The sequence below is a fragment of the Paenibacillus faecis genome, assembly GCF_008084145.1.
Taxonomy (GTDB): Bacteria; Bacillota; Bacilli; order Paenibacillales; family Paenibacillaceae; genus Fontibacillus; species Fontibacillus faecis.
Genome location: NZ_VSDO01000001.1, coordinates 1,720,663 through 1,778,333, shown reverse-complemented (window position 1 = coordinate 1,778,333; position 57,671 = coordinate 1,720,663). Strand labels below are relative to the sequence as shown.

Here is a 57,671-nt window from a genome sequence, read left to right as displayed (position 1 = left end):
AACATAAACCCCGTGATTGGAGGCGATTTCGACCGAACTGAATTCGCCTTGAACATCATTGCTGAACCAGCCGAGATAAGGGGTGCCGGGTTCCACTTCGGACATGATTTGTTCGAATAAAGCTTTTTGTTCCGGCACGTTGGATTCCAGCCAGAAAACCATGGCTTTATTGGCTACCGCATAATCGCGCAAATAACCGTACGGCTCCTTCTGCTCGGAGGAGAGCGGTTGAAGTTGGCCGGCCGACACTTTAAATTGATTCCACATGACGACCGAGGCGGTTAGCTGCTTCGTACCGGCGGGTGGAGCAAAGCGATACACAAAATAGTGGCCGTTGTCGGCAAAACGGTGCCCGCCATCTCCGGCGGAAAGTGCGGAGTTTTGACGATCATAAAGAAAAGGTTCTTCCTCGGACGTTCCGGGCACGAATTGAGCGATCGTCCGGCCATCGGCCTTCACGGTGACCTCGTGAACCGCCGGTCCCCAGCCATCCTGGGTAAAAGCGTCGTCAAAGCGCAAGTAGACGGAGTCGCCCCCCAGAAACTCAGACAGGTCCAGGTTATAGGTGTTTTTATTGCTCGCGTCCCGAATCTGTTCGGACTCTTCCGCGATGACCTTGAATGATTCGGGCAGCCCCGGGGGAATCTGAATGGAGGTGTCCGGACTCAAGCCGACGAGCATCCGGTGTGTGGTTTGATTCCACAGATTCTCATACTGCCAGGTATAAGCGTCCATGCGATCCCGGAATTTACCGCGAAGATCTTCAAGGACCCTCAGGTGATAAGGCGCCTTCGTGAGCTTAGCGGCGAGCTCGGGGCTGGCCACGGCCGCGTTCTTCAAACCGGCCAGCGTAGTGGCGACATTTATCGAGTCCGGGACCTCAGGATCATAAACAATGAGGCCGTTCAGCTCGTGTTTATATTTTTTGAGAATCGTCCAATAATCTTGGTGAACGGTATAAGGCGTTTTTAGCGTTTCCAGCCAGGTCAGCCGGCCTTCCTCCTGACTCTCCAGCAAATAAATCCGCGGAAGCGTCCGGTTAACGACACCCTGCATCGTAGCAAACAAAAGCCGGACGTCGCCCGGGGCGTCGTATACATCCGCTACGTCCAGTTTTTTGGCTTGGGCAAAGCGGGGAAGCTCCTGATCCTTGGGCCAACGGATTGAGGAATTAGATGGTGCGGCGGTTGGCGCTGCGTAGGTACTGATCGAAAAAGTAAATGTGCATATCCAGGCTAGGCAAAACACAGCAAATTTTCGAACCAAGTCAAACACCTCGTCTACTCATAGGATTAGATGCTTCATCGTCCGACTTGCGCCTGAATCCGTTCCTCCTTTCCGGCTCAACTCCATGAGAACGATTACATCTAAAACATATGTTAAATATATCTAATAATTCTTGTCAATAATTTTAAATATTAGCACAATTAAAGTGTGCAACCTATTTGACTAAATGACATAAATGATATATTTTTGAGATAAGAGAGATGAACGTTAGGAGAGGAACTATGCAAAATGAGCGCATGCCTTTGTATTTGAAAATTCAGCAGCATTATAAGGAGCTGATTCTGAAGGGGCAGTTAAAGGCAAATGATAAGATCCCTTCGGAAAAAGAGTTGATGGAGGAATTTCAGGTCAGCCGGATTACCGTGGCGAACGCCTTGATGCAGCTTGCGAAAGAAGGATGGATTTATCGTATTCCCGGCCGGGGAAGCTTTGTCAGCGAAACGATAGGTGAATTGATCGCGGACCACCAGCCGGCCTCGGGGTATGGTCGTGAAGAAGGGGAGATAGCGCCGACAAAAGCAGCCGGGTTTGGAGGATCTTATTCCAGTCCGAGTGATGGCCTAGGCAACAACGGACTAAGCGCTTGGTCCGCGGCCGGGGGGCGGAGGGTCATCGGATTGGTGATGCCTCATCTGGTGGACTATTTTGGAATACGGCTGATCCAGGGAATCACGGAAGCGATCGAAGCCACTCCGTACAGCCTGCAGATCGTGTTGACCTATAATTCGATAGAACGGGAGAAAGAAGCGGTAAACGACCTGATACGGAAAGGTGCAGCCGGTCTGATTATTTTTCCGTGTGACGCGGAAACTTACAATGAGGAGATTTTGTCCCTGAAACTCAACGGTTTTCCGTTTGTATTGGTGGATCGGTATTTACCGGGAGTGGCCACGAATGTCGCACGCAGCGACGGAATGGTCGGCGGACAATTGGCGGTGGATTATCTGTGGGGGCTCGGGCATCGGGATATAGCGATTTGCTCGGATTCGCCGCTGCCGACGATTACGGTGGAGGACCGGATTAACGGGTATATGGAGGCGCTGAAGCAAAAGGGCGCGATGATCAACCCGGCGTTGATTCTAACGGATTTTAATGTCGACTACGGGGGGATCGATAAGAAGCATCCGTTGTACAGATTCATTAAGAACCGGATTGCAACCGCCTATATTACCTTGAACGGCCGGCTTGGCATGTACATTCATTCCATCTGTTCGGAGTTAGGATTGGATGTACCGGGGGAGGTATCCATTCTGACGTTCGATGATCCGTCACCGGGATTGTACGGCACGGAGCATTACTCGCATATCTCGCAGTCGGAACAGGAAATGGGCCGGGAGGCGGCACGCATTTTGCTGAATATTTTGGAAGACGGCAGCAAGAAGAGCACGGATTCGGGGTATACCAAAGTCATCTTGCAACCGAAACTGATTGAGCGAAGGACGACAGGACCGGCTCCCCAAGTTAGATCCTAAAAGTTCGAACGATAATATTGCCAAGTAAAAAGACACTTGCCGAATAACCTTCGGCAAGTGTTTTTTTGTTTAGCGTGCCCAGACGCACGCATCTTCTAGCCGGTGAAAGTCCGGTCACGGGAAGAGCCAAGTCCCCGTGTAGCTTGGATACTTGCGTATGGCGAAATCTGTGCGTAAAAGCGTATCGACAAAAGTACCTGTCGGAGACAGGGCGAGCAACATACCAGGCCGTAACATAAAGTGAATCCTGCCGCGTCGTCAAAAAGGCCTCGCAAGAGGGAAGAGAGGGAGCCGAGTCTCGTGAATATGGACGAAGGCCAAGGAAGCTGTTTTGAACTTGGAGCGACAGCGAAGAGCCCTCCGGCGTATGGGGATCGGCATGGTATGAAAGAAGACGCAGTGAACTGGGGAGACCCTCCCCTGCACGAAGAAATTTTTTTTTTCGTAAGAGGATGCTCTATAAATCCAAAGGTGAAGTGAGCCATTCGCAGGAAGGGAGTCCGAGGGGCTCGTAGTACTGAGGAACCGCAGGACAACATAACCTGCGGGAGGGAAGGAGCCCTGCTTTGTTCACGTTTCTTAAGGAGGTACGAGTCAGTGAATGCCAAGCGGCTAACAACACCAAAGGAAAACGTTCAACAACTCCAAGAGAAACTAGGTCATGCGGCCAAGGAAAGCAAGAAGCGCAGATTCCATGCGCTGTACGACAAGGTCTACCGAATGGACATTCTGTGGGAAGCGTGGCGAAGGGTTAGGGCTAATAAAGGGGCAGCGGGAGTGGACGGTGAAACGCTGTCGGACATCGAGAAGCAGGGAGAGCATCATTTCCTGCAAGAATGCCACCGCATCCTTAAGGAAGGAAACTACCATCCACAGCCTGTTCGACGGCACTACATCCCGAAGAAAGACGGGAAGCAAAGGCCGCTCGGCATACCCACTGTCCGAGACCGAGTCATACAGATGGCAACGAAGATGGTCATAGAACCGATCTTTGAAACGGACTTTCAGGAATCCTCATTTGGGTTCCGACCGAAGAAAAGCGCGAAGCAAGCGCTCGACCGAATCCGGAAGGCATGCAACCGCAAAGGCAATTGGGTGGTCGACGTCGACATCCAAGGCTACTTCGACAACATTAATCAAGAGAAGCTCATGAAGCTGGTGGAAATGCGAGTCAGCGACAAACGCATCTTGAAGTTAATACAGAAGTGGTTAAACGCGGGAGTCATGGAAGAAGGAAAGGCAAGACGCTCAGATTTAGGAACGCCGCAAGGCGGGGTGATTTCTCCGCTGTTAGCGAACATCTACCTAAACTACTTTGACATTCTGTGGGGACGACATGGCGACGGGATTGGAGAACTTACGCGTTATGCAGATGACTTCGTGGTTGTGTGCAAAACGAGGAAGGATGCAGAGCGAGCCTACGAGCTGATCCACGCGATCATGGAACGGCTCGAACTCACATTGCATCCGACCAAAACGCGCATTGTCGGTCTTTGGACAGGAAAAGAAGGCTTCGACTTTCTAGGTATGCACCATCGCAAGACGAAGGCTGAAACCTCCGAAGGGCGGGTGTACTACACCACGCAACAATGGTTAACCCGGAAAGCGGAAGAACGCATCCGGGAAGTCGTTAAGGAACGATTGGCTCCACCGAACATGAGACATAAGTCATTATTAGAACATGTGAACTGGCTGAATCCCAAGATTCAGGGATGGAGGAATTACTACTATACGGCTTACAGTCAACGTAAGATGGCAAAATTGGATTGGTACATCTTGCAAAGGTTTGCAAGATGGTACGCCAAGAAACGCCAACGCAGACGATGGATGAGTTCGTTCCGCGAGATTAAAATCTTGACCAGTCAATTTGGACTCAAAACGCTCTTGTAATCTGCATGCACATGGATGACGAACATCGGAAAGCCGTATGAGGGAAAACCTCACGTACGGTTTGATGAGGAGGGGCAGAATTTATCTGCCCTTTACTCTAGAAATTAGCGATAAATGATATATCTAATATCTTGACTTAAATGACATATTAAAATATATTTAATAATACAATTAAATAACCTTATGATTCAGTCGAGCTTTTTCAGGTGAGGAGGAGCGAAAACGATGGAAAGGGCGGCGGAATGGACGGGAAAGTCTCCGTCTTTCAAGCGCGGGCTGCGAAGGCATAGGGATGCGGTTATCGCGGCGGTTATTCTGGTTCCGATGTTTTTGGTTTGGCTTGTCGTTTCCGGTTTTCCCACGCTTTTCGGTTTTGTGCTGGGTTTTTTCGAGTGGGTGGGGCTGGCGGATACGCCCAATTTTATCTGGTTCGGCAATTTTATCGCTTTCTTCAAAAACCCGGTATACACCGACGCCTTGTGGAGGTCCGTCTGGCTCGGGGGGCTGGTGACCGGGGTGACGCTGATCGCAGGCTTCGGTGCGGCGTTGTTTATGAATATGCCCCTGTTCGGAAAAGGTTTTTACCGGTCCATCTGGTACATTCCCGCCGTCACTTCGACGGTAGCCACAACTCAAGTCTTTAACATTTTTCTCGATACGAATAACGGTGTGATCAACAATGTTCTGAAATCACTCGGCAAAGAACCGATCGTGTGGCAGTACTCCGTGTTTTGGGGCATTTTTTGGATTGTGGTTTACTCGGTCTGGAAAGGTGTCGGCGGCGCCGCGCTGATCTGGCTCGCAGGCTTGCAGTCCGTGGACGTCTCCTTGTATGAGGCGGCGGAGATCGACGGGGCCGGCCGATGGGGGAAGCTGCGGTACGTTACCTTGCCGGGACTTAAACCGATCGCCACCTATATCGTCATCACCAACCTCATCGCGGCGATTCAGATTTACGAGCAGGTGCTGTTTATTACAAACGGCGGCCCTTACGGGCAGACGGAAGTCCTCGTCTTCCGGATTTACCGCGACGGCTTCTGGGATTTTAACCTGGGGATGGCCGGGGCCTCCTCACTGATCATGGCGGTTATAGTCATCGCCGTAACGGTCGTTTATTACAACTGGTCCACCCGCTCCGACAGAAGGACCACAATCCCGGTGAAGCCGCTGAAAAGGGGAGGGGAAAATGATGGCAAGGACAGCAGCAGCCGCACTGAAAAGTCAGTTTAGGCCCGTTCACTTGCTGGGGCATCTTTTTTTGCTGGGCATCGGACTCGTTTTGCTGTATCCCCTCGTTTTTATGATCCTGGCGGGATTTTTCAACAAAACGGAATTTACGTCCACGGTTCTGGGCCTATTTCCGATTCCTAAGGCGCCCACGCTGGCCAACTTCAAAGCGCTGATTGCCGGATCCACCGACGCGGCGGTTACGGTCTACCTGCAAAACTCCCTGATCCGAACGGTATACAACACCTTCTGGGCGCTATTCACCTCGTTTCTGGCCGGCTACGTATTTGCGCGTCTGCGCTTTAAAGGTCGGGATACCTTGTTCCTGATCCTGCTCGCAACCCAAATGATTCCGGGAACACTGGCCATTATTCCAACCTACCTGGAGTTCGCCAGATTTCCCTTTGCCGGCGGCAATCATATTTTTACGGGGGGAACGGGAATTTTGGATACATGGTGGATCTATTTGATCGGCGGTCCGAGCATCAATATTATGGGGACTTTCCTGGTCAAGCAGTCTCTGGAAAAAGTGCCGATAGAAATCGATGAAGCGGCCACCGTGGACGGGGCGGGCACGGTCCGGCTGATCTTTCGGATTCTGTTCCCGCTGCAGCTGCCGATTATGGCGTTTATCGCGATTACGACCGCACTGGGGACGTGGAACGATTTCATTACCCCGTTCTTCTATACGACGAGCGATCACTTGCAAACGCTTCCGGCGGCGATAACCCGATTATCCTCGGTGGGCGCCAGCCCCGGGGCCGTGATCAACTATCCGCTCATTATTACATTGAGCCTGGGCATTACGCTGCCCGCTTTACTCATATTTGCGTTTTTTCAAAAGTATATCGTGCAGGGTTTGGCCAATACCGGCATCAAGGGGTAACTCCCAAATTGATAAGCAGAACACGGAGGGGTGTAATTATGAGATCAAAAAAATGGATGGCCGCCGCGCTGGCAATGATGCTGACCATCGGGCTGTCGGCCTGCTCTTCTTCGGGGAGCGGGAACGCAGGAGGGAATTCCGGAGGAAACGAGCGGGCGGGGAGCGAAGCGGCGAAGCCGGATCCGGGAGCGTCCGGAACTACGATCACGGTGCTGAACGAAGGCGCCGTCGCCATTGGTGTCGGCGAGTTGTCCGCGCTTCTTCCCGAGAAGAAGAAATCCCTGATTGCCGATGAAACGCAAAACCCGCGAATCACGGAGGAAGATTTCACGTATACTCCGGGGCAGCCCGCCAAACCGGGCGTGTTCCCTTACTTCTACCAGTCGATCATGAGCGATATTTTGCAGGCCAAACATATTACGGTAAAGACGGAGGATTGGGGCTGGGGCGAGCCGCTGATTCAAAAGCAGACGGCCGGATTCCTGGCTAAGAACATGCCGGATATCATCGTCGGCGAAACGCAAATGCCGGGCTTCGCCCAGCAGGGGCTCCTCGAGCCGTTCCCGGAGGAAATGGCGAAGGAAATCCGCGAAACTATCGCGCCGGCCGCCTGGAAGCCGATGGAGTATGACGGGGAAATTTACGGTTTCGCCTCCCAACCCGGGGTGAACAGCCTGTTCTGGAACAAGAAGCTGGTACGGGAAGCGGGTCTTGACCCCGATAAAGCTCCCGCCTCATGGGAGGAGCTGGCGGCCAATGCGCAGAAGGTAACGGAAGCGGGCGGCAAAAAGTTCTACGGGGGAGGCGTTTATGCCGGCCCGAACGCAGGCGGCTACTTGCGGTACGGCACCCTTCTGGTGATCAATGGCGGAGGGTTTGCGGATGAACAAGGGCAGCCCGCTTTCAACAGCGACAGGAATGTGGAAACCGTGGAGTTTTTGAAGCGGCTCAATGCTGATCACCCCGCGGGATTGATGGTGAATACGAATGAAGGCGCTTATTTCGACGCCTTCAAAAAGGAGCAGACCGCCTATATCATCGACGGGCCTTGGCGGGCGATCGAAAGCGCGCAACTCGGCATCGATTACGGAATGGCGCCCATTCCGCTGTCCGAGGGCGGGAAGGCCGGCAATATTACGATCGGGGCGGCGTTCCATTCCGTGCCGAAAGAAGCCAAGAACAAGGAAGCGGCTTTTGAATACATCCGGGCGATGTACAGCAAGGAAATCCAAACGCTGATTGCCGATACGGGGGTAAGATCGCCGGTGCTGAAAGCGGTCGCCGAATCCGAAGCTTATCAAAAGGCGCATCCGGAAATGTACCAGCACTATTTGGCGATGGCGGGAAACGTGCAGGGACTTCCAACCTTCGCCAAAGAAAGCTCGAAGGTGTGGCAAATCTTTGGCGATGCCGTGACGAAGTCGATCATGACCAACGGAGACGTCAAGCGGATTTTGGATGAGGCGCAAAAGCAGGCGGAGGCGATCACCAAATAACCCCTTCAAATTCAATGAACGAAAAGAGTGATTCGAAATGCCGTATGAAACCGATCGAATTATGCTGCAAAAAGCGAAACAAAGATTAACGGCGCTGCGCAAAGCCGTTTACCGGACGGTCACGCCCTTGCGGGTGACCGCCTGGGTTACTCCGGAACCGGTGCCCTATGCGGACCGGATGACCGGTGAACGACTGGAACTTCAGCCGGGTGATTCCTGGGGGGGATTATGGGGCTGCGCCTGGTTTCGTTTTCAGGGTACCGTTCCCGGGGAACTGGCCGGGGAAAAGGTGGTCCTTCTGATCGATGTCAATGGAGAGCTGTGCCTGGTTGACGAGGAAGGTACGCCAAGGCAGGGATTGACCAATATCAATTCCGAATTTGATTTCAGTCTGGGGCTCCCAGGAAAACGGGTGGTCGACGTCGCCTTCCCGGCGGCGGGCGGTGAGGTGATCGATCTTTGGGCGGACGGAGGCAACAACGACCTGTTCGGCAGATTTCGCGGCGGCACGCTGAAGGAAGCGGATATCGCCGTTTGCCGGGAGCCGGTCCGGGAGCTTTACTACGATTTTGAGGTCCTGATCGAGCTGGTCGAGCAATTGCCGGAAGCCGGCTCGAGACGGGCGCAAATCGTGCAAAGCTTGTATGAAGCCGCCAATATGCTGGCTGTGATCGATGAGGAGACCGTCCGCAACGCCAAAGCCAAAGTTGCCCCGCAGCTCGCCAAGCGGGGCGGGGATCCCACCATCACGGTGAGCGCGATTGGCCACGCGCACATCGACCTTGCCTGGCTGTGGCCGATCCGGGAAACGATCCGCAAGGGGGCGCGGACTTTTTCGACCGTGCTCCGCAATATGGAGAAGTACCCCGATTATGTGTTCGGCGCCAGCCAGCCGCAATTATACGCCTGGATGAAGGAGCATTATCCGAAGTTATACGGCCGGATCAAGGAGCGTATCCGAGAAGGGCGCTGGGAAGCGCAAGGAGCGATGTGGGTCGAACCGGACACCAACATTTCCGGCGGCGAAGCATTGGTTAGACAAATCCTTTACGGCAAGCGCTTTTTCCGGGAGGAGTTCGGGCAGGACATGAAGGTGCTGTGGCTGCCGGACGTGTTCGGCTATACCGGGAGTCTGCCGCAGCTGCTGCGGAAGTCCGGCGTCGATTACATGATGACGCAGAAACTGTCCTGGAGCGTATACAATACGCATCCGCACCATAGTTTCCTATGGGAAGGCATCGACGGGACGCGAGTACTGACCCATCTGCCTCCCGAGGATACGTACAACAGTCCGGCCGCGCCAAGATCGCTGATGAAGATCGAGCAGCGGTATCTGGACAAAGGCGTATCGGAGCATGCGCTGATGCTGTTCGGCATCGGCGATGGCGGCGGCGGTCCGGGGGAGGAGCATCTGGAGCGTCTGGCGCGGGAACGGGATCTCCTGGGCCTCCCGCCGGTGATCCAGGAATCTTCGCTGGCATTCTTTCGGCGGCTGGAACGGGAAGCGGAGCGGTTCCAAACCTACAAGGGCGAGTTGTACCTGGAGAAACATCAGGGGACGCTGACCAGCCAGGCCCGCAACAAATGGTATAACCGCAAGCTGGAAAAAGCGCTCCGCGAACTGGAATTCGCGGCTACTCTGGCCTGGGCTCTGACCGGGGCCGCGTACCCCGCGGAGCGGCTGGAGCGGATCTGGAAGGAAACGCTGCTGTACCAGTTCCACGACATTCTGCCGGGTTCCTCGATTACGCGGGTGTTTGAGGAGTCGCTGGCCCGGTATGCCGAGCTGTATCGGGAGGTGGAGGCGATGCTGGACGAAACCTATGGAGAAATCGCCGGCTTCATTGCGGAGCCGGGAAGGCCGGTGCTGTTCAACTCCCTGCCTTGGGACCGCGAGGATTGGGTGCAATGGGAGGGCGGATGGCACAAGGTGAGCGTTCCGGCAATGGGGTATCTTCCTCTGGAAGCGGCTTTGCCTACAACGGCGGAAGAAGAACCGGCCTTATCCGTGTTACGGGCAGCCGACGGATGGCTGGAAAACGACCGGTTGTCGATTCGTTTCGATGAAAACGGGGGTCTGCAATCCGTTTACGACAAAACCTGCGGACGGGAGGCTCTTCAACCGGGCGGAAGCGGCAATATGTTAACGGTGTACCATGATGACGGGGATGCGTGGGATTTTCCCCGGGATTACCGCGAGATGAAGGCGGGACGGATGAAGCTCGAACAGGCCAAAGCCTATATCGACGGGCCCCGGGCCGTCATGGAACAGGAGTACCGCTTCGGCGAATCGACGATCCGGCAAAAAATCATGCTTTACGAAGGCGGAAGCGCCGTGATCTTCGAAACGGAAGCCGATTGGCGGGAAACGGGTAAAATGCTGCGCGCGGCTTTCCCTTTAAACGTTGCCAGCGATCGGGTCAACTGCGAGATTCAATTCGGCCATCTGAAGCGCCCGACTACCCGGAACACGCTGCTGCAGATGGCGCAGGACGAAATTTGCGCCCATCATTTTATCGATCTTTCCCAGCCCGATTACGGGGTGGCGCTGCTTAACGACTGCAAGTACGGACATAGCGCGGAGGCGAACGTTATCGATATCAATCTGCTGCGCAGTCCGTCCTACCCGGATGAAACGGCGGACCGGGCCCGGCACCGGTTTACGTATGCCCTGCATCCGCACCAAGGGGATTTTATCCGGGCGGAGGTGTACAAAAAGGGCTACGAGCTGAATATCCCGCTGCGTGCCGTTCAAGCGTCGGCGATGGGTGACGGAACGGTGGTATCCGAGACGCCGCGCGCGGCCGGCCCATTGTTGCGGCTTCATGCCGACAACGTTATGGTGGAGGCCGTCAAAAAGGCGGAGGACAGCGGCCATTTGATCTTGAGATTATACGAAACCTCGGGAACGGCGGCCCGCGGGACACTAGAACTGGGATTCGATTGCCGCGTCATTGAGGAAACGGATTTGATGGAGGCGCCGATCCGGGTTCTTGGGAAAAACGGACGCGAAGTGGAGTTGGATTTTACCCCGTTTGAAATCAAAACCATCCGTGTAGAACTAGCGAAGTCTTAGTGGGGAGGTGGGAGGCTATGAAGCCGGCGTTATGTTAACGTTCACAGCATTCTCGGAATTAAATTGGAATGAGAGAGGAAGATGACCCATGAAAAGCGGCTTTCGTCCGCCCGCCGTCCCTTTGGTTACGGTGGATCCTTATTTCAGCGTCTGGTCGATGGCGGATCGGCTCACGGACGATTATACCCGGCACTGGACCGGGCAGCGGAACGCGCTAACCGGCCTGATCCGGGTCGACGGCGAGCCTTACCGTTTCGCCGGAAGGGTCGAGCCTAGCGCCGAAAGGTATTATACCGAGCCGGCGGCGATGGAACAGACCGGACTGGAGGTTACGGCGCTGACGACCGCCTATCGGTTTGCAGGGGGCGGCGTAGCGCTGGAAGTGAACTTTACGACGCCTCTGCTGCCGGACGATCTGGAGGTGTTGTCGCGTCCCGCTTCCTATATCCAATTAACCGTTCGTTCCCTGGACGGCGGTCCTCACCGGGTCCAGCTCTATTTGGATGTGACCGGGGAATGGTGCGTGGACAGGAGCGACCAGCGGGTCGTTTGGCAAAAAAGCGAGAATCCGAGCGGACTTGACCTAGTTCGGATGAGCCATGAAACACAGAATTATCTGAACCGGTCGGGAGACGATTTGCGGATTGACTGGGGAACCCTGTACCTGGCGGTTCAGGCTGGGGAATCGGCCTCCGTTTTCGCCGGATCTGCCGGGCTGCGCAAGCGGTTTGTAAGGGAGGGGAGGATCGATGATCCGCACGCTTACGAAATATCCCAGCCTAGAGCGGTCCGCGACGGTTATCCCGTCCTCGGCCAGCTTTGGGATTGCGGCGAGGTGGGGGAGGAAGCCCTCTCCCGGGTGGTGGTGCTGGCCTACGATGATGTTTATGCGATCGAGTATTTCGGCGAGAAGCTCCAGGCTTATTGGAAAAGAAACGGGACGACCGTCCCGGCGATGCTGGAGGCCGCCTTCGCGGAAGCGCCCGACCTCTTGCGGCGCTGCCGCTTATTCGATCAACGTCTGAGGGAAGAGGCCGCTCGGTCCGGCGGAGAAAAATACGCCGATTTGCTTGCTCTGGCTTACCGTCAGGCGATCGCCGCCCATAAGCTGGTGACGGGCCCGGACGGGGAGGTTCTGTTCATGTCCAAGGAATGCTACAGCAACGGCTGCATCGCCACCGTGGACGTCAGCTATCCTTCGATCCCTTTGTTCCTGCTCTATCAGCCCGAACTCGTGCGCGGCATGATGCGGCCGATCTTCAAGTATGCCGCGAGCGAGGCCTGGCCTTTTGAGTTCGCTCCTCATGATGTCGGCCAATACCCGCTGGCGAACGGTCAGGTGTATGCGGAGAACAAGCTGGAGGGGCAAATGCCCGTGGAGGAATGCGGAAACATGCTGATTATGGCCGCTGCCGTCGGCTTAGCCGACCGCCGGCTTGATTGGCTGGATCCCTACAGGCCGCTGCTGAAGCGGTGGGCGGATTATTTGTGCGAGCACGGGCTTGATCCCGAAAACCAGCTCTGTACGGATGATTTCGCGGGTCACCTGGCCCGGAACGCCAACCTGTCGGTCAAGGCGGCCATGGGGGTTGCCGGCTATGCGATTCTATTGGAATTGCAGGGGCGCCATTCCGAGTCGGAGCACTATTCCAAGACAGCCCGGGAGATGGCGGCAACATGGGCGGAATTGGCCGAGGACGGGGACCATGCCAAGCTCGCTTTCGGTCAGGACGGAACCTGGAGTTTAAAGTACAATCTGATCTGGGACCAGATTTTCGAGACGCGGATTTTTGACGAGGAGATCGCTCGAACCGAGACAGCCTGGTACGCCAAAACACAAAATGGTTACGGTGTTCCCCTGGATAGCAGGGAGACGTATACAAAGGCCGATTGGCTCGTTTGGGCCGCTGCGCTAACATCGGAAAGGGAAGCATTCATCCATTTGGTGGAACCGCTCTGGAAGGCGCTGCACGAGACAAAGGACCGCGTGCCGTTTACGGACTGGTACGACACGAAGAGCGCCCGTCAACTGAATTTTCAGCACCGCAGCGTCGTCGGCGGAATATTCATCAAATTATTGAAGGATCGAGGCTTTAAAAGGTAGGAGCTTAGCGTTCGAGGATATCAAAGAGCCGCAGGTCATTGGACCTGCGGCTCTTCAATCCTATTTCAAGGTTCCACGGTGACTTCGCCATCCGGGTCGCCGTCTTTGACGAGGGCTTTCAGCCGAGGGAGCTCCAGATAATGGCATAGGCACTCCAACTGGCCCGGCGTCTTCTCCTCACTTTGGCCTTGGACCGTAACGGCCTCGCGGTTTAAGTAAAACATCAGCCGCTCCTGAATTTCGGCGGGACGGTCCGTTTGGATCCGCACCCGCACTTGCAGGCGGATGCCCCGCAGCAGAATCTTCATCGATTCATGGGCGAGGATATAAGCGGTCACCGAGTAAACGGCCTGCTCGAAGCCGAAGTGAAAACCGGCCGCAAGCAGGATGGTGCAATTCAGCAGCAGCCTCATGCCCTCGGACGGGAAAAGCTGGCGCTGCTTTCGGGGCAACCCCTCCACGGTCTGCCCGGCCGTATCCAACGCGCCGCCGAAACGGAGGGCGAGCCCCAGCCCCGATCCGAGACAGAGTCCACCGAGCAGAGCCGCAGGCAGCGGGTCGCCCGTTAAAGCGGGGGAGGGATGGAGGACCAGCGTCCCCAGCGAGAATACGAGCAGCCCGCAAACGGTGAACAGGCCGAACGGGGCGTCGATATTTTTTCGTTCCAATAGAATCAACGGTAAATTCAGCAGGAAAAGAAACAGCCCCAATTTCATTTCTGCGGTTAAGGCGAACAGAACGGATAATCCGGTCATTCCGCCTACGACGATGCCGTGCGGCATCAGAAACAGCTCCAGCCCCGCGGCTGCGAGAATCGCCCCGGTCATGACCCCGAAAAACCGGGTAAAGGGCAGGTTCCTTATCTTCCTAAAGCGCCGGAGCTTGACGGCTGAATCGGTGGCGAGTTTGGCTTTCAAGCGAACTCCCCCCTTTCAGGGGCCGTAAGGCCCGGTTATTCGATTCTTCTATATGAATGAAGAAGGGTAACCGAGGTTAAGAAGAGGTTTCCTCCTGCAGCGGTTTATTCTGCGCAAGACGTTTCCGGTAGCGATGTTCGAATTTGAAGACTTTATCCAACATCTTCAACACCCATTTGCTTTCTTTGGCCATCAAAGGGCCCAAGATCGCCAAAATCAAAACATACAGCGCGGCGAAAGGCTGCAAAATAGCCATGAGCCCCCCGGCTTTGCCAAGGTTGACCAGGATGATCGAGAATTCACCGCGGCCCATAATCGTCAGGCCGATATTGATGGATGCTTTCGGCGACAACCCGGCTTTGCGGCCCGCAATCATTCCCGCCGTAATATTTCCGATTAAGGTAAGGATAACGGCAGCCAGCGAATACCAGACCGCTCCGCCCAATTGCATCGGGTCGATGGACAGACCGAAGCTGAAGAAGAAGGCGGCCCCGAAAAAGTCACGGAACGGAATGACGAATTTCTCAATGCGTTTGACATGCTCGGTTTCGGCAAGCACCAGGCCGAGCAGAAGAGCGCCGATCGCTTCGGCGACGTGGATGGTTTCGGAAAATCCGGCGATCAGAAACAGGCCGGCGAAAATGACGAGAATAAACAATTCGTTGGAACGAATATTCAATACGCGGTTTAGCAGAGGAACGAGCTTTCGTCCGACGAACAGCAGCAGCAACATATAGCCGAGCGAAATCGCCGTCGATATTAGAACTCCCCCGATCGTTGACGACCCGCTGAGAATCAGGCCCGACAGAACGGAGATATAAAGCGCGAGGACAACATCTTCAAACATGGTAATGCCCAAAACCATTTCCGTTTCGGGATTGGCGGTTCTTTTCAGATCGACGAGCACTTTGGCTACGATCGCACTGGAGGAGAAGGTGGTTATACCGGCGATGACCAGAATTTCGGGTAAAGGGAAGGAGGAGACGATACCAAATAAGACGCCGAGCGAAAAGTTGATCCCGATATAGATCGCTCCGCCCATGACAATCGATTTACCGGATTTGATCAGCCGGCTGACCGAGAATTCCAGACCCAAATAGAAGAGAAGGAAAAGCACGCCGATGCGGCCCATAAAATCGATAAACGGGGCGCTTTCGATAAAGCGGAAATCCAGATGGCCGAGTTCCATGGCATGGGGCCCTACGACCATCCCGATAATGATATAAAAAGGAATAACGGACAGACGAAGTTTTGCGGAGATCAGTCCGGCGGCCGCGATCAAAGCGACCGCCAGGCCGATCTCAAGCACGATATGATCCATTCAACCACTTCCATTCAATAGAATATGTCTGATTTGTTGTTGGTGCAGACGTTCGCCGATCACGACAACGAGAGCGTCGGCCGTCAGCATCAAATCCGGTCCCGGATTGACGTGTTTTTTCTGATTTTTTTCGATAACCGCGATAATCGTCGCGCCGGAGCGTTGACGGATACGCAGTTCGCCGATCGTTTTGCCGATCGCTTTATAATTCGGCTCCAAACGGTACCATTCGATGATCAGGTCGCCCAAAGCGACTTCGATATTTTCCAAAGCGGTCGGCTGATAAGTTACGCCGCCGATAATCGCGGACACGTATCTGGCTTCGTCATCATCCAAAGTGACCATGGAGATGCTGTCATCCGGATTTTCTTCATCAAAATGAAACATCTCGCGTCGGCCGTCATCATGAATGATGATCGTCAGCTTTTCCCCGCTGCGCGTCTGGACTACAAATTTTTTACCTATGCCTGGTAATTCGGTTTCTTTAAGATTCATGTGTTTCAAGCCTCCAGTGTTCAGGTAGTATCCCGTACCGGGATGGAAAGTTGAAGAATAGACCGACACGATTCCCGTTATGGGTTTGCGGCGGATGGTGCGGCTTATGCCACATACATACTCGTAAATTTAATCGGCATGAGCAGAATACGCTTTTTGAATAAGTAAAAAAGCGGTCGGAACGGCACGTTGGGGGTCGCCAACAGCAGGAAAATACAGGCGCAAGCCGCCGCAATCGTGAGCGGGGCCCTGTCCATGAGCTGCTTGCCGGCATGACCCGAGTTCAGCCGCAGGATCACTTTGTGGGAATGCGCGGCCTGCCTCGTTTCATAAGCGTCCCTTTCGATGCCCGATTCCGTTTCCGGAGCCGAAGAAAAAACAGGGAGGGACAGCATCATAAAGACGGCGAGCAAAACGACGGCCAGCGTACCGGCGACGGTTTTGATTCGAAGCTTCATGACCATCCCTCCCTTGGTTTGAAAGTTACTTACCTAAAAGGATAGCATACTATGCCTTTGATCTCAAAGGATTTGACCATTAAAAGTAACGGACCAGGATATAAATACTGGAGATCAGGACCGATAGGAGCATCAACGGAAAGCCGAACTTAAGGAACCTCACGAAGGTGATCGGTTCACCTTCCTTCGCGGACATCCCGGCCGCTATCAAATTCGCGCTGGCACCGATGAGGGTGCCGTTGCCGCCGAGACAGGCGCCGAGCGCCAAGCTCCACCATAACGGTTCCAGATTGGTGATCCCCATGCCGCCCATGTCCTGGATCATCGGGATCATCGTGGCCACGAACGGAATATTGTCCAGAAATGCCGAAGCGATGGCGCTGAGCCACAAAATGAGCATCGAGGTGAACAGCGGATCGCCACCGGTCAATTTAATCGCCTGTTCGGCCAACTGCTTAATCGTTCCCGTCTCTACTAAACCGCCGACGAGGACGAACAGGCCGACGAAGAAGAAAATCGTCGGCCATTCGACGGATTGAAACGCTCTTTCCATCACATGCTCGCCGGTAAGCAGCAGCAGGATAAAGGCCCCGGCCAAAGCGACGGTCGCCGATTCGAGATGGAAGGTCTGATGCATAAAGAAGCCCAGCAGCGTAAGTCCCAGGATCGTCAAGCATTTGACCAACAGTTTGCGGTCCGTGATGAGGCCGTCCAGACTCATCTCCATCATTTTTTTACGGTTCTCGGGGGAAGTGGTCAGCCCCTTGCGAAAAATCGCGATAAATAGCGGCAGCGTTACAGCCATAATAAGGATCGCCACCGGAGCCAGATTTTGCAGGAACGCCATGAACGTCAGTTCTTTGACCGCGCTGCCGATCATAATATTCGGCGGGTCGCCGATCAGGGTTGCTGTTCCTCCGACATTAGAGGCGATGACCAGCGAGAATACATAGGGAAAAGGCTTGACCTGCAGCCGTCGGGTGATGCTGAAGGCCACGGGCACCATGAGGATAATGGTTGTGACATTGTCGAGAAAAGCCGACCCCGTCGCCGTAATCAGCGCGAGCAGCCAAAGGATCGTCGACGGATTTCCCTTCGCCTTCTTGGCGGTCCAGATTCCGATATAATTGAAGAGACCCGTTTCGGCGGTTGTATTGACGATGATCATCATCCCGATCAGCAGGCCGAGCGTGTTGAAATCGATATGATGGATCGCGGTTTCCTGGTCTATGATTCCCAGAACGATCATCAGGACGGCACCGCTCATGGCAAGCAGCGTCCGGTGGATTTTCTCCGAAATAATGAGTGCATAAGTCAGTAAAAAGATGGCGATAGCCCAAATGGCTTGTTGTTCCATAGTCCCCTCCCAATGAAGTGCGACAGCGATCGGCTTCTTGCTTTACATTTCCTCGTAAAGGCGAAAATATCCGAATATCCCCGAAAAAAAGCAAAAAGAGCCCGCATGTTGGCAGGCTCCTCCGATAACTGTCGTTTTCTATTGTATGCTGGTGCTTTTATCATTATATTATCAGATATTTCGATTGTAAATATAAGAATGGCAAAACAAAGCCCAACGCCGGTCTATCCCGGGGCGGAAGGGGACCTCGACTTAGGTCTAGGTCGAAAAACCGTCCCCGGTCCGTTTTGAACAAACCGTATTCCACCTAAAATAGAGTCATAAGGTCGAACAAATGAGAGGCGGTGAGAAAAATGAAAACCAATCGGCCCAATGGTTTTGCGATCATCCTGATTGCCCTTGGCGTTTTGATTCTGTTGGGTAAATTGACCCCGTTCCTGGGCAGCCTATTCGGACTGGTGATTTCGGTCTTGATGATCGCTCTCGGTTACTACGGAATCCGGCGCGGTAATGCTTTCTTCGGATGGATCGTCCTGTTCTTCGGGGTGATTTCCCTGATTTCCAAACTGGCTTGGCTGATCGTCCCGGTGCTGGGCATCGGATTGATCGTGTACGGAATCTCTTCCCTGCGAGGCAGACGTAGTTTCTGATATAGATGGAGACACTTTATTGAAATAAGAATGACCGAAAGGTGTAGGAGGGATAGGAAGTCATGAGTGTATTTCGCCGAGTACGCGATATCACCGTCGCAACATTAAATGAACGGCTGGAGCAATCTCAGGATCCGGTGCGGCTGATCGATCAGTTTCTGATTGAAACCCGCCAGGAAATTGCCGAGGCCGAGAAACTGCATCATCAATATGCCGGTCACACCAAGCAATTGAAACATCAGGTCGATCAGGCAACAACGATGCGGAACAAACGCGAAGAGCAAGCGCTCCTCGCTCTGAAAGCCGGAGAAGAACATCTCGCCAAGCTGGCGTTGCAAGAGAAGATGCTTTATGACGAGAAAATTGAACAATATTCCGAGCTCTATACACAAAGCCTGGAATCGTTGCAAGAGTTGGAAAATCAGCTTCATGAGCTGAAGACCGAGTATCAGGTCGTCTACAGCAAGCGGCAGTATTACTATGCCAGAATGGAAACGCTGCGGCTGCAGCAGCGGATGAATCAGCGGATGAGCGGATACGGCATGCAGGATGTGCCGAAGATGTTCAACCGTTTGGAGGACCGGGTTTCCGATATGGAGTGGGAGGCTCGCAGCTTGCGCGATCTGCGGAAGGCGGGGCAGGATTTTGTGAACCAGGCCGGATCGGTTATCCAATCGACACTGGAACAGGAGCTCTCCCGTTTGAAGCAGAAGCTGAATAACAAAGGGGAGGAGTAACGCGAATGGGTAGAATTTACCGCTCAAGACGGGATAGATGGGTTAGCGGCCTGCTTGGCGGGCTGGGCGAATCCTTCGGAATCAGTTCCACGGCGCTTCGGATCCTGACGATCATCAGCGTGCCCTTTACGGGCGGAACGACCATCTTTATATACTTAATCGCCTCTTTGGTGATCTCCAAAGAGCCTTATGAACCGTTCGATCCCTATTTCAATCAGGGTTGGCAGGGGAACGGAGGAGCCGGCGGATATGGAGGTTTCGGCCCGGGCCATATGGGGAATCCCGGCAATCCGGGGAACCCGGGTTATGGCTACGGTTCGCGTCGGCCGCCGAATCAACCGCCGTTTGCAAGCAACCCTTACCAGGCGAACCAACCTTACAGCAATGCCGGAATGAACGGGTTCGGCGGCGGAGAGGCCTCGAATCTGGATTCCATGATGGAAGATATCGAGAAGAAAGCGATGAAGAAAGAACTGGAAGAACTGCGAAACAAACTGTCTAAATATGAGAAGGGAGAAGTGTAAACAATGGGAGTATTCAAAAGAATTAAAGATATTACGAAAGCGTCGGTAAATGATTTGCTGGATAAGGTGGAAGACCCGATTGTGATGTTGAACCAATATCTGCGCGACATGGAGGCCGAAATCCGTGACGCCGAGGTAACGGTAGCGAAACAAATGGCCAACGAGCGCAGAATGAAGCAGCGCCTGGACGAGGCGGTTCGTATCTCCGCCCAAAGAGAAGCGCAAGCCGAAGTGGCGCTCCGCAACGGTCAGGAAGAAGTGGCGCGCAAGCTGTTGGAAGAAAAGATCCACTACGATCAAAAGCATTCCGAATTCAGCGAACTGCACGCCCAATCCGAAGCGCAGGCTAACGAATTGAAGCAGCAGCTCCATGAAATGAAGGATGAGTTCTACAAACTGCGCAACAAACGGAATGAGCTGGTAAGCCGTGCGCAAATGGCGAAGGCCAGAAAACAAATGTCGCAAATCAGCAGCCTGCATTCGATCGAAAGCGGCAACGCGTCGCTCGGATTCCACCGTATGGAGGAAAAAATCATGCAGATGGAGGCGGAAGCCGAAGTGGCCGGCGTTGTTTACCGCGGAACGTCTTCCTCGTCCTACATCAGCCCGGCTGACGCCGAGAAACAGTTGAAAGTGGACGCTCAACTGGAGGCGTTGAAAGCCAAGCTGAATCCTTCCGAAAAGCGCGAAGAAAGCGTGGAATAACAGCTACACAGTCCATGGGACAATGTGGTATGCTAGACAGGGTAAAGCCATGCGGTATGGAATCCATACCGTTATGGCTTTTCCGACTTATGAACCGGCAGGAGGTGCGGCATGGACACAAAGAAAAGGTTCTTGGCCATCGGGTTGATCGGACTTGGCGTATTGATGATTTTTGGCAAATGGCTGAGTTTTTTTACCATTGTCGCCCTCTTTCTTTTGGGTTACGGCATTTATAAAATTCGCCAGGGGGAAGAGGTCCGCACCGGGTACATTTTGCTAGCCGTGGGCGGAGGGCTGATCCTGCTGGACCACTTTATGCTGGTCGTGGCGATCCTGATGGTTTCGCTGGGCCTCTATTATGCGAAAGTTCGCAAAACCCAGCCGCAAGGCGGTTATATGCAAAAGCAAAGCATCACTTCCAGCATTCACTGGGACCGCGATCCCTGGACGCTGAGAAATACGAGCATGTGGCATGTGCTTGGAGAGATCGATATCGATATGTCGCTGGCCATCTCGGAGGGGCCTGACAGTATCTTGATGTTCCAAGGCGTCGTAGGGGATATCGACCTGGCGGTTTCGGAGGATTACGGCGTTGAGATCGAAGCGTTCGTCCTGTTCGGGCAAATTGATTTCAGCCTGGACCGGGAGACGGGAATGCTGAACCGGTTGTACTGGAAATCGCCGAATTATGAGGAACGCGAACATAAGGTGAAAATAATCATTTCCTATCTGGTCGGAGATGTTGATATACGATTAATTTAGAGAGGAGGATCGCCTTCGCATGAGGAACAGAAAGCCGCGGAACATGGTCTCCCGCAGTATGCGGGAGGGGATCCTTCTATGTTTTGTTTTGTTGGCCGTCATCGTATATACGCTTTATACATATGGATATGTCGAACCCTCCACGAATTGGAAGACGGGAATCAGCGCGGGCTTGACGCTGCTTACCCTGCTGCTGAGCATCGGTGCGGCTTTCGGCTTTTTGCAGGGCTACCGGCAGAAGCGTAAGCTGGACTTGCTGCGGGACGCGCTGCTGCAATGGGAGAAAGGCAATCAGACCGGGACCGTCCCCAAACTGGGCGACGACGAGATCGGCGGCCTGGGCGAGCAACTGGAGCGGATCGGTAAACGCTGGGAGGAGCAGGTCAGCTCGCTGCAGCGTCTATCGACCCATAATGCGCAGCTGGCGGAGCAGGCCCGGATATCGGCGATCGTGGAGGAGAGACAGCGGCTGGCCCGTGAACTGCACGATGCGGTGTCCCAGCAGCTGTTTGCGATCTCCATGACGGCCACGGCGGTCGGAAGGACGCTGGAAAAGGATTTTGACAAGGCGCAGCGCCAGGTGGAACTGATCGAGGAGATGGCATCGGTCGCCCAATCGGAGATGAGGGCCTTGCTCCTGCACTTGCGTCCGGTGTATCTGGAAGGCAAGGAACTGTCTCAAGGCCTGAAGGAACTCGTCAGAGAGTTGAAAACGAAAGTGCCGATGGACCTCTCGCTGGAAATGGACGAGGAGTTGAATCTCGGGAAGGGGATCGAAAACCACCTGTTCCGGATTATCCAGGAGGCCATGTCCAATACGCTCCGGCATGCCAAAGCCGATAAGATGGAAATCCGTATTCACCGGAAAGGCGACGCGGTCAAGGTTACGCTGCGAGACAACGGCATCGGCTTCCAACTGGACGAGAAGAAACAGGCTTCCTATGGATTGTCGACCATGCAGGAACGGGTCGGCGAGATCGGCGGGTCCATCCAGTTCATTACCGCTCCCGGCAAAGGGACGCGCATAGAAATTACGGTACCGTTATTGATTGAGGAATTCGGAGGTGAGAATCATCATGGAGATGGAAGAGGACAAGATGATTAAAGTACTGCTGGTGGATGACCACGAGATGGTCCGGATCGGGTTGGCCGCCGTGCTCGGCACCGAAGACGGCATCGAAGTCGTAGGGGAAGCCAGCAGCGGGGTAGAGGGCATCCGCCTGGCCCAGGAATACAAGCCGGATGTCGTCCTGATGGATCTGGTAATGGAAGGAATGGACGGCATCGAAACGACGCGTCAACTGCTGAAACTCTATCCCGATTGCAAAGTCATCGTGCTGACCAGTTACCTGGACGACGAGAAGATGTATCCCGTCATTGAAGCGGGGGCCTTCAGCTACCTGCTCAAAACTTCACGCGCCTCCGAAATCGCGGAGGCGATCCGCGCCGCGGTCCGGGGACAATCCGTCCTGGAATCCCAGGTGGCTTCCAAGATGATGAACCGTTTCCGCCAGCCGAAAGCGGAGACGCCGGCTCATGAAGAGTTAACCGAGCGGGAAATGGATGTGCTTCGTCTTCTGGCTCAAGGGAAATCGAATCAGGATATCGCCGATGATCTGATTATCGGCATCAAGACGGTGAAGTTCCATGTTACGAACATTCTGGCCAAGCTGGGCGTGGAAGACCGCACGCAGGCGGCGATTTACGCCTACAAGAACGGCCTGGCCGAATGAATGGAAAGCGGACCTAGAAGGAAGGGGTCCGCTTTTTTGTTTTGTTGTTGTGTCAACTGAGAAACGAACGTATATATCGGCCGCCGGCGGGGCATTCTGAAGCTAATGATAGATTACTAGATTAGCGGAGGGAATTTCGATGCGGAAGCCGGGCGGATTGAAGAACAACAGAATGATGGGGATGGCGGGATGCGCCCTGGTGCTGGTTCTAATCATCGCCGGTTTTCTCGGGCGCGGCGAATCATCGGCGGTTCCTGCGGTTACCGATCATGCGATGGGAGACAAGCATTCTCCCGCCGCGGCCGCGGCTCAATGGGAGCAATTGATGGGACTGGCCGCAGGGGCCGTGCGGGAAGATCTCCAAGGGACGGCAAAGTGGCAGGGGGCGTGGCCGACCCTGCTGTCCCCGGAGGAAGCGGCGGGCGCCCTGGCTTCCCGGCTGGGCTTGAGCGGAATCCGGGAAGAGCGGGTGCAGGGCCGGACCGTTTACCGGGCATCGGGCGACGCGGAAGCGATCGCTTCCAGCTTGACGTTAACGAAGTTCCCCGGGGAAGACGAGAGTTATTATGTCGTGCTGCGTATGGAGGGCCAGGGGGCTGAGGCTGTTCGAGGGATGAAGGAACGGATCGCGTTGAGCGGGGAATCGTTGGCGGATGAAGGCGTCCGTATCCAATGGAATGGCGCCTTGCAGGGGGAACTCAACCCGGAGGCGGCAGGACAGGCTTCTGCGGAACAAGCGGTGCAATCACCGCTTCACCGGAGTCTCTCCATCCTGGAAAAAGGGAACTGGCATGCATTAAATTTAACGGCAGTGGAAGATTATGAGGACGCAGGGACGATCAGCCGCTCGTACACCGTTCCGGACATGGCAATTTCCGTCGCAAGCGGCGGCCATCAGGTTTCATTGCAGATGGCGGTTCATCGAAACGACCTGACCGGCCGGGAGGAGATTTCGCTCGGCTCGCCGTTATTGACAGTTGAATATTAATGAGACAAAAATAAATATTAGATAAAAGTTAAATGAATTTTCAGAAAAGCAGAGCATTTTTGGTATGAATATGATGGCATCATTTTTAGGAATATGCTAAAATTACATCACATCCAGTGATGCCGTGTAAATTCATATCATTGGTTGGAATTTGAATAAATATTCACTATATTACATAGAAAGAAATGAGGAGCCATGGCTGAATTTGAAAATTTAGAATCACTGCAAACACCTGGAGCGGTATTTTTTATTTTTGGGGCAACCGGAGATTTGGCACGCCGTAAGCTCTTCCCTGCCATATATTCGTTATATCGCGAAGGAAAACTGGCGGAGGATTTCGCGGTAATCGGCGTAGCGCGCCGGCCGCGCACACAAGAAGAATTCCGTGACGACGTCCATCGCTCCATTCAGGAGTTTTGTCGCTATAAAGTAAAGGATGAGGCCGCTTGGGCGCAGTTTGCCGAGCACTTTTCCTACAAATCGCTGGATATCAACAATATCGATGGGTACCATGAACTTCGGGAACTCACGGAGACGGTCGAGTCGCGCTTTAGCATTCCGGGCAATCGGCTGTTCTACCTTGCGCTTGCCCCCGAGCTGTTCGGCAGCGTATCCTTTAACCTGCAGAAAGGCGGCATGCTGAACAGCGGCGGCTGGCATCGTCTGGTCATCGAGAAGCCGTTCGGCTATGATCTGCTCTCCGCACAGAAGCTGAATGAAGAGCTGAACCAGGTCTTTAAGGAAGAGGAAATCTATCGGATCGACCACTATCTCGGCAAAGAGATGGTTCAGAATATCGAAGTGATCCGCTTTGCGAACGCGTTCTTTGAACCGCTTTGGAACAACAAGCACATCTCCAACGTGCAAATCACGCTGAGCGAAACGGTCGGCGTCGAGGAGCGCGGCGGATATTACGACCACTCCGGCGCTTTGCGGGATATGGGCCAGAACCATATGCTGCAGATGCTGACGATGATCGCCATGGAACCGCCAAGCCGTTTGTTCCCGGAAGATATCCGGGACGAGAAGGTGAAGGTGCTCCGTTCCTTACGGCCGTACGGTTCGGCTCAGGAAGTGAAGGAGAACGTCGTCCGCGGGCAGTACACGGAAGGCGAAGCGGGCGGCAAGAAGCTGCCGGGGTATCGCCAAGAGGACAAGGTGGACCCGAATTCGAATACGGAAACCTATTTTGCGGCCAAAGTATTCGTCGATAACTTCCGTTGGGCGGGCGTTCCGTTCTACATCCGTACCGGGAAACGCCTTCCGGTCAAAACGACGGAGGTTGTGGTCGAGTTCAAGCAAATGCCGACGAATGTGTATCTCGGACAGAAGCATAACCTCGAACCGAACCTGCTGGTCATCCGCGTAAATCCGATGGAAGGCATCTACATCAAGATCAACGCGAAGAAGCCGGGGTCGGATTCCAAGATCGAACCGCTCGCCATGGAATTTTGCCAAAGCTGCCAGGTCGGCATCAACTCGCCGGAAGCTTACGAACGCTTGATCCATGACGCGGCTAACGGGGATTCCACTTACTTTACCCGCTGGGATGAAGTGGCGACGGCCTGGGCTTTCGTCGATCGGATCGCTTCCGCTTGGGCGCAAAATCCGGCCGACATCAGCAAATATCCTGCCGGCTCCTGGGGGCCGAAGGAAGCCGATGAGCTGCTGGCCAAAGACGGGTTCCACTGGTGGCCGGTCAACGGTCAGGAAGAGGACAACGTCGTCTGGGTTAGACCTTAGGAAGATTAGCTATAGATGTGTACGAGCCGTCTTCGAGCGATAAGCTTGGGGGCGGCTTTTTGTTTGAGGCTTTAGCCGGTTGAGCTCGCGAAGTTCGCGAAACCACCTGCTATGCGAGTGGGGTGTGGGGGCCCGCTGCTGATAGCAAAGAACCACCTGATGGGGTCGTTATATAGGAGTGTTCAAGCTACTATGGATAACGAGAGGAAAAGGTGGCTTAATGGCTAATTGAAGGGATATGTCACATACAAAGAGGTGCCTAGTGTGCTTCCAAGCTTCCAACTCCAAAAAGATGCAAATCTGCAGGTATTTAAGCCGATTCCCAAGGGAATGCGAAAAAAGATGCAAATCTGCAGGAATTTCCAGAATTGTAGAGAAACGAGCCGGTTTCGTCAAAAATTCCTGCAGATTTGCAGGTATTTAGAAATTTTGAGTCCAAACAGGAAAAAAGCATGCAGATATGCAGGAATTTTATGTTATCAAGGTTGTCTGAAGGGGCACTAGGGGACTAGTAATAATCGTACCCCTTCAGGGGTAGACAAAAGCGGCAATGGCATTGTAGCTTGAACGTAGTGAAAGCTAGCGCCTTTAGATGCGAGCCGGTAATAAAGGCTTATAGCCTTAGAGAAAACTCCCCGTTCGCACGGGTGGCTTTGATTGCAGCGATAGTTTCAGGAAATTTTTTTTAAAGACAAAGTAACGGGATTCGGGCGAGGGAAGTGGCGTATGTTGAGATAAAATGTGTTACAATAAGAGACGTGACTTTGTAGAAGCGAGAGGAAAGTGAGAATGAGCAAAGCATTGGAACAACTGCAGCAGGAAGTGGATAAACGCAGAACGTTTGCGATCATCTCCCACCCGGACGCCGGGAAAACGACGCTTACGGAGAAACTGCTTTTGTTTGGGGGCGCCATCCGCCTGGCCGGTTCGGTCAAAGCGCGGAAAGCCAGCAAACACGCGACAAGCGACTGGATGGAAATCGAGAAGCAGCGGGGGATTTCCGTTACCTCTTCCGTCATGCAGTTTGATTATAAAGGACATCGCATCAATATTTTGGATACGCCGGGTCACCAGGACTTCAGTGAAGATACGTACCGCACCCTAACGGCCGCGGACAGCGCGGTCATGCTGATCGATGTGGCCAAGGGCGTCGAGGCTCAGACGATCAAGCTTTTTCAGGTATGCGCCAAACGGGGGATCCCGATCTTTACCTTCATCAACAAATTGGACCGCGAAGGCCGCAACCCGTTTGAGTTGATGGAGGAAATCGAGCGTGTGCTCGGCATCCGCTCCGTACCGATGAACTGGCCGATCGGCATGGGCCGCGAGCTGTGCGGAGTGTACGACCGGATGAAAAATCAAGTGGAGCTGTTCCAAGGGGACGATCACTCGAACATCCAGGTCACCAAGGTGAAGGATTACACGGACCCGGTGATTCGTGAAATGGCCGGCGAATATTTGCATGACCAACTGTGCCAGGATGTCGAGCTGCTTGATGTGGCGGGCGATCCGTTTGATCTTGAAAAAGTGAAGCGCGGCGAACTTACACCGGTCTTCTTCGGCAGTGCGGTCAACAATTTCGGTGTGCAGACATTCCTCGAGAACTTTCTGCAGCTTGCCCCGAAACCGGAACCTCGTCGCAGCACGAACGGACTTGTGGAGCCGACGAACGAGAAGTTCTCGGGCTATGTCTTCAAAATCCAGGCGAATATGAACCCGGCGCACCGCGACCGGATCGCGTTTTTGCGTATCGTATCCGGGAAGTTCGAACGCGGCATGTCCGTCAAGCACGTGCGTGCGGGCAAAGAGATTAAGCTGTCCCAGCCGCAGCAGTTCCTGGCCCAGGATCGGGATATCGTCAGCGAAGCTTACCCGGGGGATATTATCGGGCTGTTTGACCCGGGGATTTTCCGGATCGGCGATTCGCTCAGCCAGGGCAGCGAAGTTGTATTCGACGAGCTTCCGACGTTCTCGCCGGAGATTTTCGCCAAAGTAACGGTGAAAAATGCGCTCAAGCACAAGCAATATCAAAAAGGGATCGACCAACTGACCGAAGAGGGGACGATTCAGGTATTCACCACCGTCGGTTTTGAAGATACTCTGCTCGGTGTGGTGGGGCAGCTGCAGTTCGAGGTGTTCGAGTACCGGATGAAGGGCGAATACGGGGTGGACGTTCAGCTTCAGCGCATGCCTTTCCAATTTGCGCGCTGGATCGTGGCCGATAAGATCGACCCGTCGAAATTCCGGATCAACTCGACGCTCGTCAAAGACAAGAAGGGGAACTATGTCGCCTTGTTCGAGAACGAATATGCGATGCGCACGGCCATGGAAAAAAATCCGGACGCCCAGTTCCTCGAAACAGCGCCTTAAGCAACTTGAGATATTAGCGTTTTGCCGTCCGCCGGGGCGGCTTCTTTTTTTGCCATAAACGGGTGAGGGGGATAAGCAGAACGAGCCTCTTGAACGCCAAAAGCGGCGGCAGAAGGCTCGTTTGCGGAAAGGGGAGGGCCTATTTCAACGGCTTGATGTCGGCCGCATCGATCTGCTGTTTGAGGACGGACAGAAGCTCATTCTGCCGGGCGGTATCGATGTTTTTCCAGATCAATTCAAAAACGGCGCCAAGTCCCGGAAGCGCGGCTTCCTGGGCATCGACCGAGCCTTCGATCATTTCGCGCAGCCCTTGCTCGCTCTGGCCGTGGATTTTGTGCATAATCGCCTCGCGCAATGTCATCGTAATGGACGGCATGAATCTTTTCCCTCCTTGGTCATAGTTGTCCGCTGTTAATGTGCCCCTTACCGTCCGCGAAAATTCAAGTTTCCCGGGGAATGTGATATACTATAGCAATCCATAAATGATTCGGGATGGTGAAAGCAGATCATGGCTCATAGAGAGAAGAAACAGTTTGCCGTCATCGGGATGGGGCGATTCGGGTTGAGCGTGGCCAAGGCGTTAAGCGGAATGGGCTTCGACGTTCTCGCGATCGATTCCGACGAACAGCGTACCCAGGCCGTTTCGAATATAGTCACGCATGCGGTTTCAGCCGACTCGACCGATGAGGAAGCGCTCCGCGCCCTCGGCATCCGAAACTTTGACGTTGTGGTCGTCGCCATTGGGGAGGACATTCAGTCCAGCATTCTGACCACCTTGATCTTGAAGGATTTGGGAGGACCGCTGATCGTGGTCAAAGCCCAGAACGAACTGCACGGCAAGGTGTTGAATAAAATCGGCGCCGATAAGGTGATTTTTCCGGAGCGGGACATGGGACTGCGGGTAGCCCACCATCTGACATCCCCCAATGTGCTGGATTACATCGAGCTTTCCGACGAGTACAGTATCGTCGAATTGCGGGTGACCCAAGCGATGGTCGGGCAGAACCTGAAGGAACTGAACGTGCGGGCCCGTTTTGGCTGCAACGTGATGGCGATCAAGCGCGGGACGAAAATGAACATTTCGCCTTCTTCCACGGACCGTCTCACCGAAGGGGACATTCTTGTCGTCGTCGGGGAGAAGAACGATCTGACCAAGATGGAATTGGCGTATGCGGAAGGGTAAGGTTAGGTAAAATAGCGTTGCACCGGGGATCATGGAGCTTGGCTGCGCAGTGAAAAATTCCTGCAAGTGCAGGCTTTTTCCGTTTTGATCGGATACGGCGGGAACGCAGAGGATAAACGGGTTGTGCGCGATCGAAACGGGAAGCGGACCGCGATTTTAATCTGAACAAAGGAATGAACCATTCATGCAGATACTGTCTCCGCAAAACGGCCGGGTCAAAGAATGGGCCGGGCTTCTGGAGAAAAAACACCGGGACAAGCAGGGCAAGTTTTTGATCGAGGGAATTCACCTCGTTCAGGAAGCGCTGGAGGCGCGGGCGGACATCGAATGCGTCTGTTATGACGCAGAGGGCGGGATCCCCGCCGAGCTGGCCCAGGCCGCTTCGGCCGGCCTGGACGTGGAGTGGATCGCCGTGTCGGCGGCGGTCATCGCCAAATGCAGCGACACGAAGACGCCGCAGCCCGTGTTCGCCGTCGTCCGCAAGGCCGACGGCGGGGCGGAGCCGCTGCTCGGGCAGGCGGGCGGCCTGGTGGTGGTGCTGGACGGCGTGCAGGATCCCGGCAACGTCGGCACCATCATCCGCACCGCCGACGCGGTCGGGGCGGACGGGGTGATCGTCGGCGCAGGCTGCGCCGACATCTACGGGCCCAAGGTGCTGCGCGCCACCATGGGCTCGATCTTTCACTTGCCGGTGGTCCACGGCAAGCTCGCGGAGCTGCTGCCGCAGGCGAAGCGCCGCGGCATCCGGCTCGCCGGCACGAGCCTCCAGGGGGCGGTCAACTGCTTCGCGTACGACTTTACCGGCCCGGTATGGCTGCTGTTCGGCAGCGAAGGCAGCGGGCTCAGTCCGGAAGTCCGCGAATTGATGGACGACGGCCTCATCATTCCGATGCGCGGACGGGCGGAGTCGCTGAACGTGGCGATGGCCGCCTCGGTGCTGCTGTACGAGGCGCTGCGGCAGCGTCATTTTTCCAACAACAATAATTCCCGTCCCATGTCTAACTAACTGTCCCTGACTAAAATAACTGTCCCTAAAACACCAAAGACTGGCAGAAGATCAATCCTCACCCGATCTCTCCCCAGTCTTTTTCTCTGCCCTTTCAAGCCTATTCCCCTAATGATTGGAGGGGGGGGTTCGAAATAAAGGGAATTCTTCCCGTTAATTTGATACTTGTGCGGCTGCAGAGGTGAATTAGCTGGAAAATCTCCCGCTAATTCGCCTGAAATTGTGTATATCTGCAATAGGGCCGTGAAATAGTTGGAGGTTTTCCAGCTAAATTTGATTGAAGAGCCAAGAGTGGTATATTAACGGGAAATTTTCCCGTTAATGAAATAGACGTGAGCCGGACGATGTAAGTGTGGAGAGAGTGTAAGATTATGGCGAAGGAACGTGCGGAAGTAAGTAAGTAAGTAAGTAAGTAAGGAGACCGTTTCTGGGCAGTTAGCTTAAAAGATGCCCATAAGATGAACAGATGACGGGCAACCCGTATGGCACGACGCGTATCAGTAGGCCATCTTGAATGAAGTGCGGAAGTTTATTTTTAATAGGCTGGATTAGGGAATTAAATCTTACAGGTGGTGGCGTAATGAAGTATTTCATCACTGATATACATGGTGAGTATAAAGGGCAGTTATTGCTAAAGCATGCTGAAATTGACTTTGCGACGGACCAGCTTGTTATTGGCGGCGATATGATTAACCGGGGGAAGGAAAGCGGCAGGGTGATCAAAAAGCTAAAAGATTTGGTTGATAAATACCCCGAAAATGTATTTGCTTTGATTGGAAATCATGAGGAAATGATGCGGAATTATTTGCGGAGCGGAGATACCCTTTGGCTGTCTCATGGAGGAAAAGATACGATGAGGGATTTTGAGAAGACCTTCCCCAATGAGGCAACGAGAAAGGAATATATGGTTTAGGCGTGCAATTTGCCGATGGTGTTTGAGGATGACGAGTTTGTTTATACTCTCGCCGGCTTGAATCCTTATGAGCCAATAAACAAGCAAAACAGGGACATTTTATGGATGTCGGAAACGAATTTTTATAGTCTCCCTAAAGAGGCCCTCTTTACTTTAACCCGGAACAAACCTGTGGTGCATGGTCATACCCCCGTCGAACGGATTTATTTTGATGGAGTGCGACTCAATTGCGATTTGGGTTCAAATACATACTCGGTTATGGAAGAACGGGGACTCTGTCTGATGGAGCTGGATCGGATGATCTATTATGTTTACAAGCAATCTACAGGGAAGATCGAAGAGCGGAAAGTTTTACGATACTAGAGAAGCATTGCGGGCTTACAAGGGGCTTACTCTTACTACAGAAGAGAAGGCTGCTCTCTAAACAAAACAAAAGACGCTTATGCCGGGAGGGCTTGTCCTGGTAAGCGTCCATGTTTTACATAATTACCTATTCTGTTTCCGTTCAAAATGAACTAAACTCTGCCCGTTGGTGGAGATCACTTCTTTGTACCAATGGAAGGATTTTTTGCGGTAACGGTTCAGGGTTCCGGTCCCGTCATCATTCCGGTCGACATAGATGAATCCGTACCGTTTGCTCATTTCCGCGGTCGAAGCGCTGACCAAATCGATGCAGCCCCAAGCGGTATAGCCCATGATCTCGATGCCGTCCTCCAGCGCTTCACCCACCTGGACCAGGTGGTCGTTCAAATATTGAATCCGGTAATCGTCCTCCACCGTCGGGACCCCGTCCGCGTCCTTGATGAGTTCGTCCTTGGCTCCCAATCCGTTCTCCACGATGAACAGCGGCTTCTGATAGCGGTCGTAGAACATGTTCAGCACATAGCGAAGCCCTTGGGGATCGATTTGCCAGCCCCATTCGCTTGCCTGCAAGTAGGGATTGGTGACGCCGCCCAGCAGGTTGCCTTCCGAGTTTTTGCGAAGCTCCGGATCCGCCGTTCCGCAGGTGCTGACATAGTAGCTGAAGGAAATAAAGTCCACCGTATGCTTTAAAATCTCCTCGTCGTCGGGTCCCATTTGAATGGATATTCCGTTCTCGCGAAAATAGCGTTTCATGTACCCGGGATAACGGCCTCTGGCCTGGACGTCGGCAAAGAAGTAATTTTTATGCTCGAACTCCATGGCCGCGATGACGTCATCGGGGTTCGGGGTCAGCGGGTAAGTCGGCATACTCAGCACCATGCAGCCGATTTTTGCGTCTGGCATCATTTCGTGTCCGATTTTGACGGCCAGCGCGCTGGCGACAAGCTCGTGATGAACGGCTTGATACAGGTCCTGCTTGCTCAACTCCCGTTTCGGGGTATAGATGCCCCCGCTCAAGAACGGTTCTTCCAAAATAGAGTTGATCTCATTAAAGGTCAGCCAGTACTTGACTTTGCTTTTGTAACGGTCAAACACGGTTCTTGCGTAACGTTCATAAAAGCCGATCAGTTTCCGGTTCACCCAACCATTGTACCGCTTCGACAAATGCAGTGGGGTTTCATAGTGGGAGAGGGTTACGAGCGGCTCCATTCCGTGTTTGAGGCATTCGTCGAACAGATCGTCGTAAAATTTAAGGCCTTGTTCATTCGGTTCGAGGTCGTCCCCATGCGGAAAAATTCTCGACCAGGCGATGGAGGTCCGGAACACTTTAAAGCCCATTTCGGCAAAAAGTTGGATATCTTCCTTATAGCGGTGATAAAAGTCGATGCCCACCAGCTTCAAGTTATCTTCGGTAGGCGATTCGGTGATGGGGCCTTTGACCCCCTTTGGAGCCACATCTTGCGTGGATAACCCCTTACCGTCTTCGTTATAGGCTCCTTCGCATTGATTGGCCGCAACCGCGCCTCCCCACAAAAATCCATCCGGAAATCGGAAACCCATGATGCTCCACCTCTCTTTTTTCAAATTATCACTATAGGGTAAACGGAATGGAATGCTCTCATGCATGTCTAAGGAGAGAAGTCTTTTAGACTCACGGCTGTCGAGGTGCCGAGCGTTCTTCCAACCTTCCAACCCTGCCAACTCCAAAAAGATGCAAATCTGCAGGTATTTTTAGCGATTTTAAAGAAACGAGCCGGTTTCGTCGAAAATGCCTGCAGATTTGCAGGCATTTTCAAATTTTGGGTTCCGAACACGAAAAATTCCTGCAGATTTGCAGGAATTCGATGTTATCCAGGTTGTCTGATGGGGGACTGGTGTAGTTGGAAGAGGACGCCGTATAGCGCAGTTGAACAAAAAAAGGACAGGCACAAGATAACTCTTGCCTGTCCTTTCCGTCGTGCCGGTTGGCGTCAAATCTGCGGGATGTCCCGCGGATCGCTTGGTTCCGCCGGTCGCTCCAGCAAGCCGCCGACACCGTATTCGCTCAAATTCTTGATGAACTGCAGCGCTTCGGCCCGGGTGAGTTTCCCGGCCCCGTCGAAGCCCTTTACGCTGAGGTCGTCCGGTTTTTTACCCTGAGCGAGGCCGAAGGCCAGCAGGTAGGAAATGGCGTCATCTCCGTTAAAGTGGACGCCCTCGGCGGAGGTCAGCAGCTCGGCCGCTTGTTTGCGCAGCAGCGGCTGATTTCTGGCGGCAGCGTTCTTGCTCCCGGTTACGGGGTAATTCAATTCGTGCGCCCGATTATAGTAGGCATCGGCCCAGTAACTCGCCGGACTCGAAACCGCGTCCCCTTCAAAAGCGCGCAACAGCATCGCCAAAAACTCGGCTTCGGTCACAAGTTTGTTCGGCTGAAAGGTTCCGTCCTGGTAACCTTTGATCATGTTATGCGTCAGGCCCCACTGTACGGTAGCTTCATACCATGAACCTTGGCGGACATCGGTAAAAGCGGTGCTTGCGGCTTGGGCGCCGGACGGGAGCGAAGCTCCCAGCAAGCCGAGCAGGAGGGTTGAGGCGGTTAACGCCTTTATAAATTTGCTTTTCATTTTCATCGTATAAATCCCCTATTCTGTTGAATCATGCATGTCCATTAGGATGAAAATAGCGGAGCCGGGCCTGCCGGCTCCCTCTAGTCCGATCAGCGGGTCGTAAATTCCAAAATCAAAGGCTGCCGGAGCGGGCTGGAGACCTCTGTCAGAAGGCTCGCTTTCCCCTTAACCGTCTTGTCGATCAGGAGGCTGTAGGTCTCCTTGCCGGCAAATTGGCCGGTGCCCGGCTTCACGAAGATCCGGTTCCACAGGATATAGATCTCGGCATCCTTCACGATTTCGCCCTTGCTGTTGATGACAAAGACGTTTTCTCCCGGTTTGACGGAAGAGAGGTCGATGTACTTGAAGTTCGTGTTTTTCATGGCGACCTGCAGGCTGATACCGATCGGAACGGTAGGCTTGATTCCCTTTTTGGCCGGGAGATCGCGAATTTGCAGTTCCTGCTTAAGCTCATTCAATTTCTCCCGGAACTCCCGCCGTTTCTCTGTATCCGTCAGGGCCTCGACCGCCAGCTTGGTATCGATAAAGTCCACCAGGGTCAGAGACGTCTTGGCTTTTTCCAGGGTGGCTGCGGCTCTCTCTACCGGAGATTCCGCCTTTTCCGCCGGTTTGACCGGAAGTGCCGGGCTGCTCGGAGCAGAGCCGCCACCACCGTCACCACCGCCGCCGCCACTACCGCCGATTTGGGCGCTGCCACCGGAAGGCGCCGGCGTCGGGTTGGCCGGAATCACGATGACATCCGGCTGGGAAGGCGTGCTTGGCGCCGGCGGCGTAACCGGCGGTGTCGGAACGGAGGCCGGTCCGGTACGTACCGTCCGGCTCGCGCCTTGAGACAGATTGCCTGTGTGATCCTCGGTTTTAACGACAATCGTGTATTCGGTATCGGCAAGCAGTCCCGTCAGCTCGTAGCCTGAACCGGAAGTTTCCCCGGCAAACAGGCCGTTGATATAGATTTTCGCCTTGGCAAAATCGCCGTCCGCAGGGTTTATCCACTGAATGCGGATGGAGTTCGGCATGATCTCGATGGCTCCCCACATGACTTCTCCCGGTGCGATGGAGTCGACTGGCGGTGTTGGGTCCGGAGTTACGACAGGTCCGCTCGGGTCCGTTCCAGGATCGGTAGACGGATCGCTAGGATTCCCCGGATTGGTAGACGGATCGCTTGGGTTGCCCGGATCGGTAGATGGATCGCCAGGGTTCCCCGGATCGATTGGCGGAGCGACCGCCTGCAGCGTTCTTACCGGAATGGTTACTCCTTGGGAGCGGTTGTTGCTGCTGTCTATCGTTTTGACCGTGAGATTATAATCCGTATCCGGCATGAGTCCTTCAAATCGATAAGATGGAATTGCCGTTTCGTTAACGCTCTGGCCATTCACGTACAAGCCGAGTTTGGCGAAATCCGGATCAAGCGGATTCGTCCAGCTCAACTGAACGGAGGTGTCCGTCACTTCATCGACCTTCAAACCCGTAACTTCGGCGGGCGGTGTGGTGTCCGGCAGCGGCAGGGTCGACTCGGTCAGGGTTTGACCGGAGGCCTCGTTGCCTCTGCGATCGACGGAATTAACGCTGATTTGATAGCTTGTTTCCGGCGTCAAGCCCGTGGCCTGATAAGAAGTGCCGGGAACCTCGGAGACTTTAACGTTATTGATATAAAAGCGGTTGGTCAGAAAATCGCTATCAACCGGGTTTGTCCACGAAAAAGACAGGCTGTCGGCGGTTTTGTTCGTCACTTGCAGGTTCGTCACATCGGCCGGGGGCGTGCTATCCTCGGCAAAGGTTAAGGCGCCGAAGCCGAATTCGATATCCCGGCCGGGGGAGCCCAAATCGACGGCGTATTTCTTTAATTCCTCGCGAAGCTGTACGTTGGACATAGTCGGATGCGCCTGCTTCAGCAGGGCCAGCATTCCCGAGACATGCGGGGCGGCCTGGGATGTGCCGTTCGATAGGGCATAGCCGGGCGTACCGTCAGACTTCACATAAGTGGACAGGACTTCGACGCCGGGGGCAGCCACCTCAACCTCTTCCCCGACCGAAGAGAAATCGCCCCTTTGGTCGTATCGGTCTGTCGCCGCAACAGCGATGACGGAGCTGTATTTGGCCGGGTAGTTTACGGTATGTGTCGTGAGAGGGACCGGTACCCCATAATCGTCGACCTGGCTGTTGCCTGCCGATCCGACGATGAGAATGCCCGCGTTGTAGGCCTGATCCATCATATTGTGCAAAATGGTGGAATCCGTATCGGTTCCGAGCGAGACATTGACGATATCCATATCGTTCTGGATCGCCCAATCCATGCCCTCCAGGACGTCCTGCAAGGTCCCGTTTCCGGTTTGATCCATCGCTTTTACCGCGTAGAGTTGGACGTCCGGTGCGATGCCTACCCGAGCGCTACCGTTGCTCTTCGCTGCGATAATGCCGGCGACATGGGTACCGTGGCCGTTATCGTCGGTATAATCATTGGTGTAATCGACGGTGGAAATGCCGCCGGCGACCGTGAGCTCCGGATGGGTGGTGAGGATGCCGGAGTCGATCACCGCCACCTTAACCCCGGTGCCGGTATATCCTTGATTCCACATCGTCGTAGGCCGTACCGCTTGAAAACTCCATTCCGATTGCTCGAGCGGGATCGGATCGGAGGCGGCTTTAAAATCGGCATCCGTCGTCCGAAACGTAATATTCCGCTCAATGAGGGCTATATTAGGATCGTTGACAAGTTCTTTTAGATCGGCAGGCGTTACCGTTGCCGATACGGCCGGGATCGTGTCGAACTCGTGATTGACTTCGACGCTTTCCTCGTAAACGGCGTCTTTGCCTGCGTCATTTTTGTAGACGACGATAATTTCTTGCTCTGTTCCTGACTGCGGGTCACCGGCATAAGCCGAACCTGTCGCTCCCGAAAAAAACAGGAGGGACGTAGCGAGAACGGATGTAATGATCTGTTTGGCGCTTCTGCTCATAAGATGGTGCTCTCTCCCTTTTTAGATGGTGTAGATTCTTGGAAGTAAAATTGTAGTGGGGAACACCTCTTTTCACGGTGAATTAGGGACCCGTCATTAATAGAAAATAAATCAGGATTACTCCATATATCGGAAGCTATTACGGTATAACTTTAGAGGAGAAACGGGCTAAAGGGTCGATTTTGGCACATTTTTTTTCTGCGGAGACGCTGTCTTTCCGGGAGTTCGCCTGATTTTCCAAATGGTGGTTGACAGAGGGAGAAAAAGTGCATATAATACAATTAACAAATCGTTAATTGTTAAAAGCTGACGAAAGGAGTGAGCTTTCACCATGTCGAACGAGCAGGCTATGCAGCAGTATGACGTGAAAAAGTACGTCACCCCCGATGGATATACGGCGGATATCGCGGTGTTTACCATCCTGTCGACGAAAGCGGACATGTTTAAGCCGCCGGTCATGGACCTGCACATCATGCTGATCAAGCGCAGTATGACCGACAGCGAAGGGCGACCGAACATCGAGGCGGGCAAATGGGCGCTGCCCGGGGGCTTTGTAGCCCACACGGAAACCGCCTTCCAGTCGGCGGCGCGGGAGTTGAAGGAAGAGACCGGGGTGGAGAACATCCATCTCGAGCATTTCGGCGTCTACGATACGCCGGGGCGGGATCCGCGGGGATGGATTATTTCCAACGCGCACTACGCGATTGTCCCCGAGTATCAATTGTCCGGCCGGCAGGCCAATGACGACGCCAGCGAGGTGGAGCTTTTTTCCGTAAAAGAGGTATTGAACCTGGACCTTGCCTTCGATCACGCCCGGATTATTGAGGACGCGATCGCGGTGATCCGGCAGAAGCTGCTGGAGACGACGGCCGCCAAGGCCTTCTTGCCCGAAGAGTTCACCTATTCCGAGCTTCAGGCCGTGCTGCTGACGGTGACGGACGATTCGGCGATTGCGCTGGATGCCGCATTTGCGAGAAAGATCAAGACGCTTCCTTTTATCCAGGAGATCAGCGGAAAAAAGACGACGCGAACCTCCAAAAAGCCGACGCAGCTTTACCGCTTCGTGGACGTGAAAGTCAATCATTCACTTTATCATACAAGAAAGCAGGGATGAAGGATGAACGAACCCAGACGGGCTTTGATCAACATCGATTATACGAACGATTTTGTGGCGGAGGGCGGCGCTCTAACCTGCGGTACGCCGGGGCAGGCGATTGAGGGAGCGATCGTGGAGATCACCCGCGAGTTTTTGCAAAAGGGCGAGTTCGTCGTCTTTGCGATCGACCTCCATAAGGAGGGAGACGCTTTTCACCCGGAAACGAAGTTGTTTCCCCCTCATAATATCGAAGGAACGGAGGGACGCCGCCTGTACGGTGCGCTGGAGTCGCTGTATCAGACGCATCGCGATGCGGAGCAGGTGTACTGGATGGATAAAACGAGATACAGCGCGTTTGCGGGAACGGACCTCGAATTGAAACTTCGCGCGCGAGGGATCACGGAGCTTCATTTGGTGGGCGTCTGCACGGATATCTGCGTACTGCATACGGCGGTGGATGCCTATAACCGGGGATTCTCGATCGTGGTTCATGAAAAGGCCGTGGCCAGCTTCGACCAGGAGGGCCATGCCTGGGCCTTGAGGCATTTTAAAGGCTCGCTCGGCGCATCGGTGATTTAACTTGTTCATACAACAACCACTCTACTTACCTAGGAGGAACACGAGAATGAGCTACCCGGACGACGGCCTCGCGCTGCATACGGATAAATATCAAATCAATATGGCGCACGTGTACTGGAAGGATAACATGCATAAGCGAAAAGCGGTGTTTGAAGTGTACTTCCGCAAGATCCCCTTCCAGAACGGCTATGCCGTGTTTGCGGGATTGGAGCGGGTGGTCCGCTATCTTAGCGATTTCCGCTTCACGGACAACGATTTGGCTTATTTAAGAGAAGAAGGCTACAGCGAGGATTACCTGGCGTATTTGGCCGAATTGACGTTTACGGGGACGGTTCGTTCGATGAAAGAGGGCGAGCTGGTGTTTGCCAACGAGCCGATCCTGCGGATTGAAGCCCCTTTGGCGGAAGCGCAGCTAATCGAAACCGCCCTGCTGAACATTGTGAATTTCCAGACGCTTATCGCGACGAAAGCCTCCCGGATCAAGCAGTTGATCGGGAACGAGGTGAGCATGGAGTTCGGGACCCGGCGGGCGCAGGAGATGGATGCCGCCATTTGGGGGACGCGGGCGGCCTATTTAGCCGGGTTTGACGCGACCTCGAACGTAAGGGCGGGCAAGCTGTTCGGCATTCCTACGGCGGGGACGCACGCCCATGCCATGGTACAGGCTTACCGCGACGAGTACACGGCGTTCAGCAAGTATGCCGAAACCCACCGGAATTGCGTTTTCCTCGTCGATACTTATGACACGCTGAAGTCGGGGGTCCCGACGGCGATCCGGGTGGCCAAGGAGTTCGGCGACCGCATTAATTTCCTCGGCATCCGGCTGGACAGCGGCGACTTGGCTTATTTGTCCAAAGAAGCACGCAAAATGCTGGATGAGGCGGGCTTCACCGAGGCGAAGATATACGCTTCGAACGATCTGGATGAGCTGACGATTATGAACTTGAAAGCTCAAGGGGCCAGAATCGATGTGTGGGGGATCGGAACCAAGCTGATCACCGCCTATGACCAGCCGGCCTTGGGCGCCGTTTATAAACTGATTGCGATCGAGGATGAGCACGGGCAAATGACCGATACGATCAAAATCAGCTCCAATCCGGAGAAGATCACCACCCCGGGCCGAAAGAAAGTATTCCGCATCATCAACAAGGGCAGCGGAAAGTCGGAAGGCGATTATATCGTCCTGGAGCATGAAAACCCCGCTCAAGAAGAGCGGATCAAGATGTTCCATCCGGTACACACCCATATCGCCAAATTTGTGACCAATTTCGAAGCGAGGGAACTGCATCATTTGATTTTCCGGGACGGGGAGCTGGTTTACGAGCTTCCAACGCTTCGGGAGATCCGCGAGTTCCATGCGGACAATTTGAACGTGCTGTGGGAGGAATACAAGCGGCTGCTCAATCCGGCGGAATATCCGGTCGATTTGAGCCAGGCTTGCTGGGACAATAAGATGAGGCTGATTGAGGAAATCAGGCAAAAAGTCAACGAGCGGATCGAATCCTGAGGAGGCGGCAGCCATGGGGAAAATCGGAATTTACGGGTCTTCCTTCGATCCGATCACGAACGTCCATCTTTGGACCGCAAGCACCGTCGCCCACCGCTGCAGGCTGGATAAAGTGATTTTTCTGCCCTGTTCGAACAAGCGGCCCGACAAGACGATGCACATTAGTGACGAACACCGGTGGAACATGATTTTGCTGGCGATCGCCGGAAACGGGAAGTTCGTGGCCGACGACTACGAGATGAAGCAGGCCGGCTGGGAAATCGCGACCTACTTGACGCTCCAGCATTTCAAGGCCGCGTATCCGGAGGATGAAGTGAACTTTATCATGGGAGCCGACCTGCTGCTGGACATCGGAGAAGGGAAATGGAAGAAGTCCGAGGAACTGATCGCCGAGAACAAGTTCATCGTCATGGCCAGGGACGGCATCAACATGCTGTCGGCCATCAGCCGTTCGCCCATTCTCCGCAATGCCGACGATGGACAGACTTTTCATTTGATCGACAAGGGCCTGGCGATGGAGATCAGCTCCAGCTATATCCGGGATGAACTGAGGCGGGGCGGGGAGCCGCGCTACCTCGTTCCCGAAAGCTGTTACAGTTATATCAGAGAGCATCGATTATACCAATAGGAAGGGGAAAATCAGATGAACACGCAGCAGCAAATTATCGAGACGTTAAAAGTGAAGCCGGGGGTCGATCCGCAGGAAGAAATCCGCATTCGCGTCGACTTCTTGAAGGCCTATTGCAAAAATGCCGGCGCCAAAGGCTTTGTGCTGGGGATCAGCGGCGGGCAGGACTCCACGCTGGCGGGACGGCTGGCCCAACTGGCGGCCGAGGAACTGCGCGCCGAAGGACGGGAGGCCGCTTTCTACGCCGTTCGGCTGCCGTACGGGGTGCAGAAGGATGAAGCCGACGCTCAAGCGGCGCTGGAGTTTATCCGGCCGGACCACTCCCTGGTGTATAACATTGAGGAGCCGGTTCAAGCCGCCGCCGAGCAGTTCGAGCAATCCGTGGGCGAGACGCTGTCGGATTTCAACAAGGGCAACGTGAAAGCGCGCATGCGGATGATCGCACAGTACGCCATCGCCGGGGCCAAGGGCTGCCTCGTCATCGGCACGGATCATGCGGCGGAGGCGGTCACCGGCTTCTTTACGAAATTCGGGGACGGCGGGGCCGACGTCTTGCCGTTATCGGGATTGACGAAAACCCAGGGCCGCGAGCTTCTCAAGGAGCTGGGCGCTCCGGAACGGTTGTATTTAAAGACGCCGACCGCCGATCTCCTCGACCACAAGCCGCAGCAAGCCGATGAAGCCGAGCTGGGCATGACATATGAGATTCTCGATCAGTACCTGACGGGGAACGAGGTAGAGCCCAAGGCGAAAGAGAACATCGAGAAGCGTTACCGGGTAACCCAGCATAAGCGCGAGCTTCCGGTAACGCCGTTCGATACGTGGTGGAAGTAAGACGAAAGTCCATAGGAAAGTCCAAACAAGGCTGCCTGCAGGGGCAGCCTTGTTTTTTACCCGGTTTCCGCCCGTTCCTCCGCGGCATCCGTTTGATCTATCGCCGGAAGGGTGATCATCACGGCCGTTCCGTACCCTTCCTCACTTTGAATGCGGATTCCGTAACGGGAACCGAATAACAGCCGAATCCGGCTGTGGACGTTGGACACGCCGATTCCCGATAATCTGTGCTTCTTGCGGTCGCGGATCTGTGCCGGAACCGCGGACATGCCGACCCCGTTATCCATGACTTCGATCATCAGATCCTCCTCCTGTCTGCGGATATAAATATGGATCGTTCCGCTGGAGGAACCGGGAAAGGCATGGAAGAAGGCGTTTTCCACGAACGGCTGAATCACCAGCTTCGGAACGAGCAGCCTGCGGCAGTCTTCGGCGACTTCGTAATGAACCCGGATCTGGTCGCCGTATCTGATCTGATTAATATACACATAGTGCTTCAGCGTCTCGATTTCGGTTTCGACGGTAACCATATCCTCCGTGGAGCCGATCGTGCTTTGAAGCATGGAGATGAGGCTGTTGATCGTCTGGTCCACCTGATCCGAACGCTGCATTTTGGCCAAGTATTTGATCGAACTTAAAGTATTGTACAAAAAGTGAGGATTGATCTGCATCTGCAGCGCGTTCAAATCGGCCTTCCGGCGTTCCTGCTGCTCGTAGAGCAGTTTTTCGGTGTATCGGTCGATCTCCTTGATCATCCGGTTATACGCTTTGGTCAGCACGTTGGTTTCATAGCTTCCGTCCTCTTGCAGCGGGTGCAGCTTGAGATTATCCCCCTTGTTGGTCTGCATCGTTTTAACCAGGTTGTTCAGCGGACGGGTAATCCGCCGGCTCATGAAATAAACAAAAATCAGGGTGAGAGCCAGCACGATGCTCACGACTTTCGAAATCTCCCACGAGATGTTATATAACGGCGCAAAGGCCTTGAGCTGGTTGATTTCCTCCAGCAAATAAGCGTTGAACTCCGGCAGATAATAGGAAATATAGGTTTGCTTCTGACGGGATTCCGCCCGTACTCCGTCTTTCTGCTTGGCGGTCTCCAGCGCTATGGCGAGAAGCGAGTCGTCCTTTTTGCTGATCATGCTCCTTTCGCTGCTGGAAAGGATGGTCCCGTCCGCCGAAATCAGGGAAATATGAATGCCTTCGGATACATAAGGACTGTACTTGCGAAAAATATTCAATTCATCCATGACCACCGCCGCATACCCGTACATCCAGCCTGTGCCGCTGTCGACGAGCGGCTTGGTGGCGAATATAAAATTGTCGTAAGGAACGGATTCCACGAACAGATCCGGACTGCTGTGATACAGGATGCGGTTCGGAATCTTCCCGTCGACGGTCATATATTTGGTGACGATATCCTGCGGGATCTTGTCCCATTTAAGCGCATTGCTGGAGTAATGCCGTCCTCCTTCGCCCGGCAGCCCGGAGACGATGATATGCGATTTTTCCGGACTCAAATAGTCCTTGTACAGGTCGATATATCTGCCGAGCGAAATGACCAGATTGATTTGCTGCAAAGGCGTGTCGGCCGGCTTGGTAATATAATTTTTGAACTCGCTGCTGCTGCCGATCTGCAGCATGGTGCCCGCGACTTGATCGTTATAACTGAGCAAATCGTCTTTGACCAGGTTCATATTGGCCGAAGCGCTCCTTACAACCTGCTTTAATAAAATGCGTTCCGAAATGGTGGAAGAGGCGAGCATAAGGAGCAAGGAGATGACCAAAATGCCGGAGAGCATCAGAATCAACATTTTGATGAATATGCTGTTTTTTCTCAGCATGGAAAGGCCACCTGTCTTTACTGGAAGATATGGTTTCGATACTCCGCCGGGGTCATCCCCGTCATTTTTTTAAACACCTTGGAGAAGTAATTATGCTCCGAAAAACCGGTTAACCGGCTCACTTCGGAAATCGACAATTCCTGGTTCAGCAGAAGCTCCTTGGCCTTCTCGGTGCGTACCCGGTTGATGTACGAGGTCAGGTTCTCCCCGGTACGCTGTTTGAAGTACGAGGACAAGTAACTGTAATTCAGATGGAGCGCGTTCGCCATTTCCGCCAGGGAAATGTCCTTGTCGAAATTTTCGTTAACGTAATCGTAAATTTTTTGCAGTATCGCGGTTTGCGACAGATCCGTGGCCCGGATTGCACCTTTAAGCGCTTGCAGAAATTGAAGCAGCACCTCCTCCAGTTCGCGGATGCCGAAAGCCAGATCGATCTGCTTAAATAGCTTCAGCTTGGAAGCGCCCAGCTCCATCACGGGTTGTTTCATCTGTTCCAGCGTGGTGAGCGCGTTATAAACCAAGTTTTGGCACAGGAGTTTCAGGCTGTATTCGTTATAGGATTGGGCCGACGAAATTCCCGATAGAAGCGCTTTCAATTGGCGGATGGATTCATCCATAGCAAGCATGCGCAGCGCGGTCAGAAACGGGGTCTGGTCGAAGGAGGCGCTGTCGTCGTTATGATTTATAATCCGGGTTTCCGGAATGATGGCGCTGTCGGGAAAATAGATCAGTTTGCCCAGACAGGGAAGAAGCCGTTCCCGCTCCCCCGCGGTTTGCCGGATATCTTCGAAAGCTTCCGATTGAAGGAAGGAAACAAAGTTCAACGAGGCTTGAATCCGCCGCGCAAAGGCGGCAAGCGAATCGACCGCCTCCCCGGCTTCCTGTAAATTGAAATTAATAAGAAGCAGTACTTCGTTCTTCAAAAATACGACGGTGTAGGGAAGGCCGCTTAATTCTTCCGCCGCATATTGGAGAATGACCTGCTCCACTTGGCTCTGAGTCCATTTGGTTCGATTCAGCAGCAGGCTGAGATCCGCCAAGGCCATGCGATAAAAACGCGACGGGAAATGCCGGGTTAGCCCGCGCAGCAGCTCCTCATCCATCTCCTCCCGGGGGATGTCGTGATCCAGCCACTGACCTAGAGCAAGCGAGATATCCAGGGTTTCGGCAGCGGGAGCTTTCGTCTTCCACTCCAAATCGCTGCACAAGCTTTGAATCAGAGAGATGAGCTCAGGCGCGGAAACCTTGGGCTTCAGCAAATAGTCGGTCACCCCGTATTTAAACACCTCGCGGACATAACTGAATTCGCTGTAACTGCTCAATACGATGATTTTGATCTCCGGGTAGCGCAATTTCATCGCCTTCGTAAATTCTACGCCGTCCATCAGCGGCATGACGATATCCGTAATGACCACATGCGGACGAACCGTTTCGATCTGTTGAAGCGCTTCCTGGCCATTTGAGGCCTGAGCGACGATTTCGATTCCATGATCGCTCCAAGAGCATAGATGCAGCAGTCCCGTTCGCAGGATCGCTTCATCGTCGACAATCATCACTCGGAAGTTTTTGGAGCGCTGTTCCATATTCACACCTCACTGCCGTTTTTCTTTTACCTCATCATATATCAATTTAATATAGAAAGGTATGGCAGGACCGCCAAGTAAAATATCTGCAAAAATATTTGCTAGTCTCCATAATTTTTACTAGCCGGGTAAGACCGGCCGGGAGACATCCAAAATTCCTGCTAATATTAAGCTAATTATTATTATACTTTGGGGCCCGCTTTTTCTAAAATGAATATCGAAATCCATGAAGCGCTTACACAAATCAAACAAAAGGGGTTGTACACATTGAAAAAATGGCTTTCCGTTCTACTGCTCGTCTCTCTGACGGCTTCGCTGCTTGCGGCGTGCGGGTCCGCCAAGTCGGAAACCGCCGGAGGCGCGGAGGGGAGCGAAGGAAAATCCGGCTCCAAAAAAGTGGTTGCCTGGGCTTGGGATCCGTCCTTTAACGGTGCGGCGTTGAAAATTGCTGAGGAGTTGTACAAAAAAGATCATCCCGACTTCCAACTGGAAGTGGTGGATATGGCCAAAACTGACCTGGAACAGAAGCTGAATACAAATTTGGCGGCAGGCGTAAAGGACGGGCTTCCGGATATTATTTTGGTTAACGATCCGAATATTCAAAAATATGTAACCGCTTATCCGAACACGTTTGCCGATTTTACGGACAAAGTGGACTACAGCCAGTTTTCTCCCTACAAAGTGGACGCGCTGCGTATCGACGACAAAATTTATGGCGTCCCGTTCGATATCGGCGTGACCGGCATGTTCTACCGTACCGATTATTTGGAACAGGCCGGCTTCAAAGCGGAAGACTTGGAGAACATCACCTGGGATCGCTACATCGAAATCGGGAAAGAGGTTAAGGAAAAAACGGGAAAATACATGTCCACGATCAACCCGAACGACGAAGCGCTGACCTCCATTTTGCTGCAGTCGGGGGGCTCCTGGTACATTACCCCGGATAACAAGGGGAATTTCGTAGACAACCCGGTTATGGCGGAGACGCTCCGGGTATACAAAGCGATTTCCGATTCCGGGATCGCCAAGCCGGTAACCGGATGGAGCGAATTCGTCGGCAGCTTTAACTCGGGGGACGTCGCCACGGTCGTGTCCGGGGTATGGCAGGTAGCCTCGATTATGGATGCCAAGGATCAAAGCGGCAAATGGGGCGTGGCTCCGATTCCAAGACTGAATGTCGAGGGTGCGGTTAACGCGTCCAATGAAGGCGGATCGAGCTGGTTTGTCCTTGAAGGTTCGGCCAACAAGGATTTGGCGATCGACTTCCTGGCGAAAACGATTGGCGGAAGCAGTGAATTCTACGAGCGCTTCCTGAAAGAGAACGGCGGCGTAGGTTCTTACATTCCCGCATTCTCCAGCGAGGCGTACGGCCAGGAATCAGAGTTCTTCGGCGGACAAGCGATTTATAAAGATTTCACCGAGTGGTCGAAACAGGTGCCGGGAATCAGCCTGGGAACCTATACGCAGGAGGCCAAGGACGCCTTGAAGAACGAACTGCCCAACATATTGAACGGAGCAGACCTGAAAGACAGCCTGTTCAACATCCAAAGATTGTTTGAGCAGCAGGTGCAATAAATCCAATCGAGGTGCAGGTGACTTATGGGCAGTAAATCGACGAAATCAACTTTTATGGGGTGGCAGTTTGTACTGCTGCCCTCCGCTATCATTGTCTTGTTCAGCTTTTATCCGATGATCCAGTCTCTCATCTTATCGTTTCAATCGGGCAAAGGAAATGTCACCAGCTTTATCGGACTGAACAATTACGCGAGACTGTTCTCGGATCCGATGTTCAAGCAGGCGCTCTTCAACACATTGCTCTACCTGGTCGTCCAGGTGCCGATCATGCTGTTTCTGGGACTGGTGATCGCGTATTTTCTGAATATGCCGAAGCTTCGTTTTAAAGGGTTTTACCGGACGGCGATCTTCCTGCCCTGCGTAACTTCGCTGGTTTCCTATGCGGTTTTGTTCAAAAGCATTTTTGCCGTGGACGGCATTCTGAACAAAATGCTGATGTCGATCCATCTCATCGACGGGCCGATCGCCTGGCTTATGGATCCCGTTTGGGCGAGGGTCGTCATCATTGCCGCCATCACCTGGCGTTGGACCGGCTATAATATGATCTTTTATTTATCCGCAATGCAAAATATCGATCCGAGCGTTTACGAAGCCGCTTCGATCGACGGAGCTTCCAAGACCAGACAGTTCTTTTCCATCACGGTTCCGATGCTCAAACCGATCATCTTGTTTACGGCGATTATATCCACGAACGGGACGCTACAGCTGTTTGACGAGGTCGTCAATATCACCAACGGGGGTCCCGGGAATGCGACGATGACGATTTCCCAATACATTTACAATCTGTCGTTCGTCTACACGCCAAACTTCGGCTATGCGGCTACGGTGTCTTACGCGATCGTTATTATGGTTGCCGTGCTTGCGTTCTTCCAGCTCAAGGTAGGAGGGGAGAAGAAATGAAGAAAGCCAGCGCGCTGGGGGTTCACCTGTTTTTAATGATCGTGTCCGCGATCTCTTTGTTTCCGTTTCTCTGGATGCTGATCGGCATGACGAACAGTTCCTCCGACATTGTCAAAGGCAAATTCAGCTTCGGTTCGATGCTCTCGGAAAATATTACCAAATTGCTGGATATGACCACGCTGGGAACGGCGTTTTGGAACTCGGCGCTCATCGCCGTCGTCGGCACGCTGTTCACGCTCATTCTTAGCTCCATGGCCGGCTACGGTTTTGAAATCTACCGATCCCGGGGCAAGGACCGGTTGTTCGGTCTGCTGATGCTCTCCATGATGATGCCGTTTGCGGCCGTAATGATTCCGCTGTTCCGCATGTTCAGCCGGATGGGGCTGCTCAACTCGCCGACGGCCGTCATTCTGCCGACGATTACTACGGCGTTTATGATTTTCTTCTTTATGCAAAATACGAAGTCGTTTCCGCGCGAACTGCTGCAGGCGGGACGGGTTGACGGACTGAACGAGTGGCGTTTGTTTACGCGCGTTTACATGCCGACGATGAAGCCGACCTACGCGGCGGCGGCCATCATCACGTTCATGAATAACTGGAACAATTTCCTCTGGCCGCTCATCGCGCTGCAAACCCAGGAGAAAAAGACGCTGCCGCTGATCGTGTCCTCGCTGGCCTCCTCCTATAATCCGGACTACGGGATCATTATGGTGGCCATTGTGGTGACGACGCTTCCGACGGTCGCGATCTTCTTCCTGCTGCAGAAGCAGTTCGTCCAGGGGATGCTCGGTTCGGTCAAATAAGGAACGGAGGATGAAGATGAGCGCTTATTTTAACGAGCGGCTTTTGCATGGAGCCGATTATAATCCGGAACAATGGTTGAAACATCCGGAGATTCTGAAGCAGGACATCGAATATATGAAAAAAGCGGGCTGCAATGTGATGTCCGTCGGGATCTTCTCCTGGGCCGCCCTGGAGCCCGAGGAAGGCAGCTACCGGTGGGATTGGCTGGACGGGATCCTCGATTCCCTGCACGCCAACGGGATCTCCGTATTCCTGGCCACCCCTTCCGGCGCGCGGCCGGCCTGGCTGGCGCAGAAGTATCCCGAGGTGCTGCGGGTCTCCGCGGACCGCCGCCGCAACTTGTTCGGGGCGCGCCATAACCACTGCTATACATCGCCCGTTTACCGGGAAAAGATCGAGCGGATCAATGGAGAGCTTGCCAAGCGTTACGGCCATCATCCGGCGGTCAAGCTGTGGCATATTTCCAATGAATACGGCGGAGACTGCCACTGCGACTTATGCCAGGAGGCTTTCAGGCAGTGGCTGGAGCGCAAGTACGGCACGCTCGATAACTTGAACGAGCAATGGTGGACCACGTTCTGGAGCCACACGTATACCGACTGGTCGCAGATCGAGTCGCCGGCCCCTCACGGGGAAAATGCGATACACGGCATGAATCTGGATTGGCGGAGGTTTGTGACGGATCAAACCCTGGATTTCATGCGGCATGAAATTGCCGCAGTGAAGGCGTACCGCCCGGAACTTCCGGCGACGACCAATTTCATGTATTACTACAACGGACTTAACTACTTCAAGTTCAAAGATGCGGTAGATATCGTGTCCTGGGACAATTATCCGACCTGGCACAAGAAACCGGATATCGAGATTGCCGTAGATACCGCCATGAATCACGATCTGATGCGATCGATCAAAAAAGCGCCTTTCCTGTTGATGGAAAGCTCGCCCAGCATGACCAATTGGCAGAGCGTATCGAAACTGAAAAAGCCGGGGATGCATAAGCTCTCCTCCCTGCAGGCGGTGGCTCATGGATCGAATTCGGTCCAGTATTTTCAGTGGCGCAAAAGCCGCGGCTCCAGCGAGAAGTTTCACGGGGCGGTCGTGTCTCATGACGGCAGCGCGGACACGAGAGTTTTTGACGAAGTCGCGGACTTGGGCCGACTGCTCGGCAGCCTGTCCGGGGTAGCCGGTACCGTACCGAAGGCGGAAGCGGCTATCGTGTACGATTGGGAAAACAAATGGGCGATCGAAGACTCGCAAGGACCGCGTAATCGGGATATGGGCTATATCGAAGAAGTCCAGTCCCATTACCGGGCCCTCCTCAAACGGGGCATTACGACGGATTTTGTGGATATGGAGAGCGACATCGACGGCTATAAACTGCTCATCGCTCCGATGATCTATATGCTCCGGGGGGAGTTTGAACGGAAGCTGCGCTCTTTCGTCGAGCGGGGCGGGGTCCTCGTCATGACCTATTGGAGCGGGATCGTGAACGAGAACGACCTGGTTTTCCAAGGGGATGCTCCTTACCGGTTGACGGACGTGGCCGGCGTGGTTAGCGAGGAAATCGACGGACTGTATGACCACGAACATAACCGCGGCAGCGTGGTCCAACCGTTCGGGAAGGGCGCAGGAGCCCTGCGCGGCTCCTACGTCTGCAATAAGCTGTGCGATCTGCTTCATTTGGAAGGGGCGGAGACGCTCCTGGTGTATGACGAGGATTTCTATGCCGGAAGGCCGGCGGTAACGAGGAATACTTTTGGCCGCGGTCAGGCGTATTATATCGCCAGCCACTTCGAGGCGCGTTTTTATGATGATTTTTATCTGGATCTGACCGAATCGGTCGGGCTGTACAGGCCGGTCGACATCACGCTGCCCGATGGGGTATATGCGGCCGCCCGGTCTGATGAGAAAGTGGAGTATATCTTCTTACAAAACTATAATGCGGCTTCCGCGGCCATTTTGCCGCTCGGTTCGGACTGGCAGGCCGTGAGCCGTGAAGCCGATCTAAGCCAACCATGGGCGCTCGCCCCCTATGAGGTGCTGGTTGCCAAAAGAACTGTTCAAGCCTAGTCTGAATAAAAACGAAGGGGCCTCCCTTCAGGCATCCGTTGGGGAACAGCGGTACTGTCTGGGGGAGAGCCCTTTTTCTTTTTTGAACATTTTGGAAAAAAGCAGCGGATCCTCGTATCCGACGGACCTCGCGATATCGCCGATCGTCAGCAGCGGGTTGTTCATCAGGCTGCACGCCTTGTTGATCCTGAACCGGATCAGGTGCTCCTGGAGACTGGTGCCCATTCGCGCTTTAAACACGGCGCAAAGATAGCTGCGGTCGAGACCGACGTAGTCGGCGATTTGCGAGATCCTGATTTTGTCGGCATAGTTGATCTCGATAAAATCAATCACCTTTTGCACATACAGGTCCTGCCGGTTATGCTTCCCCCATGCGGAGGCCGGCTTGGGGTTGGCTTCGGCCATGTGGGAAAACAGCGAATACAGAAGCGAGGCCCGTCTCAGATCGCGCCCGCTCTCCATCTTTTTGGCGTGGTGCATCTGAAAGATCCGTTTCTCGACAAGCTCAGGATCAAACCGGTGGAGAATGGGCCATTCCACGGAGAGACCGGCCTCCTGCAAAAAAGCTTCCGCCTGGATGCCCTGAAACCCGATCCATCCATATTTCCACGGGTGCTCCCTGTCGGCCTGGTAGTAAGTTACCTCCCCCGGAGAAATGAGAAAAGCCTGACCTCGTTCCAGGGGATAGCTGTGCTCCCGGGTTTCAAACTTGCCTCTGCCTTCCAGGACGAAGTGCAAAAGATAATAGTCCCGGACGGCGGGTCCGAAGTCATGAAGAGGTGTGCACTGCTCCATTCCGTATTGGGTCAGGTGCAGATCGAGAAAGGACGGGTGGACCGCCAGATATTCGATCAATGAGGATTCCCCCTTACTGCGTTGTGATCTGTTCTATCTAGTACCATACCATATAGATTCGCCAGATTTCCGTTATTTTTCACGATAATCTATGACTATGCCATATTTGTGTAGCGATGTTCCATTTACGGCTTCGGGATCTCCGCCTTATGATGGGAGGAATAGCGGGTTTTTTAATGAATTTGTCGGAAAAGGGGATTATTATGGCGATCCAATATAATGAATCGGAACAGATCTTCCATCTTCAATCGGAGAATATGAGTTATATCCTGCAAATCGTGAACGGTTACCCGGCTCATGCGTATTGGGGACAAAAATTGCGGCTGACGGACCGCCCCCGAAGTTACATTAATTTGAGCGGCAATCTTGCGCTGGACCGGCTTCCGCAGGAGTACCCGCAGTACGGGTCAGGGGATTTCCGCCATCCGGCGTATCAAGTCCGGCTTGAGGACGGTTCCCGGATTACGGAGCTGAAATATCAGGGGCACCGGATTTTCGGAGGCAAGCCGAAGCTTGAGGGGCTGCCCGCGGTCTATGCGGAAAGCGAGGAAGAAGCCGAAACGCTGGAGTTGGAGTTAAGGGACGAATACAGCGGCCTGACGGTGTATTTGAACTATACCGTATTCCAACACGCCGACGCGGTGACCCGGTCGGCGCGCCTGGTCAATTCCGGCACGGGTCCGCTTGGGGTGATGCGGGCGCTGAGCGCCAGCGTCGATTTGCCGCGATCCGACCTGGACATGATCTATCTGGCCGGTACATGGGCCAGGGAAGGGCACCTGGAGCGCCGCCCGCTCGGGTCCGGAGGAACGGTAATCGAAAGCAGACGGGGGGTCAGCGGGCACCAGTTGAACCCGTTCGTCGCGCTGGCGGAGCCGGGAGCCGGGGAAGAGCACGGCGAGGTGTATAGCATGAGCCTGGTATACAGCGGCAGCTTCGCGGCCCAGGCCGAAGTGGATCCCTTCCGGAGCACGAGGCTGTCCATCGGGCTGAATCCGTTTGATTTCCACTGGGTTTTGAAACCGGGAGAAGCTTTTCAAACGCCGGAAGCCGTGATGGTGTATTCGCCGGCCGGGCTCGGAGCGATGTCGAGAACGTATCACCGTTTGTACCGGACCCGGTTGAGCCGCGGGGTGCATCGCGACCGGGAACGGCCGATTCTGGTCAACAACTGGGAGGGCACTTACTTCGACTTCACTACGGAGAAGATCGTATCGATCGCCAAGGCGGGTGCCGAGTTGGGCATCGAGCTCTTCGTGCTCGACGACGGGTGGTTCGGCAAGCGGGATAACGACAGATCGTCCCTCGGCGATTGGACGCCCGATTTGCGCAAGCTGCCCGGCGGCCTGACCGACCTTGCGGACCAGGTCAAAGCTTTGGACATGCAGTTCGGATTATGGGTGGAGCCGGAGATGATCTCCCCGGACAGCGAACTGTACCGCCAGCATCCGGATTGGTGCCTTCACGTCGAAGGCCGGCGCCGGACGGAGGCGCGGTGGCAGCTTGTGCTGGATTATTCGCGCGCGGATGTGCGGGAGTATATCTACCAGACGCTGAGCGGGATTTTTAGCACGGTGCCGGTCTCCTACATCAAATGGGACATGAACCGCTATTTGACGGAAATCGGTTCCGTGCAGAGCCCGCCCGAGCAGCAGGCCGAGATCGCCCACCGGTACGTGTTGGGGCTGTACGAACTGCTTGAACGGCTGACGTCCGAGTTTCCGCATATCTTGTTCGAGAACTGCTCGAGCGGAGGCGGCCGGTTCGATCCCGGCATGATGTATTATATGCCGCAAACCTGGACCAGCGATAATACCGACGCGGTCGAGCGGCTCAAGATTCAGTACGGCACCAGCCTGGTCTATCCGGTCAGCTCGATCGGGGCCCATGTATCCGCGGTGCCGAACCATCAGGTAGGGCGCATGACCCCGCTGAAAATGCGAGGCGATGTGGCGATGTCCGGCAACTTCGGCTATGAACTGGACCTGACCCAGTTTACGGATGAAGAGAAGGAAATCGTGAAGGAGCAGGTCCGGGTATATAAGGAGATCCGCTCCCTCGTGCAACAGGGCGATCTCTATCGGCTATTAAGCCCGTTCGAGGGAGGCGAGTCCGCCTGGATGTTCGTATCCGCCGACCGCAAAGAAGCGCTGGCCTTCTATTTCCGGGTGCTGGCCGAGCCCAACGCTCCGGAGCGGAGGCTGCGGCTCCAGGGTCTTCATCCGGACTATGATTACCGGATCGAAGGCGAAAGCACGGAGGATGTGCTGCCCGGCGACCGGCTGATGCGGATCGGCTTGCCCCTTCCCGGACTGAAGGGCGACTACGCCAGCGCGATGTTCAGACTGAAGGCCGTGGAGAACTGAGAAGTGACGGCGGGACGGATTAGAGCGTCGCCATACGAAAAAAGCCTGCGAAAGATGCAGGCTTTTTTCGTGTGCGCCATGCCCTGCTCTAATCCGCAATACCGGTCATTTGGTTTGGGGCGCCGGTGCCTCATCAGACATCGTAGTAGGAGAAAATGAGGAGTCGCCAAATCGTATTTAGTTGACGAAGATCAAGGTGCCTAACCCCTACCTTCCAACCCGGCCAACTCCAAAAAGATGCAAATCTGCAGGTATTCAGGCCGATTCCTGAGCGGATGTTAGAAAAAGATGCAAATCTGCAGGTATTTCTAGTGATTTTAGAGAAACGAGCCGGTTTCGTCAAAGATTCCTGCAGAATCGCAGGAATTTTCAAATTTTTGTTCCGAACAAGAAAAAAACATGCAGATATGCAGGAATTTTATGTTATTAAGGTTGTCTGGCAAGGGACAAGTTGCCGCCCGATACGGTTTAGGGAAGAATAGCGGTCAAGAAGAGAAGGACCTTATTACTCTGAGCGGGCCCCGAAATCAGATTTTGGCCTAACGCCGCGCATTGGGATTAACGCGAACTACATGCCGCGCGCTGGTTTTAGCGAACACAGTTGGTTCTAACGGAAATAATAGCCGCTATTTCGCGAAAATCCGCACTTTTGAAATTCTAACGGAAATAATAGCGCCTATTTGTCGACTTTCCCGCCTGAATGGCCTCATTTTAGGGAAATAGCGGCTACTGCGTCCGTTAGAATTCGCAATCGCCTCAAATGTACGAAATAGCGGCTATGGCTTCCGTTAGAAAATTTCGGCCGGGCCAAACTATTTTACGTCATCACCAATGAGCCGGATTCGACAAAATCGCGGCAGAAAGCAGGCATCCGTCGGAATTACCCGTTCCGCCCTGCGGGGACGGCGTCGCCGGATACCGAACTTCCTAACTGGCCCCAGGCCCGGCCTTCTTTTTTTTCGGAGACGCGCATACCCTTTATTGAAGGCACCCATGGACAGGGCAGGGGGGATGAAGGTGCGGTTCAGAAGGGGATGGCGTTACCGGAGGGTGAGAAGATGGGGAAGCGGGCGGAACCGGAGGCCGATTAGCCGGCGAAAACTGTGGCTCATCGCGGGCGTGGTGGTGATCGTTGCCTTATTTCAGTTTATTGGATATGTGGAACGCCATATGCGGGAACCGATTATGCATTTGGCCAAAATCCGCGTGAAGCAGATCGCCACGGAATCCATCAATGAGGCGATTACGGCGCAGGTGGCGAATGAGGAGCATGTCGGCAATCTGATCGACTGGAAAACGGACGGAGCGGGAAAAGTCTCGGGCTTCATGCTGAACTATTCGGCCCATATGCGAATCACGTCGGACACGATTCATACCGTCCGGAACACGTTGGACGAGGTGGCCCGCCTTTCGGAGCATATTCCGCTCGGCCAGGCGCTGGGCAGTCCGATTCTGGCCTCGTTCGGGCCGAGCATCCCGATCAAGATCGAACCCAAAGGCGATGTGAAAGTCGATTTGAACACCCGCCGGCAGGACGCGGGGATTAATAATATCCTGGTGGAAGTTTATTTGCGGGTACGTACGGAATTGGCCGTGGTTGTGCCCTTCGATATGGAACCGCAGGCGGTGGAGACGGAAATTCCGGTTTCCTATCTTCTGGTGGTGGGCGAAGTTCCGATGTATTACTACGATAGCAAAGGGAATCCGGTCGGCGATCAGGGGGGAGCCCCGAGTATCGCGCTGCCGTCTCAGCCCGGAAAGTCGGGAACAGACGGAACGGGTCCAGAGGCGGATGGCGGTTCGCCGGGCGGGGGCGGAAGCGGCAATGGAGATGAGGGCCATGGCGAAGGCGGAGCGGCCGGAGCCGGCAACGGAAACGGAAACGGAGGTCGGGAACTCGACCCGCAAACCGGCGATTCGCAGACAGACGCCGGCCCGAAGGGAGAGAGGGGAGGCGGAGAGTCCTCTACGGAACAACCGTGAACGATTTGAACAACGGGCAGTACCGATTAAAAGGGCGCCGCAGATCCTAACCTCCGCAGGCGCCCATTTTCGTGATTTTATCGCTATTTTCGCTTGCGATCCGCCCTTTCCCACTGTACCAGGAGCGGGTAGGGGTTAAACGCCCACTCGGCCGTCCCGGTGTCCCGGTAAACGCCGTAGTGGAGATGCGGCGGAAACCGCCCTTGTGTGCCGGGGGGGCCGTAGCCACTGCTGCCGACCCATCCGATCGTTTTTCCGGGCTCGATCGGGTCGCCCACTTCGATATTTTTTTCATAGCCTTGAAGGTGCGCGTAATAGTGATACCGGTTGTTCAGATCCCGAATGCCGATGCGCCAGCCGCCATAAGGATTCCACCCCTTGGTCTCCACAATCCCGTAGCAGACGCTGCGGACCGGAACGCCGTAAGAGGCGAACAGGTCGGTCCCCTCATGGATCCGCACCCCGCCCCAACCACGACGATCCCCATAAGTGTCGCGATAAGTATAGTTTGCTTTTACCGGTAACGGGAATGCCGTATCCGAGAGGTTCACCCGGCCGAAGGTATTGTAAATTTTGGCGAACTGGCGGATGCGTGTCACGGAGGAGTCGTTTTGGTAGTATCGCCATAAGGCGATCCGAATGTCGTCTTCTTCATATCCGAAATGGTTTAAATAGACCGCCATCGTGAACAGGGCGTCCCTGTCGTTTTCGGGGCTTGCCTTGCCGTCGGCCGTGGCGTCCTTGCCGATCCCGCCGAACAGTTGAATCGTGGCCGGATTCGTGTCGGTCGTGTTGGGATTTAACGGTCCGGCCCAGAACGCTTCCTTGAAGCGAATTCCGACCAGTTTATTTTTCGGCGGGGCTTGTTCTTTTTTGCGTGGAGTTATCGTCCGTTCATATTGATCGATCGCAGCGAGCCAATACCAAGGGACATGTGTCAGCATCGCGATCTCCCGGTATAAGCTGAACCTCAGCTCATCCGCCTTTTTCTCGCCATGAGGGGCGGGGCTTCCGGGAGCCTTGGCAGCGGCGGCGCCGAAGCCGGGAGCCGTGGACAGCAGAGTCAGCACGAGAACGCAAACGATGCTGCGAAACATCCGGCTGCGTGAAAAAGCATCAGATCTCAAGGAAGATCTCCTCCTTCGATGAAGATGGCTGTCCTTTAGGATGAGGCTAAAGCTGTGTTTTTATTCCAGTATTACTGTAGGTATTTCCAGACCATTCATGGTATAATAAATGGCGCTATAGCTGATTCCACAAGAAGGAAGGTTTCCGGATTTGTCTAAACGTGTGAGTGAACCTAAGCCGGACTGGATTCGAATTAAGCTGACCACCGGAGATAACTATCAGGATATTAAAAATATGATGCGCTCCAAGACCCTGCATACCGTTTGCGAGGAAGCGCGTTGTCCGAATATTTATGAATGTTGGGCGAACCGTACCGCTACATTTATGATCCTGGGCGACATCTGCACCCGGGCCTGCCGGTTTTGCGCCGTCAATACGGGGATGCCGACCGAGCTCGATCTGGAAGAGCCGGGACGCGTGGCGGAAGCCGCGGAGAAGATGAACCTAAGACACTGTGTCGTAACGAGTGTGGCGCGCGACGATTTGAAGGACGGAGGCGCCATGATCTTCGCGCGGACGATCTCGGCGATCCGCGAGCGGCTCCCGCTTTGCTCGGTGGAAGTATTGATTCCCGACTTCCTCGGGAACGAGGAAGCGCTGCGGACCGTCATGGAAGCGAAGCCCGACATCCTCAACCATAATATCGAGACGGTTGAACGGTTGTCCGACCGGGTTCGGGCGAAGGCGAAATACCGC

At 54.1% G+C, this 57,671-nt stretch carries 47 protein-coding genes (2 of these 47 only partly in view); 33 read left to right on the top strand and 14 right to left on the bottom strand.

Annotated elements, in window-relative coordinates; genetic code table 11:
* Positions 1 to 1,266, bottom strand: partial view of a GxGYxYP domain-containing protein gene (locus tag FRY98_RS07820; protein ID WP_148451118.1) — the 5' portion only. 786 nt of this gene lie to the left of the window's left edge; only the first 1,266 of its 2,052 coding nucleotides appear in the window; the start codon lies at positions 1,264 to 1,266; its stop codon lies beyond the left edge, outside the window.
* A gap of 242 nt (positions 1,267 to 1,508) precedes the next feature.
* Between FRY98_RS07820 and FRY98_RS07815 the strand changes: the two genes are divergently transcribed.
* The 7 genes from FRY98_RS07815 to FRY98_RS07785 all read left to right on the top strand — a co-directional run bounded on the left by FRY98_RS07815 (position 1,509) and on the right by FRY98_RS07785 (position 13,438).
* Positions 1,509 to 2,759: a GntR family transcriptional regulator gene (locus FRY98_RS07815; RefSeq protein ID WP_148451117.1), complete on the top strand. Its 1,251-nt coding sequence runs from the start codon at positions 1,509 to 1,511 to the stop codon at positions 2,757 to 2,759.
* A gap of 597 nt (positions 2,760 to 3,356) precedes the next feature.
* Positions 3,357 to 4,649 (top strand): group II intron reverse transcriptase/maturase, encoded by a 1,293-nt coding sequence (gene ltrA, locus FRY98_RS07810; protein ID WP_148451116.1) that lies wholly within the window; start codon positions 3,357 to 3,359, stop codon positions 4,647 to 4,649.
* 225 nt (positions 4,650 to 4,874) lie between these two features.
* Positions 4,875 to 5,879, top strand: coding sequence for a carbohydrate ABC transporter permease (locus FRY98_RS07805; protein ID WP_148451115.1), 1,005 nt, complete (start codon positions 4,875 to 4,877; stop codon positions 5,877 to 5,879).
* The gene (locus tag FRY98_RS07800) at positions 5,836 to 6,762 is read left to right on the top strand and encodes a carbohydrate ABC transporter permease (protein WP_225040812.1); all 927 of its coding nucleotides are present in this window, start codon (positions 5,836 to 5,838) and stop codon (positions 6,760 to 6,762) included. The genes FRY98_RS07805 and FRY98_RS07800 overlap by 44 nt, the downstream gene beginning before the upstream one ends.
* Positions 6,763 to 6,800: 38 nt before the next feature.
* Positions 6,801 to 8,258 carry an extracellular solute-binding protein gene (locus FRY98_RS07795; protein ID WP_148451114.1) on the top strand — a complete coding sequence of 486 codons (1,458 nt, stop codon included), beginning with the start codon at positions 6,801 to 6,803 and terminating at the stop codon, positions 8,256 to 8,258.
* A 37-nt stretch (positions 8,259 to 8,295) separates the two neighbouring features.
* Positions 8,296 to 11,334 (top strand): alpha-mannosidase, encoded by a 3,039-nt coding sequence (locus FRY98_RS07790; RefSeq protein WP_148451113.1) that lies wholly within the window; start codon positions 8,296 to 8,298, stop codon positions 11,332 to 11,334.
* An 88-nt stretch (positions 11,335 to 11,422) separates the two neighbouring features.
* A complete protein-coding gene (locus FRY98_RS07785) occupies positions 11,423 to 13,438 on the top strand; it encodes a glutaminase family protein (RefSeq protein ID WP_148451112.1) in 2,016 nt (671 codons plus the stop codon).
* 65 nt (positions 13,439 to 13,503) lie between these two features.
* Here the strand turns inward: FRY98_RS07785 and FRY98_RS07780 are convergent, their stop codons facing one another.
* The 5 genes from FRY98_RS07780 to FRY98_RS07760 form a co-directional block, all read right to left on the bottom strand.
* Entirely contained in the window at positions 13,504 to 14,355 is an 852-nt protein-coding gene (locus FRY98_RS07780; RefSeq protein WP_148451111.1) for a YitT family protein, read from the bottom strand.
* A gap of 76 nt (positions 14,356 to 14,431) precedes the next feature.
* Entirely contained in the window at positions 14,432 to 15,676 is a 1,245-nt protein-coding gene (locus tag FRY98_RS07775; RefSeq protein WP_148451110.1) for a cation:proton antiporter, read from the bottom strand.
* Positions 15,677 to 16,171, bottom strand: a complete 495-nt coding sequence (locus FRY98_RS07770; protein WP_148451109.1) for a cation:proton antiporter regulatory subunit — start codon at positions 16,169 to 16,171, stop codon at positions 15,677 to 15,679.
* Positions 16,172 to 16,275: 104 nt separating this feature from the next.
* Complete coding sequence (locus FRY98_RS07765; protein WP_148451108.1) at positions 16,276 to 16,629, bottom strand: hypothetical protein; 354 nt, start codon at positions 16,627 to 16,629, stop codon at positions 16,276 to 16,278.
* A gap of 79 nt (positions 16,630 to 16,708) precedes the next feature.
* Complete coding sequence (locus tag FRY98_RS07760; RefSeq protein WP_148451107.1) at positions 16,709 to 17,986, bottom strand: ArsB/NhaD family transporter; 1,278 nt, start codon at positions 17,984 to 17,986, stop codon at positions 16,709 to 16,711.
* A 353-nt stretch (positions 17,987 to 18,339) separates the two neighbouring features.
* On the opposite strand from FRY98_RS07760, the gene FRY98_RS07755 reads away from it, so the two are divergent.
* The 10 genes from FRY98_RS07755 to FRY98_RS07710 all read left to right on the top strand — a co-directional run bounded on the left by FRY98_RS07755 (position 18,340) and on the right by FRY98_RS07710 (position 28,198).
* Positions 18,340 to 18,636: a LiaF transmembrane domain-containing protein gene (locus FRY98_RS07755; RefSeq protein WP_148451106.1), complete on the top strand. Its 297-nt coding sequence runs from the start codon at positions 18,340 to 18,342 to the stop codon at positions 18,634 to 18,636.
* A 62-nt stretch (positions 18,637 to 18,698) separates the two neighbouring features.
* On the top strand, positions 18,699 to 19,373 hold the full coding sequence (locus tag FRY98_RS07750) for a PspA/IM30 family protein (protein WP_148451105.1): 675 nt from the start codon (positions 18,699 to 18,701) through the stop codon (positions 19,371 to 19,373).
* Positions 19,374 to 19,378: 5 nt separating this feature from the next.
* Positions 19,379 to 19,897 carry a PspC domain-containing protein gene (locus FRY98_RS07745; protein ID WP_148451104.1) on the top strand — a complete coding sequence of 173 codons (519 nt, stop codon included), beginning with the start codon at positions 19,379 to 19,381 and terminating at the stop codon, positions 19,895 to 19,897.
* A gap of 3 nt (positions 19,898 to 19,900) precedes the next feature.
* Positions 19,901 to 20,602, top strand: a complete 702-nt coding sequence (locus FRY98_RS07740) for a PspA/IM30 family protein (protein ID WP_148451103.1) — start codon at positions 19,901 to 19,903, stop codon at positions 20,600 to 20,602.
* Positions 20,603 to 20,713: 111 nt separating this feature from the next.
* Positions 20,714 to 21,364 carry a cell wall-active antibiotics response protein LiaF gene (gene liaF / locus FRY98_RS07735; RefSeq protein ID WP_148451102.1) on the top strand — a complete coding sequence of 217 codons (651 nt, stop codon included), beginning with the start codon at positions 20,714 to 20,716 and terminating at the stop codon, positions 21,362 to 21,364.
* Positions 21,365 to 21,383: 19 nt separating this feature from the next.
* Positions 21,384 to 22,469, top strand: a complete 1,086-nt coding sequence (locus tag FRY98_RS07730; protein ID WP_148451101.1) for a sensor histidine kinase — start codon at positions 21,384 to 21,386, stop codon at positions 22,467 to 22,469.
* Positions 22,441 to 23,097, top strand: a complete 657-nt coding sequence (locus tag FRY98_RS07725; RefSeq protein ID WP_373317710.1) for a response regulator — start codon at positions 22,441 to 22,443, stop codon at positions 23,095 to 23,097. Before FRY98_RS07730 ends, FRY98_RS07725 begins: the two co-directional genes overlap by 29 nt.
* A 139-nt stretch (positions 23,098 to 23,236) precedes the next feature.
* Complete coding sequence (locus FRY98_RS07720) at positions 23,237 to 24,085, top strand: YwmB family TATA-box binding protein (RefSeq protein WP_148451100.1); 849 nt, start codon at positions 23,237 to 23,239, stop codon at positions 24,083 to 24,085.
* A gap of 195 nt (positions 24,086 to 24,280) precedes the next feature.
* The gene (gene zwf, locus FRY98_RS07715; RefSeq protein WP_148451099.1) at positions 24,281 to 25,828 is read left to right on the top strand and encodes a glucose-6-phosphate dehydrogenase; all 1,548 of its coding nucleotides are present in this window, start codon (positions 24,281 to 24,283) and stop codon (positions 25,826 to 25,828) included.
* Between the two features lie 789 nt (positions 25,829 to 26,617).
* A complete protein-coding gene (locus FRY98_RS07710) occupies positions 26,618 to 28,198 on the top strand; it encodes a peptide chain release factor 3 (RefSeq protein ID WP_148451098.1) in 1,581 nt (526 codons plus the stop codon).
* A 139-nt stretch (positions 28,199 to 28,337) separates the two neighbouring features.
* Here FRY98_RS07710 and sspI read toward each other — a convergent pair whose 3' ends face one another.
* Positions 28,338 to 28,574 (bottom strand): small acid-soluble spore protein SspI, encoded by a 237-nt coding sequence (gene sspI, locus FRY98_RS07705; RefSeq protein ID WP_148451097.1) that lies wholly within the window; start codon positions 28,572 to 28,574, stop codon positions 28,338 to 28,340.
* Between the two features lie 132 nt (positions 28,575 to 28,706).
* On the opposite strand from sspI, the gene FRY98_RS07700 reads away from it, so the two are divergent.
* The 4 genes from FRY98_RS07700 (at position 28,707) to FRY98_RS28890 (ending at position 31,663) form a co-directional block, all read left to right on the top strand.
* Complete coding sequence (locus FRY98_RS07700; protein ID WP_148451096.1) at positions 28,707 to 29,381, top strand: potassium channel family protein; 675 nt, start codon at positions 28,707 to 28,709, stop codon at positions 29,379 to 29,381.
* Positions 29,382 to 29,565: 184 nt separating this feature from the next.
* Positions 29,566 to 30,387 carry a TrmH family RNA methyltransferase gene (locus tag FRY98_RS07695; RefSeq protein ID WP_148451095.1) on the top strand — a complete coding sequence of 274 codons (822 nt, stop codon included), beginning with the start codon at positions 29,566 to 29,568 and terminating at the stop codon, positions 30,385 to 30,387.
* 580 nt (positions 30,388 to 30,967) lie between these two features.
* Positions 30,968 to 31,300: a metallophosphoesterase gene (locus tag FRY98_RS28895; protein ID WP_225040804.1), complete on the top strand. Its 333-nt coding sequence runs from the start codon at positions 30,968 to 30,970 to the stop codon at positions 31,298 to 31,300.
* A gap of 105 nt (positions 31,301 to 31,405) precedes the next feature.
* On the top strand, positions 31,406 to 31,663 hold the full coding sequence (locus tag FRY98_RS28890) for a hypothetical protein (protein WP_249043350.1): 258 nt from the start codon (positions 31,406 to 31,408) through the stop codon (positions 31,661 to 31,663).
* Between the two features lie 123 nt (positions 31,664 to 31,786).
* On the opposite strand, the gene FRY98_RS07685 is transcribed toward FRY98_RS28890, so the two are convergent.
* The 3 genes from FRY98_RS07685 to FRY98_RS07675 all read right to left on the bottom strand — a co-directional run bounded on the left by FRY98_RS07685 (position 31,787) and on the right by FRY98_RS07675 (position 37,226).
* On the bottom strand, positions 31,787 to 33,223 hold the full coding sequence (locus FRY98_RS07685; RefSeq protein ID WP_148451094.1) for a glycoside hydrolase family 1 protein: 1,437 nt from the start codon (positions 33,221 to 33,223) through the stop codon (positions 31,787 to 31,789).
* Between the two features lie 410 nt (positions 33,224 to 33,633).
* A complete protein-coding gene (locus FRY98_RS07680; RefSeq protein ID WP_148451093.1) occupies positions 33,634 to 34,272 on the bottom strand; it encodes an S-layer homology domain-containing protein in 639 nt (212 codons plus the stop codon).
* An 86-nt stretch (positions 34,273 to 34,358) separates the two neighbouring features.
* Positions 34,359 to 37,226 carry a S8 family serine peptidase gene (locus FRY98_RS07675; RefSeq protein WP_148451092.1) on the bottom strand — a complete coding sequence of 956 codons (2,868 nt, stop codon included), beginning with the start codon at positions 37,224 to 37,226 and terminating at the stop codon, positions 34,359 to 34,361.
* Between the two features lie 331 nt (positions 37,227 to 37,557).
* Between FRY98_RS07675 and FRY98_RS07670 the strand changes: the two genes are divergently transcribed.
* Genes FRY98_RS07670 through nadE form a run of 5 tightly spaced genes read left to right on the top strand, consistent with a single transcriptional unit; the run spans position 37,558 to position 41,870 of the window.
* Positions 37,558 to 38,340, top strand: coding sequence for an NUDIX hydrolase (locus FRY98_RS07670; RefSeq protein ID WP_148451091.1), 783 nt, complete (start codon positions 37,558 to 37,560; stop codon positions 38,338 to 38,340).
* 3 nt (positions 38,341 to 38,343) lie between these two features.
* Positions 38,344 to 38,901: a cysteine hydrolase family protein gene (locus FRY98_RS07665; protein WP_148451090.1), complete on the top strand. Its 558-nt coding sequence runs from the start codon at positions 38,344 to 38,346 to the stop codon at positions 38,899 to 38,901.
* Positions 38,902 to 38,947: 46 nt separating this feature from the next.
* Entirely contained in the window at positions 38,948 to 40,408 is a 1,461-nt protein-coding gene (locus FRY98_RS07660) for a nicotinate phosphoribosyltransferase (protein ID WP_148451089.1), read from the top strand.
* Positions 40,409 to 40,421: 13 nt separating this feature from the next.
* On the top strand, positions 40,422 to 41,036 hold the full coding sequence (nadD, locus tag FRY98_RS07655) for a nicotinate (nicotinamide) nucleotide adenylyltransferase (protein ID WP_148451088.1): 615 nt from the start codon (positions 40,422 to 40,424) through the stop codon (positions 41,034 to 41,036).
* Positions 41,037 to 41,051: 15 nt separating this feature from the next.
* On the top strand, positions 41,052 to 41,870 hold the full coding sequence (gene nadE, locus FRY98_RS07650) for an ammonia-dependent NAD(+) synthetase (RefSeq protein ID WP_148451087.1): 819 nt from the start codon (positions 41,052 to 41,054) through the stop codon (positions 41,868 to 41,870).
* Positions 41,871 to 41,926: 56 nt separating this feature from the next.
* Here the strand turns inward: nadE and FRY98_RS07645 are convergent, their stop codons facing one another.
* Entirely contained in the window at positions 41,927 to 43,711 is a 1,785-nt protein-coding gene (locus FRY98_RS07645; RefSeq protein ID WP_148451086.1) for a sensor histidine kinase, read from the bottom strand.
* Between the two features lie 17 nt (positions 43,712 to 43,728).
* Positions 43,729 to 45,294, bottom strand: coding sequence for a response regulator transcription factor (locus FRY98_RS07640; protein WP_148451085.1), 1,566 nt, complete (start codon positions 45,292 to 45,294; stop codon positions 43,729 to 43,731).
* Positions 45,295 to 45,561: 267 nt separating this feature from the next.
* Here FRY98_RS07640 and FRY98_RS07635 point away from each other — a divergent pair, with 267 nt between their 5' ends.
* Genes FRY98_RS07635 through FRY98_RS07620 form a run of 4 tightly spaced genes read left to right on the top strand, consistent with a single transcriptional unit; the run spans position 45,562 to position 50,643 of the window.
* A complete protein-coding gene (locus tag FRY98_RS07635; protein ID WP_148451084.1) occupies positions 45,562 to 46,869 on the top strand; it encodes an ABC transporter substrate-binding protein in 1,308 nt (435 codons plus the stop codon).
* Between the two features lie 24 nt (positions 46,870 to 46,893).
* Complete coding sequence (locus FRY98_RS07630) at positions 46,894 to 47,769, top strand: carbohydrate ABC transporter permease (protein WP_148451083.1); 876 nt, start codon at positions 46,894 to 46,896, stop codon at positions 47,767 to 47,769.
* Positions 47,766 to 48,572: a carbohydrate ABC transporter permease gene (locus tag FRY98_RS07625; RefSeq protein ID WP_148451082.1), complete on the top strand. Its 807-nt coding sequence runs from the start codon at positions 47,766 to 47,768 to the stop codon at positions 48,570 to 48,572. Before FRY98_RS07630 ends, FRY98_RS07625 begins: the two co-directional genes overlap by 4 nt.
* A gap of 16 nt (positions 48,573 to 48,588) precedes the next feature.
* Positions 48,589 to 50,643 carry a beta-galactosidase gene (locus tag FRY98_RS07620; protein ID WP_249043349.1) on the top strand — a complete coding sequence of 685 codons (2,055 nt, stop codon included), beginning with the start codon at positions 48,589 to 48,591 and terminating at the stop codon, positions 50,641 to 50,643.
* 27 nt (positions 50,644 to 50,670) lie between these two features.
* On the opposite strand, the gene FRY98_RS07615 is transcribed toward FRY98_RS07620, so the two are convergent.
* Entirely contained in the window at positions 50,671 to 51,498 is an 828-nt protein-coding gene (locus tag FRY98_RS07615; RefSeq protein ID WP_249043348.1) for an AraC family transcriptional regulator, read from the bottom strand.
* A 203-nt stretch (positions 51,499 to 51,701) separates the two neighbouring features.
* Between FRY98_RS07615 and FRY98_RS07610 the strand changes: the two genes are divergently transcribed.
* Both FRY98_RS07610 and yunB read left to right on the top strand, forming a co-directional pair.
* Positions 51,702 to 53,864, top strand: a complete 2,163-nt coding sequence (locus tag FRY98_RS07610) for an alpha-galactosidase (RefSeq protein ID WP_148451245.1) — start codon at positions 51,702 to 51,704, stop codon at positions 53,862 to 53,864.
* A gap of 1,011 nt (positions 53,865 to 54,875) precedes the next feature.
* A complete protein-coding gene (gene yunB, locus FRY98_RS07605; protein ID WP_148451244.1) occupies positions 54,876 to 55,847 on the top strand; it encodes a sporulation protein YunB in 972 nt (323 codons plus the stop codon).
* Positions 55,848 to 55,930: 83 nt separating this feature from the next.
* On the opposite strand, the gene FRY98_RS07600 is transcribed toward yunB, so the two are convergent.
* Complete coding sequence (locus FRY98_RS07600) at positions 55,931 to 56,944, bottom strand: M23 family metallopeptidase (RefSeq protein WP_148451243.1); 1,014 nt, start codon at positions 56,942 to 56,944, stop codon at positions 55,931 to 55,933.
* 181 nt (positions 56,945 to 57,125) lie between these two features.
* Between FRY98_RS07600 and lipA the strand changes: the two genes are divergently transcribed.
* On the top strand, positions 57,126 to 57,671 hold the 5' portion of the coding sequence (gene lipA, locus FRY98_RS07595) for a lipoyl synthase (protein WP_148451080.1). Its footprint extends 354 nt past the window's final position; 546 of the gene's 900 nt are visible here — the first part of the coding sequence; the start codon lies at positions 57,126 to 57,128; the stop codon falls past the right edge of the window.

Excerpts from the sequence above, each read along its gene's own strand:
- FRY98_RS07775 (WP_148451110.1), bottom strand. The coding sequence starts at position 15,676 with ATGGATCATATCGTGCTTGAGATCGGCCTGGCGGTCGCTTTGATCGCG.
- FRY98_RS07610 (WP_148451245.1), top strand. The coding sequence starts at position 51,702 with ATGGCGATCCAATATAATGAATCGGAACAGATCTTCCATCTTCAATCG.
- FRY98_RS07695 (WP_148451095.1), top strand. The coding sequence starts at position 29,566 with ATGCAGATACTGTCTCCGCAAAACGGCCGGGTCAAAGAATGGGCCGGG.
- FRY98_RS07785 (WP_148451112.1), top strand. The coding sequence starts at position 11,423 with ATGAAAAGCGGCTTTCGTCCGCCCGCCGTCCCTTTGGTTACGGTGGAT.
- FRY98_RS28895 (WP_225040804.1), top strand. The coding sequence starts at position 30,968 with ATGAAGTATTTCATCACTGATATACATGGTGAGTATAAAGGGCAGTTA.
- FRY98_RS07630 (WP_148451083.1), top strand. The coding sequence starts at position 46,894 with ATGGGCAGTAAATCGACGAAATCAACTTTTATGGGGTGGCAGTTTGTA.
- FRY98_RS07600 (WP_148451243.1), bottom strand. The coding sequence starts at position 56,944 with ATGTTTCGCAGCATCGTTTGCGTTCTCGTGCTGACTCTGCTGTCCACG.
- FRY98_RS07760 (WP_148451107.1), bottom strand. The coding sequence starts at position 17,986 with ATGGAACAACAAGCCATTTGGGCTATCGCCATCTTTTTACTGACTTAT.
- FRY98_RS07670 (WP_148451091.1), top strand. The coding sequence starts at position 37,558 with ATGTCGAACGAGCAGGCTATGCAGCAGTATGACGTGAAAAAGTACGTC.
- zwf (WP_148451099.1), top strand. The coding sequence starts at position 24,281 with ATGGCTGAATTTGAAAATTTAGAATCACTGCAAACACCTGGAGCGGTA.
- FRY98_RS07680 (WP_148451093.1), bottom strand. The coding sequence starts at position 34,272 with ATGAAAATGAAAAGCAAATTTATAAAGGCGTTAACCGCCTCAACCCTC.
- FRY98_RS07795 (WP_148451114.1), top strand. The coding sequence starts at position 6,801 with ATGAGATCAAAAAAATGGATGGCCGCCGCGCTGGCAATGATGCTGACC.
- FRY98_RS07620 (WP_249043349.1), top strand. The coding sequence starts at position 48,589 with ATGAGCGCTTATTTTAACGAGCGGCTTTTGCATGGAGCCGATTATAAT.
- FRY98_RS07730 (WP_148451101.1), top strand. The coding sequence starts at position 21,384 with ATGAGGAACAGAAAGCCGCGGAACATGGTCTCCCGCAGTATGCGGGAG.
- yunB (WP_148451244.1), top strand. The coding sequence starts at position 54,876 with ATGAAGGTGCGGTTCAGAAGGGGATGGCGTTACCGGAGGGTGAGAAGA.
- FRY98_RS07675 (WP_148451092.1), bottom strand. The coding sequence starts at position 37,226 with ATGAGCAGAAGCGCCAAACAGATCATTACATCCGTTCTCGCTACGTCC.
- FRY98_RS07745 (WP_148451104.1), top strand. The coding sequence starts at position 19,379 with ATGGGTAGAATTTACCGCTCAAGACGGGATAGATGGGTTAGCGGCCTG.
- nadD (WP_148451088.1), top strand. The coding sequence starts at position 40,422 with ATGGGGAAAATCGGAATTTACGGGTCTTCCTTCGATCCGATCACGAAC.
- liaF (WP_148451102.1), top strand. The coding sequence starts at position 20,714 with ATGGACACAAAGAAAAGGTTCTTGGCCATCGGGTTGATCGGACTTGGC.
- FRY98_RS07765 (WP_148451108.1), bottom strand. The coding sequence starts at position 16,629 with ATGAAGCTTCGAATCAAAACCGTCGCCGGTACGCTGGCCGTCGTTTTG.
- FRY98_RS07640 (WP_148451085.1), bottom strand. The coding sequence starts at position 45,294 with ATGGAACAGCGCTCCAAAAACTTCCGAGTGATGATTGTCGACGATGAA.
- FRY98_RS07720 (WP_148451100.1), top strand. The coding sequence starts at position 23,237 with ATGCGGAAGCCGGGCGGATTGAAGAACAACAGAATGATGGGGATGGCG.
- FRY98_RS07700 (WP_148451096.1), top strand. The coding sequence starts at position 28,707 with ATGGCTCATAGAGAGAAGAAACAGTTTGCCGTCATCGGGATGGGGCGA.
- FRY98_RS07815 (WP_148451117.1), top strand. The coding sequence starts at position 1,509 with ATGCAAAATGAGCGCATGCCTTTGTATTTGAAAATTCAGCAGCATTAT.
- FRY98_RS07750 (WP_148451105.1), top strand. The coding sequence starts at position 18,699 with ATGAGTGTATTTCGCCGAGTACGCGATATCACCGTCGCAACATTAAAT.
- FRY98_RS07645 (WP_148451086.1), bottom strand. The coding sequence starts at position 43,711 with ATGCTGAGAAAAAACAGCATATTCATCAAAATGTTGATTCTGATGCTC.
- FRY98_RS07740 (WP_148451103.1), top strand. The coding sequence starts at position 19,901 with ATGGGAGTATTCAAAAGAATTAAAGATATTACGAAAGCGTCGGTAAAT.
- FRY98_RS07790 (WP_148451113.1), top strand. The coding sequence starts at position 8,296 with ATGCCGTATGAAACCGATCGAATTATGCTGCAAAAAGCGAAACAAAGA.
- FRY98_RS07660 (WP_148451089.1), top strand. The coding sequence starts at position 38,948 with ATGAGCTACCCGGACGACGGCCTCGCGCTGCATACGGATAAATATCAA.
- FRY98_RS07805 (WP_148451115.1), top strand. The coding sequence starts at position 4,875 with ATGGAAAGGGCGGCGGAATGGACGGGAAAGTCTCCGTCTTTCAAGCGC.
- sspI (WP_148451097.1), bottom strand. The coding sequence starts at position 28,574 with ATGCCGTCCATTACGATGACATTGCGCGAGGCGATTATGCACAAAATC.
- FRY98_RS07755 (WP_148451106.1), top strand. The coding sequence starts at position 18,340 with ATGAAAACCAATCGGCCCAATGGTTTTGCGATCATCCTGATTGCCCTT.
- FRY98_RS07770 (WP_148451109.1), bottom strand. The coding sequence starts at position 16,171 with ATGAATCTTAAAGAAACCGAATTACCAGGCATAGGTAAAAAATTTGTA.
- FRY98_RS07710 (WP_148451098.1), top strand. The coding sequence starts at position 26,618 with ATGAGCAAAGCATTGGAACAACTGCAGCAGGAAGTGGATAAACGCAGA.
- FRY98_RS07800 (WP_225040812.1), top strand. The coding sequence starts at position 5,836 with ATGATGGCAAGGACAGCAGCAGCCGCACTGAAAAGTCAGTTTAGGCCC.
- FRY98_RS07665 (WP_148451090.1), top strand. The coding sequence starts at position 38,344 with ATGAACGAACCCAGACGGGCTTTGATCAACATCGATTATACGAACGAT.
- FRY98_RS28890 (WP_249043350.1), top strand. The coding sequence starts at position 31,406 with ATGTCGGAAACGAATTTTTATAGTCTCCCTAAAGAGGCCCTCTTTACT.
- FRY98_RS07725 (WP_373317710.1), top strand. The coding sequence starts at position 22,441 with ATGGAGATGGAAGAGGACAAGATGATTAAAGTACTGCTGGTGGATGAC.
- FRY98_RS07625 (WP_148451082.1), top strand. The coding sequence starts at position 47,766 with ATGAAGAAAGCCAGCGCGCTGGGGGTTCACCTGTTTTTAATGATCGTG.
- nadE (WP_148451087.1), top strand. The coding sequence starts at position 41,052 with ATGAACACGCAGCAGCAAATTATCGAGACGTTAAAAGTGAAGCCGGGG.
- FRY98_RS07685 (WP_148451094.1), bottom strand. The coding sequence starts at position 33,223 with ATGGGTTTCCGATTTCCGGATGGATTTTTGTGGGGAGGCGCGGTTGCG.